Source organism: Stenotrophomonas sp. SKA14, from assembly GCF_000158575.1.
Lineage (GTDB): Bacteria > Pseudomonadota > Gammaproteobacteria > Xanthomonadales > Xanthomonadaceae > Stenotrophomonas > Stenotrophomonas forensis.
Window position 1 is genome coordinate 4815529 of record NZ_DS999412.1, and the last position, 55399, is coordinate 4870927.

52 protein-coding genes and 1 riboswitch (1 of these 53 cut by a window edge) are annotated in these 55399 nt (G+C 68.1%); of the genes, 27 read left to right on the forward strand and 25 right to left on the reverse strand.

What is annotated here, in order from left to right:
* Positions 1 to 553 precede the first annotated feature (553 nt).
* Entirely contained in the window at positions 554 to 1975 is a 1422-nt protein-coding gene (locus tag SSKA14_RS22040; protein ID WP_008268364.1) for a DEAD/DEAH box helicase, read from the forward strand.
* Positions 1976 to 2494: 519 nt separating this feature from the next.
* On the opposite strand, the gene SSKA14_RS22045 is transcribed toward SSKA14_RS22040, so the two are convergent.
* Positions 2495 to 5089, reverse strand: a complete 2595-nt coding sequence (locus SSKA14_RS22045) for a M14 metallopeptidase family protein (protein ID WP_040009018.1) — start codon at positions 5087 to 5089, stop codon at positions 2495 to 2497.
* A 74-nt stretch (positions 5090 to 5163) separates the two neighbouring features.
* On the reverse strand, positions 5164 to 7803 hold the full coding sequence (locus SSKA14_RS22050; RefSeq protein ID WP_008267371.1) for a TonB-dependent receptor: 2640 nt from the start codon (positions 7801 to 7803) through the stop codon (positions 5164 to 5166).
* A 193-nt stretch (positions 7804 to 7996) separates the two neighbouring features.
* Between SSKA14_RS22050 and queD the strand changes: the two genes are divergently transcribed.
* Entirely contained in the window at positions 7997 to 8359 is a 363-nt protein-coding gene (gene queD / locus SSKA14_RS22055; RefSeq protein ID WP_008266092.1) for a 6-carboxytetrahydropterin synthase QueD, read from the forward strand.
* A 116-nt stretch (positions 8360 to 8475) separates the two neighbouring features.
* Entirely contained in the window at positions 8476 to 8823 is a 348-nt protein-coding gene (locus SSKA14_RS22060; protein ID WP_008267022.1) for a phasin family protein, read from the forward strand.
* A 341-nt stretch (positions 8824 to 9164) separates the two neighbouring features.
* Here SSKA14_RS22060 and asnB read toward each other — a convergent pair whose 3' ends face one another.
* The gene (gene asnB, locus SSKA14_RS22065; RefSeq protein ID WP_008267860.1) at positions 9165 to 11066 is read right to left on the reverse strand and encodes an asparagine synthase (glutamine-hydrolyzing); all 1902 of its coding nucleotides are present in this window, start codon (positions 11064 to 11066) and stop codon (positions 9165 to 9167) included.
* Between the two features lie 346 nt (positions 11067 to 11412).
* Here asnB and SSKA14_RS22070 point away from each other — a divergent pair, with 346 nt between their 5' ends.
* Positions 11413 to 12102 (forward strand): winged helix-turn-helix domain-containing protein, encoded by a 690-nt coding sequence (locus SSKA14_RS22070; protein WP_004154050.1) that lies wholly within the window; start codon positions 11413 to 11415, stop codon positions 12100 to 12102.
* On the forward strand, positions 12099 to 13445 hold the full coding sequence (locus tag SSKA14_RS22075; RefSeq protein ID WP_040009020.1) for an ATP-binding protein: 1347 nt from the start codon (positions 12099 to 12101) through the stop codon (positions 13443 to 13445). Before SSKA14_RS22070 ends, SSKA14_RS22075 begins: the two co-directional genes overlap by 4 nt.
* Here SSKA14_RS22075 and SSKA14_RS22080 read toward each other — a convergent pair.
* Both SSKA14_RS22080 and SSKA14_RS22085 read right to left on the reverse strand, forming a co-directional pair.
* Complete coding sequence (locus tag SSKA14_RS22080) at positions 13442 to 14911, reverse strand: HAMP domain-containing sensor histidine kinase (RefSeq protein WP_008264971.1); 1470 nt, start codon at positions 14909 to 14911, stop codon at positions 13442 to 13444. The two genes, SSKA14_RS22075 and SSKA14_RS22080, sit on opposite strands and share 4 nt — an antisense overlap.
* A complete protein-coding gene (locus tag SSKA14_RS22085) occupies positions 14908 to 15627 on the reverse strand; it encodes a response regulator transcription factor (RefSeq protein WP_008267787.1) in 720 nt (239 codons plus the stop codon). Before SSKA14_RS22085 ends, SSKA14_RS22080 begins: the two co-directional genes overlap by 4 nt.
* Before the next feature lie 143 nt (positions 15628 to 15770).
* Here SSKA14_RS22085 and msrB (SSKA14_RS22090) point away from each other — a divergent pair, with 143 nt between their 5' ends.
* From msrB (SSKA14_RS22090) to SSKA14_RS22105, 4 genes are all read left to right on the forward strand, one after another.
* Positions 15771 to 16343: a peptide-methionine (R)-S-oxide reductase MsrB gene (gene msrB, locus SSKA14_RS22090; protein ID WP_008267122.1), complete on the forward strand. Its 573-nt coding sequence runs from the start codon at positions 15771 to 15773 to the stop codon at positions 16341 to 16343.
* A gap of 2 nt (positions 16344 to 16345) precedes the next feature.
* The gene (locus SSKA14_RS22095; RefSeq protein ID WP_008267605.1) at positions 16346 to 18112 is read left to right on the forward strand and encodes a cytochrome c biogenesis protein CcdA; all 1767 of its coding nucleotides are present in this window, start codon (positions 16346 to 16348) and stop codon (positions 18110 to 18112) included.
* 14 nt (positions 18113 to 18126) lie between these two features.
* Positions 18127 to 18864, forward strand: a complete 738-nt coding sequence (msrA, locus tag SSKA14_RS22100; protein WP_008267266.1) for a peptide-methionine (S)-S-oxide reductase MsrA — start codon at positions 18127 to 18129, stop codon at positions 18862 to 18864.
* A gap of 148 nt (positions 18865 to 19012) precedes the next feature.
* Positions 19013 to 20461 carry a PLP-dependent aminotransferase family protein gene (locus SSKA14_RS22105; protein ID WP_040009023.1) on the forward strand — a complete coding sequence of 483 codons (1449 nt, stop codon included), beginning with the start codon at positions 19013 to 19015 and terminating at the stop codon, positions 20459 to 20461.
* A 75-nt stretch (positions 20462 to 20536) separates the two neighbouring features.
* Here SSKA14_RS22105 and bioD read toward each other — a convergent pair whose 3' ends face one another.
* A complete protein-coding gene (bioD, locus tag SSKA14_RS22110; RefSeq protein ID WP_008265173.1) occupies positions 20537 to 21220 on the reverse strand; it encodes a dethiobiotin synthase in 684 nt (227 codons plus the stop codon).
* Between the two features lie 68 nt (positions 21221 to 21288).
* Here bioD and SSKA14_RS22115 point away from each other — a divergent pair, with 68 nt between their 5' ends.
* Positions 21289 to 21771 (forward strand): GAF domain-containing protein, encoded by a 483-nt coding sequence (locus SSKA14_RS22115; protein WP_008266832.1) that lies wholly within the window; start codon positions 21289 to 21291, stop codon positions 21769 to 21771.
* Positions 21768 to 22130: a TfoX/Sxy family protein gene (locus SSKA14_RS22120; RefSeq protein ID WP_008266140.1), complete on the forward strand. Its 363-nt coding sequence runs from the start codon at positions 21768 to 21770 to the stop codon at positions 22128 to 22130. The genes SSKA14_RS22115 and SSKA14_RS22120 overlap by 4 nt, the downstream gene beginning before the upstream one ends.
* 37 nt (positions 22131 to 22167) lie before the next feature.
* Here SSKA14_RS22120 and SSKA14_RS22125 read toward each other — a convergent pair whose 3' ends face one another.
* Positions 22168 to 22746, reverse strand: a complete 579-nt coding sequence (locus SSKA14_RS22125) for a histidine phosphatase family protein (RefSeq protein ID WP_008266040.1) — start codon at positions 22744 to 22746, stop codon at positions 22168 to 22170.
* Between the two features lie 142 nt (positions 22747 to 22888).
* Positions 22889 to 23112: riboswitch (cobalamin riboswitch) on the forward strand.
* A 115-nt stretch (positions 23113 to 23227) separates the two neighbouring features.
* On the opposite strand from SSKA14_RS22125, the gene btuB reads away from it, so the two are divergent.
* The gene (gene btuB / locus SSKA14_RS22130; protein WP_040009025.1) at positions 23228 to 25072 is read left to right on the forward strand and encodes a TonB-dependent vitamin B12 receptor; all 1845 of its coding nucleotides are present in this window, start codon (positions 23228 to 23230) and stop codon (positions 25070 to 25072) included.
* 141 nt (positions 25073 to 25213) lie between these two features.
* Here the strand turns inward: btuB and gph are convergent, their stop codons facing one another.
* The 3 genes from gph to SSKA14_RS22145 form a co-directional block, all read right to left on the reverse strand.
* A complete protein-coding gene (gph, locus tag SSKA14_RS22135; RefSeq protein ID WP_008267059.1) occupies positions 25214 to 25870 on the reverse strand; it encodes a phosphoglycolate phosphatase in 657 nt (218 codons plus the stop codon).
* A 65-nt stretch (positions 25871 to 25935) separates the two neighbouring features.
* A complete protein-coding gene (locus SSKA14_RS22140) occupies positions 25936 to 26727 on the reverse strand; it encodes a class I SAM-dependent methyltransferase (protein WP_008267171.1) in 792 nt (263 codons plus the stop codon).
* Entirely contained in the window at positions 26724 to 27653 is a 930-nt protein-coding gene (locus SSKA14_RS22145; protein WP_040009027.1) for a LysR family transcriptional regulator, read from the reverse strand. The genes SSKA14_RS22140 and SSKA14_RS22145 overlap by 4 nt, the downstream gene beginning before the upstream one ends.
* A gap of 108 nt (positions 27654 to 27761) precedes the next feature.
* Between SSKA14_RS22145 and SSKA14_RS22150 the strand changes: the two genes are divergently transcribed.
* Both SSKA14_RS22150 and SSKA14_RS22155 read left to right on the forward strand, forming a co-directional pair.
* Positions 27762 to 28400: an NAD(P)H-binding protein gene (locus tag SSKA14_RS22150; protein WP_008268434.1), complete on the forward strand. Its 639-nt coding sequence runs from the start codon at positions 27762 to 27764 to the stop codon at positions 28398 to 28400.
* Positions 28401 to 28564: 164 nt separating this feature from the next.
* A complete protein-coding gene (locus SSKA14_RS22155) occupies positions 28565 to 29479 on the forward strand; it encodes an MBL fold metallo-hydrolase (RefSeq protein WP_008268516.1) in 915 nt (304 codons plus the stop codon).
* Positions 29480 to 29614: 135 nt separating this feature from the next.
* Here SSKA14_RS22155 and dinB read toward each other — a convergent pair whose 3' ends face one another.
* Entirely contained in the window at positions 29615 to 30709 is a 1095-nt protein-coding gene (gene dinB / locus SSKA14_RS22160) for a DNA polymerase IV (protein ID WP_008268591.1), read from the reverse strand.
* A 191-nt stretch (positions 30710 to 30900) separates the two neighbouring features.
* Here dinB and fabA point away from each other — a divergent pair, with 191 nt between their 5' ends.
* Positions 30901 to 31416, forward strand: coding sequence for a 3-hydroxyacyl-[acyl-carrier-protein] dehydratase FabA (gene fabA / locus SSKA14_RS22165; protein WP_008265797.1), 516 nt, complete (start codon positions 30901 to 30903; stop codon positions 31414 to 31416).
* Complete coding sequence (fabB, locus tag SSKA14_RS22170) at positions 31416 to 32624, forward strand: beta-ketoacyl-ACP synthase I (protein ID WP_008268699.1); 1209 nt, start codon at positions 31416 to 31418, stop codon at positions 32622 to 32624. Before fabA ends, fabB begins: the two co-directional genes overlap by 1 nt.
* 58 nt (positions 32625 to 32682) lie before the next feature.
* Here fabB and SSKA14_RS22175 read toward each other — a convergent pair whose 3' ends face one another.
* From SSKA14_RS22175 to SSKA14_RS22185, 3 genes are read right to left on the reverse strand one after another with little or no spacing between them, the layout of a single operon-like run.
* Positions 32683 to 33366, reverse strand: a complete 684-nt coding sequence (locus SSKA14_RS22175; protein WP_008266244.1) for an HAD family phosphatase — start codon at positions 33364 to 33366, stop codon at positions 32683 to 32685.
* The gene (locus tag SSKA14_RS22180; protein ID WP_008265578.1) at positions 33363 to 34064 is read right to left on the reverse strand and encodes a pseudouridine synthase; all 702 of its coding nucleotides are present in this window, start codon (positions 34062 to 34064) and stop codon (positions 33363 to 33365) included. Before SSKA14_RS22180 ends, SSKA14_RS22175 begins: the two co-directional genes overlap by 4 nt.
* Entirely contained in the window at positions 34061 to 35125 is a 1065-nt protein-coding gene (locus SSKA14_RS22185; protein ID WP_008266654.1) for a class I SAM-dependent methyltransferase, read from the reverse strand. Before SSKA14_RS22185 ends, SSKA14_RS22180 begins: the two co-directional genes overlap by 4 nt.
* 157 nt (positions 35126 to 35282) lie before the next feature.
* On the opposite strand from SSKA14_RS22185, the gene SSKA14_RS22190 reads away from it, so the two are divergent.
* Positions 35283 to 35546: a hypothetical protein gene (locus tag SSKA14_RS22190; RefSeq protein ID WP_005407925.1), complete on the forward strand. Its 264-nt coding sequence runs from the start codon at positions 35283 to 35285 to the stop codon at positions 35544 to 35546.
* 77 nt (positions 35547 to 35623) lie between these two features.
* On the opposite strand, the gene SSKA14_RS22195 is transcribed toward SSKA14_RS22190, so the two are convergent.
* Positions 35624 to 35917 carry a DUF3247 family protein gene (locus SSKA14_RS22195; RefSeq protein WP_008266427.1) on the reverse strand — a complete coding sequence of 98 codons (294 nt, stop codon included), beginning with the start codon at positions 35915 to 35917 and terminating at the stop codon, positions 35624 to 35626.
* 43 nt (positions 35918 to 35960) lie between these two features.
* Positions 35961 to 37946 (reverse strand): ATP-binding protein, encoded by a 1986-nt coding sequence (locus SSKA14_RS22200; protein WP_008268656.1) that lies wholly within the window; start codon positions 37944 to 37946, stop codon positions 35961 to 35963.
* Between the two features lie 247 nt (positions 37947 to 38193).
* Between SSKA14_RS22200 and SSKA14_RS22205 the strand changes: the two genes are divergently transcribed.
* On the forward strand, positions 38194 to 38760 hold the full coding sequence (locus tag SSKA14_RS22205; protein WP_008264508.1) for a DUF3016 domain-containing protein: 567 nt from the start codon (positions 38194 to 38196) through the stop codon (positions 38758 to 38760).
* 128 nt (positions 38761 to 38888) lie between these two features.
* Here SSKA14_RS22205 and alr read toward each other — a convergent pair whose 3' ends face one another.
* Positions 38889 to 39959, reverse strand: a complete 1071-nt coding sequence (gene alr / locus SSKA14_RS22210) for an alanine racemase (RefSeq protein WP_008267887.1) — start codon at positions 39957 to 39959, stop codon at positions 38889 to 38891.
* On the reverse strand, positions 39938 to 41242 hold the full coding sequence (locus SSKA14_RS22215) for a D-amino acid dehydrogenase (RefSeq protein WP_008267290.1): 1305 nt from the start codon (positions 41240 to 41242) through the stop codon (positions 39938 to 39940). The genes alr and SSKA14_RS22215 overlap by 22 nt, the downstream gene beginning before the upstream one ends.
* A gap of 149 nt (positions 41243 to 41391) precedes the next feature.
* Here SSKA14_RS22215 and SSKA14_RS22220 point away from each other — a divergent pair, with 149 nt between their 5' ends.
* Positions 41392 to 41871 carry a winged helix-turn-helix transcriptional regulator gene (locus tag SSKA14_RS22220; RefSeq protein WP_005407919.1) on the forward strand — a complete coding sequence of 160 codons (480 nt, stop codon included), beginning with the start codon at positions 41392 to 41394 and terminating at the stop codon, positions 41869 to 41871.
* 55 nt (positions 41872 to 41926) lie between these two features.
* Here SSKA14_RS22220 and SSKA14_RS22225 read toward each other — a convergent pair whose 3' ends face one another.
* On the reverse strand, positions 41927 to 42109 hold the full coding sequence (locus SSKA14_RS22225) for a hypothetical protein (RefSeq protein WP_008264479.1): 183 nt from the start codon (positions 42107 to 42109) through the stop codon (positions 41927 to 41929).
* Between the two features lie 106 nt (positions 42110 to 42215).
* Positions 42216 to 42587, reverse strand: coding sequence for a hypothetical protein (locus tag SSKA14_RS22230; RefSeq protein WP_008265044.1), 372 nt, complete (start codon positions 42585 to 42587; stop codon positions 42216 to 42218).
* A 139-nt stretch (positions 42588 to 42726) separates the two neighbouring features.
* On the opposite strand from SSKA14_RS22230, the gene msrB (SSKA14_RS22235) reads away from it, so the two are divergent.
* The 5 genes from msrB (SSKA14_RS22235) to SSKA14_RS22255 all read left to right on the forward strand — a co-directional run bounded on the left by msrB (SSKA14_RS22235) (position 42727) and on the right by SSKA14_RS22255 (position 46013).
* On the forward strand, positions 42727 to 43194 hold the full coding sequence (gene msrB, locus SSKA14_RS22235; protein ID WP_004153995.1) for a peptide-methionine (R)-S-oxide reductase MsrB: 468 nt from the start codon (positions 42727 to 42729) through the stop codon (positions 43192 to 43194).
* Between the two features lie 91 nt (positions 43195 to 43285).
* Positions 43286 to 44140, forward strand: a complete 855-nt coding sequence (motA, locus tag SSKA14_RS22240) for a flagellar motor stator protein MotA (protein ID WP_008264562.1) — start codon at positions 43286 to 43288, stop codon at positions 44138 to 44140.
* Positions 44141 to 44143: 3 nt separating this feature from the next.
* Positions 44144 to 45106 (forward strand): flagellar motor protein MotB, encoded by a 963-nt coding sequence (gene motB, locus SSKA14_RS22245; RefSeq protein ID WP_008268627.1) that lies wholly within the window; start codon positions 44144 to 44146, stop codon positions 45104 to 45106.
* Between the two features lie 129 nt (positions 45107 to 45235).
* Positions 45236 to 45724, forward strand: a complete 489-nt coding sequence (locus SSKA14_RS22250) for a hypothetical protein (protein WP_008264953.1) — start codon at positions 45236 to 45238, stop codon at positions 45722 to 45724.
* Positions 45725 to 45737: 13 nt separating this feature from the next.
* Positions 45738 to 46013 carry a DUF4031 domain-containing protein gene (locus tag SSKA14_RS22255; RefSeq protein WP_004153991.1) on the forward strand — a complete coding sequence of 92 codons (276 nt, stop codon included), beginning with the start codon at positions 45738 to 45740 and terminating at the stop codon, positions 46011 to 46013.
* 173 nt (positions 46014 to 46186) lie between these two features.
* Here the strand turns inward: SSKA14_RS22255 and SSKA14_RS22260 are convergent, their stop codons facing one another.
* Positions 46187 to 46729 (reverse strand): hypothetical protein, encoded by a 543-nt coding sequence (locus tag SSKA14_RS22260; RefSeq protein ID WP_008266256.1) that lies wholly within the window; start codon positions 46727 to 46729, stop codon positions 46187 to 46189.
* A 90-nt stretch (positions 46730 to 46819) separates the two neighbouring features.
* On the opposite strand from SSKA14_RS22260, the gene SSKA14_RS22265 reads away from it, so the two are divergent.
* Positions 46820 to 47068 (forward strand): DUF3297 family protein, encoded by a 249-nt coding sequence (locus SSKA14_RS22265; protein ID WP_012509930.1) that lies wholly within the window; start codon positions 46820 to 46822, stop codon positions 47066 to 47068.
* A 48-nt stretch (positions 47069 to 47116) separates the two neighbouring features.
* Here SSKA14_RS22265 and SSKA14_RS22270 read toward each other — a convergent pair whose 3' ends face one another.
* The 3 genes from SSKA14_RS22270 to SSKA14_RS22280 all read right to left on the reverse strand — a co-directional run bounded on the left by SSKA14_RS22270 (position 47117) and on the right by SSKA14_RS22280 (position 50114).
* Positions 47117 to 48766, reverse strand: coding sequence for a Na+/H+ antiporter (locus tag SSKA14_RS22270; protein WP_008267158.1), 1650 nt, complete (start codon positions 48764 to 48766; stop codon positions 47117 to 47119).
* Positions 48767 to 48883: 117 nt separating this feature from the next.
* Positions 48884 to 49672, reverse strand: coding sequence for a class III extradiol ring-cleavage dioxygenase (locus SSKA14_RS22275; protein WP_008264660.1), 789 nt, complete (start codon positions 49670 to 49672; stop codon positions 48884 to 48886).
* 31 nt (positions 49673 to 49703) lie between these two features.
* Positions 49704 to 50114 carry a DoxX family protein gene (locus tag SSKA14_RS22280; protein WP_008266638.1) on the reverse strand — a complete coding sequence of 137 codons (411 nt, stop codon included), beginning with the start codon at positions 50112 to 50114 and terminating at the stop codon, positions 49704 to 49706.
* 96 nt (positions 50115 to 50210) lie between these two features.
* On the opposite strand from SSKA14_RS22280, the gene SSKA14_RS22285 reads away from it, so the two are divergent.
* Positions 50211 to 51092: a LysR family transcriptional regulator gene (locus SSKA14_RS22285; protein ID WP_008264458.1), complete on the forward strand. Its 882-nt coding sequence runs from the start codon at positions 50211 to 50213 to the stop codon at positions 51090 to 51092.
* Positions 51093 to 51186: 94 nt separating this feature from the next.
* On the opposite strand, the gene SSKA14_RS22290 is transcribed toward SSKA14_RS22285, so the two are convergent.
* Entirely contained in the window at positions 51187 to 54249 is a 3063-nt protein-coding gene (locus SSKA14_RS22290; protein WP_040009038.1) for an EAL domain-containing protein, read from the reverse strand.
* Positions 54250 to 54425: 176 nt separating this feature from the next.
* Here SSKA14_RS22290 and SSKA14_RS22295 point away from each other — a divergent pair, with 176 nt between their 5' ends.
* A protein-coding gene (locus tag SSKA14_RS22295; RefSeq protein WP_008265406.1) for a M13 family metallopeptidase crosses the window boundary here: on the forward strand, positions 54426 to 55399 show its beginning. It continues 1138 nt past the right edge of the window; 974 of the gene's 2112 nt are visible here — the first part of the coding sequence; it begins with the start codon at positions 54426 to 54428; the stop codon falls past the right edge of the window.

The following is a 55399-nucleotide window of genomic DNA, read 5'->3' on the forward strand; positions in this document are numbered from 1 at the left end:
CCACGTCATTCATCGTCGAAATCCATCAGATATCGAGACAAATCGAATGAGATCTGACAGATCGCGGAAAACTGTCGAAGGCGGGGTGGGTCCGGTGGCAGGGGCGTGAGCGGCATGGATGCCGCGACCGAGCCTACATGGACGTATTTACGGCGCCCCCTGCCACCGGACCCACCCCGCCATCCCACAGGAAGCCAGCTTTTGACGTTGACGTGGCTCTGGCTTGAGGCTTCGGCGGGTGCAGGGCTGCAAGCCCTGCAGGCAGAACCCCTACCTGAACAGGCCTTTTTGCGTGAAGTCTCAAACATCGTTTAGACTTGCGGGGTCTGCAGCGGCCGTCCGTTTCCCTCCGGGATCGCCGGCGACCTGGGTCCGCCCTCTTCGCCCGCCCCCACTCCGACGCCGTTCGTCACGCATTCCAGCCTGCGCTTCGTGCCGGCTGCACCCAATTCTCGCAGCGCGGTTCACGGGAACGCTCCGAGTCAGCCGATCAGTTTGATCTGCCCCCGTCTGTCCAGTCGGACAGGCGTTTCTTGTACTTGGAGCAAACTCAATGTCTTTTGAATCGCTGGGCCTGGCGCCCTTCCTGCTGCGTGCGCTCGCCGAGCAGGGCTACGAAAACCCGACCCCGATCCAGCAGCAGGCGATCCCGCTGGCACTGGCCGGTCGCGACCTGCTGGCCGGCGCTCAGACCGGCACCGGCAAGACCGCCGCCTTCGGCCTGCCGCTGCTGCAGCACCTGGGCACCGCCTCGCAGGAAGTGCGCAGCGGCCCGCGCAAGCCGCGCGCGCTGATCCTGGCCCCGACCCGCGAACTGGCCACCCAGGTGCATGACAGCCTGCGCGGCTACAGCAAGTACCTGCGCATTCCCAGCGCGTGCATCTACGGCGGCGTCGGCATGGGCAACCAGCTGGACATCCTGCGCCGCGGCGTGGACCTGCTGGTGGCGTGCCCGGGTCGCCTGATCGACCACCTGGAGCGTCGCAGCATCGACCTGTCCGGCATTGAACTGCTGGTGCTGGACGAAGCCGACCGCATGCTCGACATGGGCTTCCTGCCGTCGATCAAGCGCATCCTGGCCAAGCTGCCGAAGCAGAACCGCCAGACCCTGCTGTTCTCGGCCACCTTCGAGGACAACATCCGCCAGCTGGCGCTGGAGTTCATGCGCAACCCGGAGCAGATCCAGGTGACGCCGAAGAACACCGTGGCCGAAACCATCACCCACCGCGTGCACCCGGTCGATGCCGGCCGCAAGCGCGACCTGCTGCTGCACCTGCTGGCGCAGGACAGCCGCGAACAGACCCTGGTGTTCGCACGCACCAAGCATGGCAGCGACAAGCTGGCCACGTTCCTGGAAAAGTCGGGCATCAAGACCGCGGCGATCCACGGCAACAAGAGCCAGGGCCAGCGCCTGCGTGCACTGGGCGACTTCAAGGCCGGCCGCGTGACCGTGCTGGTGGCCACCGACATCGCCGCGCGCGGCATCGACATCAACGAGCTGCCGAAGGTCATCAATTTCGACCTGCCGATGGTGGCCGAGGATTACGTGCACCGCATCGGCCGTACCGGCCGTAACGGTGCCACCGGCCAGGCGATTTCGCTGGTGGCGCAGGACGAAGTGAAGCTGCTGCGTGCGATCACCCGCCTGCTGGGCCGCGACATGGACATCCGCGATGTACCGGGCTTCGAGCTGCAGACGCCGATCCGCTGGGGCAACAGCGCACCGGGCAAGGCCGAGCACGATACCGGCGAGCGCGCGCCGCGCAAGAGCCACGCGCGCCGTCCGCACGGTGATGCACCGCGCCATGCGCATGCGGGCCCGAAGAAGGCCGGTGGTGGCCGTCGCGAGGGCGGTGGCAATGGCCAGCAGCGTGCCGGTGCGGGCGCGGGCCAGGGCCAGCGTCGTGGCGGTGGCGGCAATGGGGGCGGCCGTGGCCGCGGCCAGGGTGGTAACGGCGGCGGTCGCGCCGGCTGATCCCAGCTGACAGCTGTTGTGCTTCCCGCTGCGCGGGGGGCTATCGAGGGACGGCGCTGAGGCGCCGTCCTTTTTTTGCTGGCTACCGGGTGATAGAGCACGCGGTGGCGGTACCGAGGGCGGATGGGCATGGGGGCAGCGCAGAACACGCTGTAAATACGTCCATGTAAGCTCGATGGCGCCATCCATGGCGCCAACGGTTCTGCGCTGCCCCCATGCCCATCCGCTTCAAGCATTGCCTGCGCCTTCTTGTCCCGCCGGGTAGCCGGGAGAAGAAAGATCAAATTCAAATTCAAGAGCAAATGCCGATGCTCTTGCTCTTGCTTTTGCCCTTGCTGCCGCCTTGGGGTTCGATGCGTCCGCGCCCGCAGGAAATTGTCGGGGGGAGGCCCGGAGGCCCAGGCAGGACCGTTGGCGCCATGGATGGCGCCATCGAGCCCCCATGGATGGGTTTACGGCGTGTCCTGACTGGGCCTCCGGGCCTCCCCGAGCCAGGTAAAAATCAAGGCGCCAAACGTCTCAACCCCGCGCTTTACTCGGATTCACCAGATTCCCGAAGAAGATCGCGTTGATCAGCAGTCGATCCGTCCCGTGCCAGTACTTGCGATGCGCCGGATCATCGGCAAACAGCACCACGTTGCCCTGCCCCTGCGCCGACACCAGCAGCCATGCGCTGCCTGCCACCCTCGCGCGGTTGCGCTCTGACAGGTAGCCATTCACCCGCGGCGGCGTGTCGATGCGCACCACTGTCGAGAACGGATTCGCGCTCGGCTGCAGCGTCACCGTGTTTTCCTTGTTGATCGCCAGCTGACGACGCGGCACGCCGAACGCCAGCGGATGACTGGTATCCACGTCGGCACTGAGGATGTTGCCGCTGACCCGCTCGATCGCGGCGATGTCACGCTGGTCGCCGAACGCGCGGCGACTCTCGCCAGCGGCCTCTTCGTCCTTGCCGAACGTCTCGCCGTCGGCCAGCTTCTGTTCGATCGCCCACTTCGAAGCGCTGCCGTAGGTCACCAGTGAGCCACCGGCCTGCACCCAGCGCTTCAATGCTGCCACCGCGGTGGCATCGACGCCGGTATAGGTACCGCCGGACAGCACGATGGTGGTGTAACGATCCAGCGGAACTTTGCCCAGCTGCTGCGGATCCAGCTTGCTGGCCGGCAGTTGCAGTTGCTGGTCGAGCAGGAACCAGGCCGAGCCAATCTCGGTGGCCGCCACACCCTCGCCCATCACCAGTGCCACGGTAGGCTTGCGCAGCGCCTTGACGCCATCGCTGCCGAGGTCAACGCCCTCGCGGCTGCGACCAGTGGACAGCGCATGCACCTGCACGCCGGCATCGCGGGCTGCAGCACGTACCGCGTCGAGCAGCGCCACGCCCTGCAGCGGTTGCCCGGCCACAGGAATGACGATGCTGCCGGCGGCGAAGTCCGCCTCGCCGTGTGCGGTGGCGGCAGCGAACGGCTGGAAGCTTGCGCGTGTACCCAGGCCCTTGCCCTGCAGCACCGCCAGCGCCCGCCCCGCGTTGTAGTCGCGCCAGTCGATGACATAGGCAAAGCCGGCCTGGCCGCCAAGCACCTCGCCCTGTACCGACGGAAGCTCCACGATGCGGGTGCCACCGTCGATGCGGCTGCGGCTGCCCGCGAACGCCACGCCGTAGGCCGGTGCGATCGCATAGCTGGTGCTGCCGTAGAACACGTCGCCCTTGATCGGCGGCGTCTCGGCGAAGATCGAATGCACCAGCCGGAACTGCGCCTGCTGCACCGGCACCACGTAGGCGCTGCCCGGCGCGAAGTGCTGGCCATCCACGGTGACCGCACGATCCAGCGCGCGCACCTCGATGCGATGCAGCAGCAACAGCTCCAGTAGGCGCCGGGTCAATGCCGGGTCATGCGCATCGCCGAACACGAAGCTCTTCACCGGCTGTTGTGCAGCCTGCTTCAGTGCACTCTGGAAGAACTGCTTCTGCAGGTCGAACAGGCCGTTGCGCTCGACGACCGCGCCGCGCACCGTGCCGAGCCCGGTGGCGACCTGGTTGCGGATGGTGAACGGGAACGTCAGCAGGCCATTCACCGATTCCTGCACACGGCCCCGTGAACTGGCCTGCTCGACGGTCACGCCGACCGCGCCATGGAAATCCGGATAGGTGGAGCCGTACACCGGCGAGAAGTTGTCGAAGTTCTCGCCGGTGTAGTACAGCGAGCCCAATGCATCCAGCGCCTGCGCGTGGTACTTGGCCAGGGTCTTGTTGAATTCGTACGACGCCGCAGGGATCAACGGACTGTGCATGCTCTTCGGCGACGGCTCGAAATAGTAGGTGCTGTCCTTGCCCATCTCGTGGAAGTCGATCTGCACGTTCGGGTACCACTGGTGGAACACCTCCACCTTTGGCCGTGAATCCTGCTGGGTCAGCGCAAGCCAATCGCGGTTGAGGTCGGTGAGGTAGTGGTTGGTGCGGCCCTGCGGGAACGGCTCGACGTGTTCCTTGTCGGCCGGGTCGGCCGAAGCCGGGTCCGAGGCCCAGGCGTTGTGCCAGTTGGCCGCGCGATCACGGCCGTCCGGATTCTGCGCCGGGTCGAACAGCACCACGGCCTGCTGCAACCATTGCTGGGTTTCGGCACGCTGGTTGGCCACCAGGTAGTACGCGGTCAGCATCGCGGCTTCGGCACTGGAGGTCTCGTTGCCGTGCACGCTGTAGCCCAGCCACACCACCACCGGGCTGTCACCGGCGGCGCTGCGTGGCTGCGCCGGATCGACCAGGGTCGCGTGCTGCTGGCGGATCTGCTGCAGTCGCGCGTGGTTACCCGCAGAGGTGACGGTGGCGATCAACAGCGGACGGCCCTCGTAGCTGCGGCCGATCTCGCGCACGCTGATCTTGTCCGAGCGTTTCGCCAGTTCCCGGAAGTAGGCCACCAGCTGGTCATGCCGGGTGTAACGGCTGCCAATCGGATAGCCGAGGAACTGTTCCGGCGTGGGAATGGACGTATCGAATGCGGCCGCGTCGGTGGCCTGCGGGAAGAAGTACGCACTCTGTGCCTGCGCCGGCTGCGGCGAGGACAACGCGGTGATGGCAGCAATCAGCAACGGAAGAGCGGCACGACGATGCACGGACACGATGACTCCCCTGGAACACAACGGCAGACAGTCGCGCGGCCGGTTCCGTGGGGAAACCGACCGCGACGGATGGATCAGAAGCGGTAGTCGAAGCCCAGCGTGAAGTAACGCCCGCGCAGGTCGTACTGGCTGAAGTCGTACGGCGCGCGGATGCCCGGGAACGAGGCGTCGTACGGCGGCGTCTTGTCGGCCAGGTTCTGCACCTTGGCGTACACGGTGAGCTTGTCGACGCCGGTGTAGGCCAGGTACAGGTCGTACTGGCTGTAGCTGCCGACGCGCTGCTGCACGGCCTTGGCCGCGGTGCTGGCTTCCTGGCGGTAGCTGCTGGTGTAGTACCAGGTCACGGCCGCGTTGAAGTCGCCATGCTTCCAGTCCAGCGTGGTGGTGGCCTTGTCCTTGGGCAGGGTCGCGCCGAGGTTGCTGCCGGCGTAGTCGACCAGCGGGCCGCCGACCACGGTCGGGCGACGGTAGTCACGCACGTGGGTGTAGGCCGAGGACACGGTGAATTCGCCGAGCGTGGCGGTCGGAATGCGCTGGCGCAGTTCGACGTCGATGCCCGAGGTCTTCAGCTCGCTGAGGTTCTGGTAGCGGTTGTAGACCGCCTGCAGCTTGCCGCGCTCGTCGCGCTGCACGGCGCCGGCCACGTTGTCGTTGACCAGGGTCTGGGTGTTGTTGGTGCCGACCAGGTTGTCCAGCTGGATGCGGTAGTAGTCCACGCTCAGGTTGGTATTCGCCCACGGCGACAGCACCACGCCGAAGTTCACGCTCTTGGTGCGCTCGGGCTTCAGTGCGTTGTTGCCAACGGTGAAGAAGGTCGGGTTCTGGCGCGAGCCGGGCACGTCCGGATCACGCGGGTCGACCACGCTGCCGTAGGCGATGCTGGTGCTGTTGGAGTTCTCCGACAGCGACGGCGCGCGGAAGCCCTTCGAGGCCGAAGCACGCACCAGCAGGAAGTCCAGCGGCTGCCAGCGCAGGCCGAGTTTCGGCGAGAAGGCATTGCCGAAGTCATCGTAGTGGTCGGCACGTGCGGCCGCCGACAACTCCAGCGTCGAGGCCAGCGGCACGTTCACTTCGGCGTAGGCGGCACTGACCTGGCGCTGGCCATGCACTTCGGCGATGGCCGGGCGCACCTGCAGGCCGGCATCGATCTGCCATGGATTGTTGGAGTCCAGCTTCTCGCGGCGCCACTCGCCACCGGCGGCGAAGCCGATCTCGCCGGCCCAGGTGTGGCCCAGGCTGCCGGAGATCTTCGCGTCGATGCCCTGCAGCTTGGACTCGGCCGGGCGCAGCGTGGCGATGTTGATCGCATCGCGCACCAACTGCGGCGTGGCTGCCGGGTTGAGCAGGTTGTAGCTGCCGGAGGCCAGTGCATCGGCCAGCGCCCAGCGGTTGGCGAAGCCACCGGACACGCTCTCGCGCTCGCTGCTGCGCGCCCCGAACGCGGCCACTTCCCAGTCCCACTTCGCGGTGGTGCCACGCAGACCGAACACGCCGCGATAGGCGGTGGAACGGTTGGTCTTGAGGGTGCCGCCAAGGTCGAAGAAGGTGTATTCGATCGGGATCGCGCGGCCGTACGGGTTGTACGGATTGCTGGCCGGCAGCAGCGACGACACCGGCTCGGCCAGGCCGCTGTCCGCATTCAACGCGAAGCGACCACTTTCCAGGGTGAAATACGGGCTGCTGCCGAACCACGCGGTGCTCTTGATCTGGCTGTACAGCACTTCGCCGAACGCTTCGACGTTGTCGTTCAGGCGGAAGGTACCGTTGGCGTACGCCTGGTAGCGCTTGGTCGACGGAATCAGGGTGGTGAACGGCGCCTGGTTGAAGCCGCAGGTATCGCCGGCCAGGCCGTCGATCGGCGCGCTGGCAACGCGGGTGGTACCAGCCGGGCAGTTGCCGTTGGCATCGAGCATCGGCACCGACACGCCGTTCACCAGGTAGCGCGCGCCCTTGGCCGACCAGCCGTTCCAGCGGCCGCCCGGCTTGTCGGTGTAGATGCCGCTGCTGGTCAGGTTGCGTTCGTCCTGGTCCAGGCGCTCGCGGTTGTAGCCCTGCAGGCTGAAGAGGATGTTGTAGCCATCGGTGTCGAGGTCGCCGAGGCCGCCGACGAACTTCAGGTTCTGCTCGTGCAGGCCGCCCTGGTCGGCACCGCCGAAGCTGCCGCCGATCTCGGCGCCTTCGAAGTTCTGCCGGGTGATGATGTTGACCACGCCGGCCACCGCATCGGAGCCGTAGACGGCCGAGGCGCCGTCCTTGAGCACTTCGATGCGCTCCACTGCGACCAGCGGCAGCGCGTTGAGGTCGACGAAGGTGTCGGACAGGCCGCCGGCCGGGAAGCCATAGTTGGCCAGGCGGCGGCCGTTGAGCAGCACCAGCGTGTTCTTCTGCGACAGGCCACGCAGGCCGATGCCGGCCGAGCCGGACGCCCAGCCGTTGTTGGTGGTTTCGTTGCTGGCGTTGCCGGTATTGGCCGAGATCGAGCGCAGCACATCGGCCACGGTGGCCTTGCCGGTCTGTTCCAGCTGCTGGCGGCCGATCACCTGCACCGGGTTGGAGGCCTCGGTATCGGTGCGCTTGATGTTGGAGCCGGTGACGCGCACGGCGGCCAGCGTGCTGGCTTCGCCACTGGCGTCGGCGGAGGATTCGGCGGCGGCGGACAAAGGCGCGGCCAGAGCGACGGCCAGGGCCGCCACGAGCAGGGTGTGCTTGGGCATGACGATGTGGGGGAGGTGGCAAGGACGACGAAGTTCCGCAGTAGTCCATGCCTGGCCGGGGTCCGGCCAATAACATCCCTTCATACGGATATAAGAGAAGCTATCATCTCTTCATCCGGATGAAAAGAGTTTCTTCACGAACAACCAACATCCACCCGGCCAGAGGCGACAGCCGCGGCGTACAATCGACGCCATGGAAATCTTCAAAGTCTTCATGCTCGAGGCGGCGCACCGCCTCCCCAACGTGCCGCCGGGGCACAAGTGCGCGCGCCTGCACGGCCACTCGTTCCGGGTGGAACTGAAGGTCGAGGGCGAGCCCGGCGCGCAGACGGGCTGGATCATGGATTTCGGTGACGTGAAGGCGGCTTTCCAGCCGATCTACGAGCGCCTTGACCATCACTACCTCAACGATATCCCTGGGCTGGAGAACCCGACCAGCGAGAACCTGGCGGTGTGGATCTGGAACGAGCTCAAGCCCAGCCTGCCGGCGCTGAGCGAGATCACCGTGCACGAAACCTGCACCTCCGGCTGCCGCTACCGCGGCCCGACCGCCTGATCAAGCCATTGATCTGTAAGGTTTTCCGAAGGCGTCATGGGCGCCTTTGTTATTTTTGTTGCAATGCGGCATCAACGGCGTATGCTGCAATGCATCAAGACACTCCCTGATGCCCCATGGCCGCCGCCTTCAGCGATCGCTTCAGTGATGCCACCCGCCAGCTCGCCGCCGCGGCAACGCGTGCGAACCGGTTGGCGTTGGAGAACGCCGAAAGCATGTTCGGCGTGCAGCTGAAGGCGCTGGAGCGCAACCTGACCGCGACCGGTGGCTGGTTGGGCGAACTGGCCCGCAGCAATGACGCGGCCGGGGTGCTCAACAAGGGCACGCAGCTGTGGCAGGACAACCTGCAGCGGCTGGGCCAGGCCCAGCAGGACGTGGTCGGGCTCGGCCTGCAGGCCGGCAAGGCCTGGTCCGAACTGGTGCAGGGTTACAACGAATCAACGGCGGACGCGAACAACCACTGACGCGACGCAACGCTCATTGCGTGGGTCCCTCCCCCCACGCAATCCGGACCCGGCAGATCCCTCCCTCTGCCGGGTCTTTTTTTGCCTGACGTTTGGATTCCGAGGCGCTTCTTCGTCTGGACTCTCTGCGAGCTGAAGGGCCCCGCCGGGGTGGGCTTGCGGCAGGTAAAACACAATGCTCGCGGCAGCCGTTCAAGGAGGCGCCGACGAACTCCGAACGCAGGGCGGAGGCCCTTGCGTACGAAGTAAAGGGGGAGGTGACGGCCAACGGCCGGCGCCGGAGGACATTCGTACGCAAGGGCCTCCGCCCTGCGCCGCGCAGAACAATCCGCGAAGGAACCTCAGCGCCCGCGACCACCGTGCCAGTGCTGGTGCCACGCCTGGAACATCAGCACGTTCCACAGGTGCGTGTGCCACTTGCGCTCACCCCGCAGGAACGCCTCCCAGATGCCGCGTACGCGCGCCGCATCGAAGCAGCCCTGGTTGCGCAGCAGCTGCGGATCCAGCAACGCCTCCGCCCAGTCGCGCAGCGGACCGGCCAGCCAGCGCGCCATCGGCGGGCCGAAGCCGCGCTTGGGGCGGTACACCAGCGGCTCGGGCAGGTAGCGCGCCAGCAGGTGTTTCAGGATCAGCTTGTGCTCGCCATCGTGGTACTTCAGATGCTGCGGCAGGCGCCAGGCCAGGCGCACCACCTCCATGTCCAGCAGCGGCGCACGGGTTTCAACCCCCGCCGCCATGCCCGCGCGATCGACCTTGGCGAGAATGCCTTCGGCCAGATCCATGCGGAAATCGAGCAGCTGGATGCGCGCCTCGGCCGGCAGCGCCGTGTCCTGCTGCTGGAAGATCGTCACCGGTTCGCGCGCGCCCAGCACCACCTGCGCCGGCTGCCGCCAGCGGGTGACCCGCTGCAGGTAATGACCTTCCACGTCGTTGGCGGCAACCTCGGCCACCAGCGCACGCCAGCCACCGAGGCGGCCGCGCTCGACATTCAGGCGGTTGCCACTGCGCCGCGCCAGGTCACGCACCCAGTCCGGCAGGCCGCCGCACAGCCGTGCATTGCGCAGCGCACGGCCATAACTGGGATGGCCGAAGAACAGTTCGTCGCCACCGTCACCGGTCAACGCCACCGGCTTGCGCGCACCCAGCAGTTCACTGGCCAGCAGGGTCGGCAGCTGCGAGGCATCGGCGAACGGCTCGCACCAGACCTGCGGCAGCCGCTGCAGCAGGTCCAGGCCCTGGCGCGCGTCCATCCGGTGCAGGTGATGCTGCACGCCCAAGTGACGTGCCACCTGCGAAGCCCAGTCGCTCTCGTCGTGGCCCGGATCGTCGAAGCCGACCGTCCACGCTTCGATCGGCAGGGTCGACTGCGCCTGCATCATCGCCGTTACCAGCGAGGAATCGGTCCCCCCGGACAGGAACGCGCCGCAGGCCAGTGGCGAGTGCATGCGTGCAGCGATGGCCTTCTGCAGCACCGCCTCGAGCTGGTCGGTGGCCTGCTCCAGGCTCGGCGCCGGCTGCAGGGGTTCCTGCAATGCGCTGTGCATCGCATCGCGTGCACACCAGTAGCGCGAACCGCCCTGCGCGGCCATGCCGGAGTGCCCTGCAGCATGGTCATTCATGTCGATGCGCAGCATCGCGCCGGCCACCAGCTTGTGGATGCCACGGTAGATGGTGTGCGGCGCCGGCACGTAGTCATGGCGCAGCAGCAGGCTCAGGGCATCCTGGTCGATGCTCGGCGAGAAACCCTCAAAGGCCTGCAGCGCCTTCAGCTCCGACGCGAACAGGAACCTGCCCTGGTACCAGCCGTAGTACAGCGGCCGCTCGCCCACCGGATCACGGGCCAGCCACAGCGCGCGCGACTCGCGGTCCCACACGCTGAAACCAAAGGCGCCCTCGATGCGCGACAGCGCCCGCTCCACGCCCCACTCGACGACCGCCTGCAACAGCAGGCGCGCATCGCTGCAGTTGCGCGGCAGATCGCGCAGCTGCGCCTGCAGGTCGGCGCGGTTGTACAGGCGTCCGTCCAGGCACAGCACGTAGCGGCCGCAGTCCGAGCTCAGCGGTTGCAGGGGCGTATCGGTCGGCGCCCGGCAATGGCCGAGTGCCAGGCCGGCCTCGGCATCGGTCCAGTAGCCGATGCGACCCCGGCCGCGCTGTTGCAACGCGCGCAGCATCGGCGCCAGCTGCTGCAGCAGGTGTTCGTCTTCGGCGGGCGGCAACCAGGCCCCGACCACGCCGCTCATCGGGCACCTCCGCAGTAGCGGCGGGACAGGCACGACAGGCAGAGGTTGGCGGGCGACATGGGAACGGCACGCGGAACGAAGGAGACTCCATGCTCGGCCCGCGCCCGCCCCGCGTCAGTCGCATTGCTGTCAGCGATCGTCTCCAGACGTGTGATGAAGGTAACGTTTTGTAACGGCAACCGGCTATGCTGGGCGCCAAGTGGTTGCCGGGGCTGAGACCCGGCCCGTGCGCCAGCAACCCCGGCTGAATGGCGCCCGCCCCCTGGACCCGGGCGGCCCGATGGCTGGGATAGCATCGCCGCGCTCGTGCCGTGGCGGTACGTTTGCGTCCACGGAGGCCTTGAAAATGCTGGATATCGTACTGGTCGAAGACGATGCCCGCCTGGGAACGATGGTCAGTGACTATCTGCAGCGGCATGGTTACCAGGTCGCCCACGAGCGCAGCGGCGAGCGCGCCGTGACCCGGATCCTGGCCGAAAAGCCGGCTCTGGTCCTGCTCGATGTCGGCCTTCCCGACCAGGATGGTTTCGAAGTGTGTCGGCAGATACGGCCCCACTATGACGGCATCATCTGCGTCCTGACCGCCCGCACCGACAACATCGACCAGGTCCTGGGGCTGGAACTGGGCGCCGATGACTACATCGGCAAGCCGATCGAACCGCGGGTGCTGCTGGCCCGCCTGCGCGCCCACCTGCGCCGCCACCGCCGGGTCGAGCCGCGTGACGGCAGCCTGCGCTTCGGCGAGCTGAACATCGACCCGTCCACCCGCAACGTGCACCTGCAGGGTGCGCTGCTGGAACTGACCACCGCCGAGTTCGACCTGCTGTTCCTGCTGGCCAGCAACGCCGGCCAGATCCTCGACCGCGACGCGCTGCTGCGTGGCCTGCGCGGGATCGCCTTCGATGGCCTGGACCGCTCGATTGATGCCCGCATCTCGCGCCTGCGCCGCAAGCTGGGCGACAACCCGGAACAACCGGAACGGATCAAGACCGTCCGCGGACGCGGCTACCTGTTCAGCCGCTCGGCATGGGGATGAAGCGCACGCCCTCGGCGATGCGCGGCCACGCCTTCCACTTCCTGCGCTATGGCATCGGCTTCCTGGTCGCCCACCTGCTGCTGATCGTGCTTGGCCTGTGGGCGTGGGATGCGCTGCTGGAAGACCGCACCGAGGCCGGCCTGCAGGCCGAGATGCGCGGCACCCATGCGCTGCTGCAGCACCGCTTCGCCGAAACCCCGCGCGAGCAGTGGCCGGCGCTGGCGCGCGAACTCGACGCCGATTTCGCCTACGCGCTGCGTATGGTGCCGCTGGCCGAGGCGGTGAAGGAGCTGCCTGCCAGCCAGCGCCCGGCGTTCAACAACGGCCGTGTGCAGATCGACCTGGAGCACATGCGCAGCCTGCAGCGGATCGGCGGCAGCGACTACGCGGTGATGCTGGGGCCGCTGGACGAAGCATTGCCGGACGAAGGATGGCAGGACAGCGAAGTCTCCGGCGTGGCGATCCTGCTGCTGATCCTGATGGTGGCGGTGGCGTTGCCGATGTACGTGATGGTCTACCGCCTGTGGCGCGACGTCTCGCAGCTGGCCCAGGCGGCGCGGCAGATGCGCGATGGCCAGTTGGACACGCGCGCGCCGCGCGCCGGTACCGCGCTGGTGCGGCCGCTGGCCAACGCCTTCAACCACATGGCCGAACAGCTGCAGCAGCTGCTGGAAAGCCAGCGCGTGCTGGCACAGGCCGTAGCACATGAAGTGCGCACACCGCTGGCGCGCATGCGTTTCGGCCTGGCCGACCTCGAGGACACCGCGCTGGATGAGCTCCAGCGCGATGCATTGGGCGGCCTGCGCACCGATGTCGATCGGCTGCAGCACCTCACCGATGCCGGCGTCGAATACGCCGCGCTCGGCCGTTGCCACCAGCTGACCCGCCAACGGCTGCAGCTGGCGACGCTGGTACGCGGCGTGATCGCCCAGTTCGCCCCCCTGCCGATGCCGGTACAGCAGATGCTGTCGCCGGTGGGCCTGGTCAACGTCAACCGGCACATGCTGGAACTGGCGCTGCGCAACCTGCTCGGCAATGCCCTGCGCTATGCGCGCCGGCAGATCCGCATCGCCAGCACGGTGGACGACGGCTGGCTGTGCCTGCAGGTGGAGGATGACGGCCCTGGCATCGCGCCGGAACTGCGCGGTCAGGTGCTGCAGCCTTACGTGCGGCTGGACCCGGGCAGCCCCGGCTTCGGGCTTGGCCTGGCGCTGGTGCAGGTAGTGGCCGACAAGCATGGCGGCCATGTCGAGGTGACCGATTCAGACCTGGGCGGCGCCTGCATCCGCCTGCACCTGCCACTGGAAACCAGCGGTGTCGTGGAAGGCGATACGGTCTGCTAGACCGCCGGTTCCGCGCGCGGCAGGGCAAACACGAACAGCGCGCCATGTTCGCTGTCACGCAGTTCGATGCGACGACCGTGCAGCTGGACGATGCGCTGCACGATCAACAGGCCCAGCCCGCCGTTCTCGCCGCGTCGCGCGCCCAGCGCAGCCGGTGCCTGGAACAGCTGCGTGCGCAGCGCTGGCGCCACGCCGGGGCCATCGTCGGCCACGCTGACCTCCACACTGTCAGGCGTTGCGCGCAGGCGTACTTCGATCCGGCCTCCCTCCGGCGCATGCCGCAACGCGTTGTCGAGCAGATTGGTCAGCACACGCTCGACCAGGCCCAGGTCGGCACGCACCAGCGGCAGGCCCGGCGGGAAATCGGCATGCAGGCGCTGGTTGCGCGCCTGCGCGGCCAGCTCGAACTTCTGCAGCACGTCCTGCAGCAGCTCCGGCAACGCGAAGACCTCCCACTCCAGGCGTACCTCGCCATGCTCCAGCCGCGCAAGCTCGAACAGCGCGCGCGCCAGCCGACCGACCTTGGCGCTCTGCGCCAGGGCGATGCCGAGGTAGCGGCGGCGTTCATCCGGTGACAGCGTGGCGTCCTTCAACGCCAGCGTTTCCAGATAGCCATGCAGCGACGACAACGGCGTACGCAGGTCATGCGAGATGTTGGCCACCAGTTCGCGCCGCTGCAGGTCCTGCTGGCGCAGCTGCTGCCATTGTTCGCCCAACCGCTGCGCCATCTGCGCGTGTGCGTGCTCAAGGATCACCAGCTCGTCGCGCTCGCCGGGGCGCAGCGGCTCCGGTGGCGGCAGTGGCGTCGGTGCATCGATGTCGAAGGCCTGGATGCGCCGCGTCAGCCGCCGCAGCGGGCGGGTCACCCAGTAGAACGCCACCAGCCCGGCCAGCAGGCCGAGGCTGCCAACCAGCATCACCGACCACCAGGTGGTGTTCCACTGGCTGCCGGCCGCGAGATCGTCGGCCAGCATCTGCCGGTGCTCGCCGACCAGCACCACATACACGTAACCCGCCTGGCGGCCCTGCACGATCAACGGCGCGGCGCTGAATACCTTGCGGCCATCGGCGCTGCGCGGATCATCACCAAGGATCGGCAGCGGCTCGCCGGCCAGCAGGTGGCGCAACGGCGCCACGTCCACCCGGTTGCGTACCAGATGACCGCTGGGCGCATCGTGGCCGAGGATGCGGCCCTGGTCGTCCAGCAGGTAGACCTCGACGCTGGGGTTGACCGCCATCAACTGGCCGAACAAGGCGCGCACCGCGGCGTCGCGCATGCCGCTGGTGTCCATCAGCTCGCTGCGCTGGGCGATGTGCTCGGCCAGGCCCAGCGATAGCCGCTGCACTACTTCCTGTTCGTGGCGGGTGTTGGCACGCATCTGCAGCGCCAGCAGCGCCATGCAGCACATCAACATCAGTGCGGCGATCACCGCCGCCAGCTTCTGCCACAGGTTCGGCCTGATCATGCCGCCGTCCCGGCCGGATCGACCAGCTTGTAGCCACGGCCCCACACCGTCAGCAGCCGCCGTGGATTGGCCGGGTCGGTTTCGATCTTGCTGCGCAGCCGGTTGATATGGGTGTTGACCGTGTGCTCGTAGCCATCGTGCTGATAGCCCCAGACCTGGTTGAGCAGTTCCATGCGCGCGAACACCTGGTCCGGATGACGGGCGAAGAACAGCAGCAGGTCGAATTCGCGCGGGGTCAGTTCCAGCGCAGTGCCCTCCACCGATGCGGTGCGTGCAACCGGGTCCAGCTGCAGCCCGCCCAGCTCGATCGCGCCGGCATCGATGCGGGCGCTCTGCGCCATCGCCTCGGCGCGGCGCAGCAGCGCGCGCACCCGTGCCACCAGTTCCGGCATCGAGAAGGGTTTGGCCAGGTAGTCGTCCGCACCCAGTTCCAGGCCGACGATGCGCTGGGTTTCGCTGCCGCGCGCGCTGATGATGATGATCGGTACGTAGCGCGCCATCGCGCGTGCGCGCTGGCACACCTGCAGGCCATCCACACCGGGCAGCATCACGTCCAGCACCAGTGCATCCCACGGGCCTTCCTGTTCGAGCAGGCGCAGGCCGGCGTCACCGCTGGCGGCGTGGGCCACGTCATAGCCTTCATCGCCCAGATGCATGCGCAGCAGGTCGGCGATGTGGGCGTCGTCTTCAACGATCAGCACGCGTTTGGTCGACATCGGCAGCTCGGGGCCAGTGGGGGGCTGCCCGCATTTTGGCGCGGGATGGTCGCCGATACCTCACGAAAAATTGAATCCTGCGTGAGGATTCGTTGACCCGGGCGGGCGCAGCATGGCCCCGTCGCCCCTTCCCGGAGTCCGCCATGACCCTCACCCGCCGCCATCTGCTGGGCCTGGGCGGTGTCGCCACCGCTGCCGGCCTGTTCGGCCTCGGCGCGTGCAGCCGCGCCGCGCCGGCCGCTGCCGAAGCGCGTCCGGCGCGACAATTCGAGGTCATGCACAGCGACGCCGACTGGCGCCAGCGCCTGACCCCGGCCCAGTACGCGGTACTGCGCCAGCAGGCCACCGAGCGGCCGTGGAGCAGCCCGCTCAACAAGGAGCACCGGCAGGGCACGTTCGCCTGTGCCGGCTGTGCGCTGCCGCTGTTCTCCTCGTCCACCAAGTTCGAGAGTGGCACCGGCTGGCCGAGCTTCTGGGCGCCGCTGCACAACGCCATCGGCGAAGACCGCGACGTCACCTTCGGCATGCTGCGGGTGGAGGTGCACTGCCGCCGCTGCGGCGGCCATCTCGGCCATGTGTTCAATGACGGCCCGCGCCCGACCGGGCTGCGCTACTGCATGAACGGTGCAGCGCTGGTGTTCGTTCCCGGTGCCGGTGATGGCACCGCCGACGGCTGGCGGGTGCCGGTCGGTTCGCCCCCTACTTCTGGAGCCTGATCATGCTGCTGTTGCTGCTTGCCTACCTGGGGGGTGCGCTGACCCTGCTCAGCCCCTGCATCCTGCCGGTGCTGCCGTTCGTGTTCGCGCGCGCCGACCGTCCCTTCGTGCGCAGCACGCTGCCGCTGCTGCTGGGCATGGCGCTCACCTTCACCGTAGTGGCCAGCCTGGCGGCGGTGGGCAGCCAATGGGTGGCGCAGGCCAACCAGGTCGGCCGCTGGATCGCGCTGGTGCTGATGGCGCTGTTTGCGCTGGCGCTGCTGTGGCCGCGACTGGCGGACCATCTGCTGGCCCCGTTCCAGCGCGTGGGTGCACGCTTGAGCGCACGCGCCGATGCAGCTGACGCCGCAGGACGCGGTGGCGCAGGGACCTCGCTGCTGATCGGCATCGCCACTGGCCTGCTGTGGGCCCCATGCGCCGGGCCGATCCTCGGCCTGGTGCTGACCGGCGCCGCCCTGCACGGCGCCAGCGTCGGCACCACTGCGCTGCTGCTGGCCTATGCACTGGGCGCGATCACCGCGCTGGCGCTGGCGGTGTGGATCGGCGGCCGGGTGTTCCGCGCGATGCAAGCGCGGCTCGGCCTCGGCGATGTCCTGCGCAAGGTGCTGGGCGTGGCCGCGCTGCTGGCCGTCGTGGCGATCGGCCTCGGTTGGGACACCGGCCTGCTGACCCGCCTGTCCACGGTCAGCACCGCGCGCATCGAGCAGAGCCTGCTGGACGCGGTACCCGGCGCACAACCGGCGGCACCGCCGATGATGATGGCCGGTGCCAACACCGGTGCCGATGCACCGCTGCCGGTGGAGGGCACCCTGCCCGCGCTGGACGGCGCCACCGGCTGGCTCAACAGCCCGCCGCTGACCGCCCAGCAGCTGCGTGGCAAGGTGGTGCTGGTCGACTTCTGGACGTACTCCTGCATCAACTGCCTGCGCGCGATGCCGTTCGTGCACGAATGGGAGCGCCGTTACCGCGACCACGGCCTGGTGGTGATCGGCGTGCACACGCCGGAGTTCGCCTTCGAGCGGGACCCGCGCAACGTGATGAAGGCGGTGCAGCAGCTGAAGGTCGAGTACCCGGTGGCGCTCGACAACCAGTACACGATCTGGCGTGCGTTCAACAACCGCTACTGGCCGGCGCAGTACTTCGTCGATGCGCAGGGCGACATCCGCGGCCACCAGTTCGGCGAGGGCAACTACGCGCGCTCGGAACAGGTGATCCGCCGGCTGCTGACCGAAGCCGGCCAGACCCACCTGCCGCCACCAGCTGATCCCGCTGCGGCCGACCTGCAGGGCGTTGCCGCACAGGCCGACATGGGCAACCTGCGCTCGCCGGAAACCTATCTGGGCCACGCCCGTGCCGAACAGTTCGCTTCGCCCGGCGGGCAACGCAGCGACACCGCGTTCGACTACACGCTGCCCACCGCCCTGGCGCTGAACCAGTGGGGCCTGTCCGGGCAGTGGACGATCACCGACGAGGCCGCGCAACTGCAGCGCGCCGGCGGGCGCATCGCCTTCCAGTTCCATGCGCGCGACCTGCACCTGGTGCTGGCACCGGGCCAGGACGGCAAGCCGGTGCGCTTCCGCGTGTGGCTGGACGGCAAGCCGCTGCCCGCCACCGATGCCGGCAGTGACGTCGGCGCCGATGGCAGTGGCGTGGTCAACGAACACCGCCTGTTCCAGCTGGTGCGCCAGCGCGGCACGGTCGGCCCGCACCGCTTCGAGATCGAATTCCTCGATGCGGGCGTGCAGGCCTATGCCTTCACCTTTGGTTGAACCGGGAGGACACGATGAAACTCTCCTTTGAACAGGGTATTGCTGCCGGTGTCGCCGGTCTTGTGGCCACGGCATTGATCGCCGGCGTGCTGCTGGTCGACCACGGCGCGATCGCCGCACCGGTCGAAGCCAACGCGCAGGCCAAGGCGCTGCCGGCACCCACCGGCGATGCGGCGTTCCGCGATGACGCCACCCACGCCAGCGTGGTGTTTGCCGGCGGCTGCTTCTGGGGCGTGCAGGGCGTGTTCCAGCACGTCAAGGGCGTGAGCAATGCGGTGTCCGGCTACATCGGTGGCAGCGCCGCCAACGCACACTATGAGCGCGTCAGCAGCGGCCAGACCGGTCACGCCGAAGCGGTGAAGATCGACTACGACCCGCGCCAGGTCAGCTACGGGCAGCTGATGCAGGTGTTCTTCTCGGTGGTGCACGACCCGACCCAGCTCAACCGCCAGGGGCCGGACCACGGCAGCCAGTACCGGTCGGCGATCTTCAGCGACGACGCGCGCCAGCAAGCCGCCAGCCGCGCCTACATCGCCCAGCTCGGCCAGGCCGGCAGCTACCGCGCACCGATCGTCACCCAGCTGGGCAGCGGCCAGCGCTTCTACCCGGCCGAGAGCTATCACCAGAACTACATGACGAACTACCCGCAGGCGGCCTACATCCGCTACTACGACGCACCGAAGCTGGCGGCGCTGGGCAGGCAGTTCCCGGCACTGTACCGGCGCGATGCGGTGCGGGTGCCGATGCGGTAACCGCCGGCAATAACCACGCAGAAAAAGACGCACGGCGATACCGCCGTGCGCTTGGGAAGTATCGGCCGCGCCCCGATCAGGCCCGTCCGACAACGACATGCTAGGCTCGCCAACGTCAGGGGTACAGCTCCAGTTGGCGGGAACTTCGATGGATACAGATGACCAGAGCGCGATGATCCCTCCCCGCTACCAGCGGCTGTCCGATGAACTGGCCGAGGCCATCCACGGCGGTCGCCTTCCCGTTGGCAGCCGCCTGCCCTCGCTGCGGCAGATGGCGCTGCAGCGCAGGCTCAGCCTGAACACCGTGATCGCGGCCTATCGCCAGCTGGAAGATGCCGGCCTGGTGATTCCACGACCCAAGGCCGGCTTCGAGGTCGCACCGCGCCTGTCGGTGCCCGAACGTTCGCTGCGCGATACGCCGTCGGCGCCCACCGCGCCGCTGCAGCAGGCGCTGATGGCCCGTGTGCTGGAGGCACAGCGCCGACCGGGCGTGATCGACCTGGCCTTCGCCGGCCCCCGTGGTCGCCAGTTCTATCCCGGGGCGCAGCTGGCCCGGCACACCGCACAGGTGCTGCGCCACGGCCAGCAGACGGTGGAAACCTATGCACGCCCGAATGGTTCGCCGCGGCTGCTGGCGCAGATCGTGCGCCGCGGCCCGCGCATGGGCCTGCACACCCACAGCGACCGCCTGCTGCTGACTCATGGAGCGATGGAAGCGCTGCAGTTGGCGCTGCGTGCCGTCACCCAGCCCGGCGATGCGGTCGGCATCGAGGCGCCCTCCTACTTCAACCTGTATCCCCTGCTGGCCACCCTCGGCCTGCAGGCCATTGAATTGCCCACCCACCCGCAGCAGGGGCTGGATGTCGATGCCCTGGAGGCGCTGCTCGAACACACATCGCTGGCCGCGCTGGTGGTGATGCCGACCGTGCACAACCCGCTGGGCTGCACCATGCCCACCTCCGCCAAGCAACGCCTGGCCGAACTGGTCAATGCACGCCAGCTGCCGCTGATCGAAGATGCGGTGTACGCCGAGCTGCAGTTCTGCGAACCGCCCGCGCCCTTGCTCAAGGCCTTTGATCGCGACGGTTGGGTGATGGTGGTCGGTGGGTTTTCCAAGACACTGGCGCCGGACTACCGCATCGGCTGGCTGGAGGGTGGCCGCTTCGCCGAGCGCATCGCGCTGCTGAAATTCCAGTCCACCGGCGGCGAACCGCAACTGCTCGGCGACGCCGTGGCGGCCTATCTGGAAGCGGGCAGCTACGAGCACCACCTGCACCGCATGCGTCGCCTGTATCGCGAGCAGGTGGGGCGGCTGCGCCAGCTGGTAGCCGAGCACTTCCCGGTCGGCACGCGCGCCACCGAGCCGCAGGGCGGATTCCTGCTGTGGCTGGAACTGCCGGGCGTGGATACGCGCGAACTGTTCGAGCGTGCGCTGCAGGAGGACATCGTGTTCATGCCCGGCCAGGTCTATTCGCGCGGCGCCCGCTACCGGCATTGCCTGCGGCTGTCGTGCTGCCAGACCCTGGATGCGCGCTTCATCGGTGCGGTGGAACGGCTGGGTGTGATCGCGCGGGAGCTGGCAGCTGCAGCACGGTAGTGCCGGCCGCTGGCCGGCAATCTCGTGATCGCCGGGTGGATGCAGTTGCCGGCCAGCGGCCGGCACTACCGAGGCTCAATCGAGCAGATGCGCCGCCAGTGCTTCGCCATTCGCCCCCGGCAGGTGCGGCAACCGTCCCCAGCACGGCATCGGCAGGCGCTGCCGCAGCGTGGCGAAGTTCTCGTCCTGGCGCTGCATCGCCGGATCGATGTGATTGCCGACCCAGCCCAGGCACGCCACACCGCTGGCCTGCAGCGACTGCGCGGTCAGCCGCGCATGATTGACGCAGCCCAGCCGCATGCCCACCGCCAGCAGCACCGGCAACTCCAGCGCGCGCACCAGGTCCAGCTGGTCCAGCGTGGCCGAGACCGGCGCCAGCCACCCCCCGACGCCCTCCACCACTACGATATCGGCCTGTGCGCGCAGGCGCGCGAACGCGGCCACGATCGGCGCCAGCTCCACCTGCACGCCATCTTCGGCAGCGGCCAGCTCCGGTGCCAGCGGCTGCCGCAGCGCATACGGGTTCAGGTCGGCATAGTCCGGTACCGGCCAGCTGGCCGCCTGCAGGGCCAGCGCGTCTTCGTTGCGCAGGCCCTGTCCCAGATCCTCGCTGCCGCTGGCCACCGGCTTCATGCCGACCGCGCGCAGGCCACGACGGCGCAGTGCGTGCAGCAGCGCGGTGCTGACCGCGGTCTTGCCGATCTCGGTATCGGTGCCGGTCACGAACAGCGCAGGTGGCAGCGTGGCGGGCAATGGCATCGATGGGCTCCAGCAGGGCAACAGAGCGTGCATTATCGCCCGCCCCGCACGCTTGCTAGACTGCGGGCATGTTCGCCAATGCCTCGCTCACCGGCAGCAAGCCGGAACAATACGCCCAGCTGCTGGAACAGGCCCGTGGCCTGGTCTACGGCGAGTCCGACCGCATCGCCAACGCGGCCAACCTCTCCGCGCTGGTCTACCACGCCCTGCCCGACCTGAACTGGGTCGGCTTCTACCTGTACGACGGCAAGGAACTGGTGGTCGGCCCGTTCCAGGGCCTGCCGGCCTGCGTGCGCATCCCGCTGGACAAGGGCGTGTGCGGCGCCGCCGCCAGCCAGCGCGTGACCCAGCGCGTGGACGACGTCGATGCCTTCCCCGGCCATATCGCCTGCGATTCGGCCTCGCGCTCGGAGCTGGTGGTGCCGCTGCTGCGCGGTGCTGAGCTGATCGGCGTGTTCGACATCGACAGCCCCAAGGTTGGCCGCTTCGATGCCGATGACCAGGCCGGGCTGGAGGCCATCGCCCGCGTGTTCGTCGAGGCCTTGGGATGAGCGCACCAAAGCTGCGCAACATCGGCCCGAAAAGTGCAGCGTGGCTGCGCCAGGTCGGCCTGCGCAGCCGCGAGGACCTGGCCGCGATCGGTGCGGTCGGTGCGTTCGTCAAGGTCAAGCGCGCGGGCTTCAAGCCCAGCCTGAACCTGCTGTACTCGCTGGAAGGCGCATTGCTGGACTGCCACTGGCAGGAACTGAGCGAGCCACAGCGCGAAGCACTGGTGCAGGATTACGAAGCACGCATCGCCGCGCACCCGCTGAAAGCGGCCGGCCCGGCCTCCGGACCGGTGCATGAGCAGCGCTTCGATGCCGACGATGACGCTGAAGACAGCGTCGCCGAGCACGCCGACGAGGATTGACGGGTCGTGCCGGCCGCTGGCCGGCACAACCCTCGGCTCAGGGCTGCTGCAGTTCCAGCAGTTCGCCCACCAGACCTGCTTCACCGCGTTCCAGCCGTACCCGCAGGCGCGTGCCATGGTCGATGCGCAACGCCCAGCACAGCGACATCGGCAGGCCGCACACCTGCGACAGCACCATGCGCAGCGGGCCACCGTGGCTGACCACCAGTGTCGGCACCGGGTCATCGTCATCAAGCAGGCGATCCAGCGCGCGTGCAATGCGCCGCTCGAAGTGGCCCCAGCTCTCACCATTCGGCGGCGGATACGCATGCGGGTCGGCATGGAACGCCGCCAACGCGTCTTCCGGCAGATCGAACAGGGACTGGCCGTCCCAATCACCGAAATCCAGTTCCTCCCACTCTTCGTCCGCCTCCACATCCAGGCCGCGCGCCGTGGCCAGCGCCATCGCCGTGTGCAGCGAGCGCAGCCGCGGCGAACTGATGACCCGCTCCCACGGCTGCAAGGCGTAGGCGTCGACCAGTTCCTGTGGCAGCGGAGCCAACTGCGATGGATCGGTGCGGCCATCGAGGAACTCATCGCGACCGTTGCCGGCATGGCGGACCAGGTCGAGGATCATGCGTGCGTCCCGTACAGGCAACGCGGGAACAGCGGAAAACAGGCGGACATCGGCAACGGCACCACGGGATCTGAGGGGCCATTCTAAGGGCACGACGAAGGCAGTCGAGCAAGCTCGACTCTACGGCTGCCGGGGATGGCGTAGACTGCGCGCACTTCCAGGTGACCTGCGGCCTTGGCCGGCAGGTTGAAACGGGAAGCCGGTGACGCGTGATTCCACGCCAGGCCGGCGCTGCCCCCGCAACGGTAAGCACGTCAGTTCCAGGCAACAACGCCACTGTGCCGCAGGCATGGGAAGGCGCCTGGACGGTGGCCTCGCGCCACCCGGCGGCAAGCCCGGAGACCGGCCCGGAAGCCTCAGGTCGCGATGCGGTGGGCATGGCGCTGGATGAGCACGGCGTCGGCCGTGGCATCGGCGCGTGCCTGGCTTCGCGACTCCTCCCCTTCGCTGCGCGGGCGTGCGTGGCACCTGGAGTCCCCCGATGAAGCTGCAGACCCGAATGCTCACCCTGGCCGTGCTGGCCACACTGCCGGCGCTGGCGCAGGCCGCCGATGACACCACCGCGCTCGACCAGGTGCTGGTTACCGCCACCCGCACGCCGATCGCCCTGCAGGACAGCATCGCGCCGGCCCAGGTGATCGACCGCGTGCAGATCGAATCCAGCCAGGCCACCTCGCTGCAGGAACTGTTGCGCGGCCGCGCCGGCATCAACCTGACCAACAGCGGCGGCCTTGGCAAGCAGAGCTCGCTGTTCCTGCGCGGCACCAACTCCGGCCACACCGTGGTGCTGGTCGATGGCGTGCGCATCAACAGCGCCGACCTCGGCCTGGCCATGTACCAGGATCTGCCGCTGGCGCAGATCGAGCGCGTGGAGATCGTGCGTGGACCGCAGTCCAGCCTGTACGGCGCCGATGCCATCGGTGGCGTGATCCAGATCTTCACCCGCCGCAATGCCGGTGACTTTGCCCCGCACTTCCAGCTCGGCGGTGGCAGCAACGGCCTGCGCCAGGCCAGCGGTGGCATTGGTGGCGGCACCGAACGCGGCTGGTTTGGCGCCGACATCGCCTACCAGCATTCCGATGGCATCGACGCCTGCCGCGGCTCTTCCTCGGTGTTCACTGCCGGCTGCTTTGCCGACGAACACGACCGCGACGGCTACCGCAACCTGTCCAAGAGCCTGCGCGGCGGCTACACCTTCAACGACCAGTGGAACGTGGAAGGCAGCGCGCTGCGTGCCGATGGCAGGAACCACTACGACGGCTATTACAACTACTCGGAAACCCGCCAGCAGGTGCTGGCCGGCAAGGTGCGCTACACCCCGTCCGAGCGCCTGGAGTTCACCGCCAACGTCGGCCGCAGCGACAACGAGTCGGACAACTTCGGCGACTTCGGCGCACGCGGCAGCGCACAGACCCACCGCGACAGTGCCTCGCTGCAGGGTGACTTCACCTTGGCCGAAGGCCAGCTGCTGAGCGCCGGCGTGGACTGGAGCGAAGACAACCTGGATGGCAGCAGCGCGGGCTACCTCGTTGACAGCCGCCGCAACACCGGTGTGTTCGTGCAGTACCAGGGCCGCTTCGGCCGCCACCAGCTGCAGGCCAGCGCGCGCAACGACGACAACCAGCAATTCGGCAACCATGCCACCGGCAGCCTTGGCTGGGCGATGCAGCTGGAGCACGGCCTGCGCGTCAACGCCAGCTACGGCACCGCCTTCAAGGCACCGACCTTCAGCGACCTGTACGACCCGTGGAGCGGCGTGCCGACGTTGAAGCCGGAGAAGTCCAAGAGCGCCAACCTGGGCGTTTCACAGCAGGGCCAGGGCTGGCATTGGGGCCTGGACGTCTATGAGACCCGCATCGATGACCTGATCACCTACGATGCGTCCACGATGAAAATGCAGCAGGTCGAGAAGGCGCGCATCCGTGGCGCCGAACTGACCGGTGGCGTGCTGCTGGCCGGTTTCGATATCAACGCGCAGCTGAGCTACACCGACCCGCGCAACCGCACCCGCGGCAACACCCAGTTCGACAACTGGCTGCCGCGCCGCGCGCAGCAGACCGCGCGCCTGGACATTGATCGCCGCTTCGGCGACGTCCGCGCCGGACTGACCGTGCAGGGCGCGGGCAAGCGCTATGACAACGCCGGCAACTCGGTGAAGGTCGGCGGCTACGGCACGCTGGACCTGCGCGCCGAGTACGCGCTGACGCCGGAGTGGTCGCTGCTGGCACGTGCCGCCAACGTGTTCGATCGCCGCTACGAGACCGTGGCGTGGTACAACCAGCCCGGCCGTGAGTACCAGCTGAGCGTGCGTTACCAGCCGAAATGACCGCAACGGTCATGCTGGTGCCGGCCGCTGGCCGGCAGCACCATGACCTTCGGCAGAGCGCCCCGGGTTGCCGGCCAGCGGCCGGCACTACCCGTTGCGTCGGTCCGGGTTACCGGCCGGCGATCAGGGATGTCCGTTGCATCAGCGCTGCAACCCCGGCAACTCACGCAGGTCGTCGATCACGGCCACCGCATGTGCGGTGGCCAGATCCAGGCCACGCGGATAGCCATAGCGCACCAGCGCGATCGGCATGCCGGCCTCTTCGGCGGCGCGGTAGTCGGTCAGCGAATCACCGACCATCAGGCAGGCGTCTACCGGCAGCCCGAAGTGCGCAGCGATATGCCGCAGCGGCTCACCGCTGGGCTTGCGCTGCGGCAGCGAGTCGCCGCCCAGTATCAGCGCGAACGCGTCGCCGATGCCCAGGTGCTGCAGCAGCGGAGGCACCAGCGCTTCGGGCTTGTTGGTGCAGATCGCCAGCGGTACGTTGCGCGCACGCAGCTGTGCCAACGCCTCGGCCACGCCATCGAACAGGCGTGGGCTGCGCAGCAGGCATTCCCGGTAGTGCACCATGAACACCGGCATCACCGCGGCCAGATCGACCTCGCGGCCGGCAGCATGCACGGCCTGCTCCACCAGGCGACGCACACCATCCCCGATCCAGCCCAGCACCGTGGTTTCCGGCACGCGCGCGACACCGATGTCTTCCAGCGTGCGGTTCAGTGCTTCGGCGATATCGGCCGCGCTGTCGACCAGCGTGCCATCGAGGTCGAACACGACCAGCGGATAGGGATACGACAAGGGACGGCACCTGTGCGACGTGGGGCCTTCCATTGTACGTCGGCCTGTTTTTTTGCAGGCCCGCCTCAGCCGATCCTGCGCGCGCGGGTGGCCAGGAACGTGGGCAGATAGCGGTCGATCAGGAAGCGCGGCTGCGGCTGCCAGTCTTCCATGAAACGATCGATGACGAAGCCGGCGTCGAGCTGGCCGCCGATGAGTTCGGTCAGGCTGTGGCCGAAGGTGAGCGCATCGCCGCGCGCCAGCTTCGCCTCGCGCTCGGCCGGCGCCAGGTCTTCCAGGTCCGAATAGGGAATGGCGTACTGCGGCCGGATCAAGCCCTGCGCATCCAGCTGAGGATCACGTGCGCTGACGAACAGCACGGGGTTGTAGAAGCTGGCCATCAGCATGCCGTCGCGTGCCAGCACGCGGCGGCATTCGGTCCATACCGGGCGCACGTCGGGCACGTACAGGTTGGAGATCGGATGGAACACCACGTCGAAGCTGTCGTTGGCGAACACGTGCAGGTCGCGCATGTCACCCTGCACCGTACGCAGCTGCAGGCCATCGCGCGCTGCGACCCGGCGGTCCTGCTCCAGCTGCCCGTCGGACAGGTCGAACACGGTGACATCAGCGCCGGCCGCGGCCAGCACCGGCGCCTGCTGCCCACCACCCGAAGCCAGGCACAGGATGCGACGGCCGCGCACATCGCCCAGCCAGTCCAGCGGCAGCGCGCGTGGGGTCAGATGCACCTGCCAGCGGCCCTCGCGTGCGGCTGCAACCGTTGCGCCATCCACCGGGCGCGACCACTCGCGCACCTCGCTGGCCTGGCGGTCCCAGGCAGCACGGTTGTGGTCGATCAAAGCCTGTCCATGGTTCATGTGTTCTCCTTGCGCGGTGGGCGCCAATCCAGATCCTGGAAGGCCGGGCTGGCGAAACACTCGGCCAGGTAGTCCAGGAATCGCCGCATGATAGCGGGCTGCTGGCGCCGTGATGCGTACACGGCATGAATGCCGAGTTCGTCCAGGCCGAATTCGGGCAGCAGTTCAATCAATTCGCCACTGCGCAGCAGCGGCGCCACCTGGTAGGTCGGCAGCATCGCGATGCCGGCGCCGGCGCGCACCGCCTCCAGCAGCAGCGAGGCTTCATTGGCGCTGATGTTGCCGCCCACCGCCACCGACAACGAACGTCCGTCGCGGTGCAGCTGCCACAGGCTCTTGCCGACGTAGTGGTGGGTCAGGCAGTTGTGCGCGGCCAGGTGCTCGGGGGCGGTCGGCGTGCCGTGCGCCTGCAGGTAGGAGGGCGTCGCGCACAGCACCGAGCGGCAGGTGGCCAGCCGCCGCGCGATCAGGCTGGGGTCGATCTGGCGCGCGATGCGCACCGCCAGGTCCACCCGCTCCTCCACCAGGTTCACCGTGCGATCGACCAGCAGCAGCTCGATGCGCGCCGCCGGGTGGCGTGCGACGAAACCGGCCACTGCACGCGCCAGATGGCTCTGCCCGAACGACACGCTGGCGGTCACCCGCAGCGTGCCGTGCGGCTCGGGATCATCGCTGGCCAGCTCGCCCTGCAGCGCCTCGCCGATCTCCAGCATCTGCCGGAAGCGCGCCAGCGCCGCCTCGCCGGGACCGGTCAGGCTGACCCGGCGGGTGGTCCGGTGCAGCAGGCGCGCACCCAGCCAACCCTCAACCTCGGCCAGGTAACGGGTGACCATCGCCCGTGACATGTCCAGCACCTCGGCGGCGGCGGTGAGGCTGCCGCGCTCGGCCACCTCGACGAACACGGTCATGGCGGTCAATCGGTCCATATGCTCGATCCATGCAACAAACAAGCGCGTTATACGCTGTTTTTCGATCGACTGCAGCGGCCTAGAGTGGCCCCATTCCCACCCCACACCGCCCCACGGAGTCCTGCCATGAAGATCGCCCTCGTTGGTTCCACCGGCAATATCGGCCGCCAGATCGCCCGCCACGCGCTGGCCCACGGCCACGAACTCACCGTCATCGTGCGCAGCGCGCAGGATCTTCCGGCCGAGCTGGCCGGCGCCCATCCGGTGATCGCTTCGCTGGATGACCCGGATGCGCTGGTTGCCGCCATCGCCGGCCACGACGTGCTGGCCAGCGCCTATGGCCCGCGTCCGGGCGATGACATCGGCCGCGTCGGCGAGGTGGCCGCACAACTGGCCGTCGCTGCGCGCAAGGCCGGCGTGCCGCGCCTGGTGGTGGTCGGCGGCGCCGGCAGCCTGGAAGTCGCCCCCGGCGTGCAGCTGGTGGATACCCCGAACTTCCCAGAGGCCTACAAGCCGTACGCGCTGGCCCACCGCGAAGCCTTCAAGCGCCTGCAGGCGGTGGAGGACCTGGACTGGACCTTCTTCTCGCCGGCCGCCGAAATCGGCCCGGGCGAAGAGCGTGGCCAGTACCGCGTGCAGCCCAAGGCGTTCCTCGCCGATGCCAGCGGTCACAGCCGCATCAGCTACGCCGACTATGGCGCAGCCTTCGTCGCCGAGCTGGAAGCGCATAAGTACCCGAAGCAGATCATCACTGCGGCGTATTGATCGACGTGCCCGCACTGTAAAGCCGAAGGCAACGGCAGGAGCCGTTGCCAGCGTCGCTTGCGACGGCCCGCAGGGGTCTGGGCAAGGACGCCCGGCATAGCCCGCGCTCGGCCTTGCGCGACCCTGCAGCCGGGCATGACCCGGCCCTACACAAGGAACTCCCCATGCGCACCGCTGCCCTGCTGCTTCCCCTCGCCCTGGCGTCCAGCTTCGCCAGCGCTCCATTGCTGGCTGCACCGGCCTCCTCCCCGGCGGCGACCACGGCGACGAGAACCCAGCTGCACCTGCAGACCTTCCATCCCGGCCCGCAGGCCATGTTCTCGGTGTCCTCGGTGCTGATCGAAGGCCACCATGACGCGATCCTGGTCGATGCGCAGTTCGGCGCCAGCGACGCGCGCAGGCTGGTCGAACTGATCCGCGCCAGCGGCAAGCAGCTGACCACGATCTACATCAGCCACGGCGACCCGGACTATTACTTCGGCCTGGCCACGCTGCAGGATGCGTTCCCGCAGGCGCGCATCGTCGCCACCGCGCAGACCGTTGCCCACATCCAGCAGACCCAGGCCGGCAAGCTGGCCTACTGGGGGCCGAAGATGGGGGCCGATGTACCCGCGCGCATCGTGGTGCCACAGGTGCTGGAGGGGGACGCGCTGCAGCTGGAAGGCCAGCGCCTGCCGCTGATCGGCGTGGATGGCCCGACCCCGGACCGCAGCGTGCTGTGGGTGCCGTCCCTGCGCGCAATCGTCGGTGGCATTCCGGTGGTGGCGGGCGAGCATGTGTGGATGGCCGACACGCAGACGCCGAAGTCGCACACCGACTGGCTGCAGACCCTGCAGCGGCTGCAGGCGTTGAAGCCGAAGGTGGTGGTGCCGGGGCACTACGCCCCCGGTGCGGCGCTGGATGCCAGTGCCCTGCGCTTCACCGCGGATTACATCCGCGCCTTCGATGCCGAGACGGCAAAGGCCAGGGACAGTGCGGCGCTGGTGAAGGCGATGCAGGCGCGTTACCCGAAGCTGGCCGGGGTGGAGTCGCTGGAGCTGAGTGCGAAAGTGGCCAAGGGCGAGATGCAGTGGCCATGAGGTAGGGGGTTTTCTTTTGCAGGGCTGCGCCCTGCACCTGCCGAAGCAACGTCAACGTCAAAAGCTGAGGTTTCGTGGGTTGGCGGGGTGGCATGACCCGCTCTTGGTGGGTGTCGACCTTGGTCGACATGAAGATCAGCCAGGTGCGGAACCGTTCGGTCCGTGCTCGAACAATTCGCCCTGCACCACCGGCTCCTTTTCGCGGAAACCGCCCAGGCCCACACCCACCAGGCGGTAGCGGGTTTCGGCCGGCAGGTCGACGCGGGCGCGCAGGGCCAGGGCGATGTCGCGCAGTTCTTCCATCGAGTCCGGGGGCCGGTCGGGGGTGAAGCTGCGGGTAAGGATGCGGAACTGGGCGGTCTTCAACTTCAGCACCACGGTGTGGCCAACGCGCTCGGTCTTGCGGGTGGCATTCCAGGTCTTCTCCGCCAGCTGCACGATCGCCTCGCTCAGGTCCTCCAGCAGCAGGTCTTCGGCGAAAGTGTCCTCCGAAGAAATCGACTGCACCTGCTGGTCGGCCTCCACCGGCCGCTCGTCCACACCGCGTGCGCGGTTGTACAGGCTGCGGCCGAAGCTGCCGAATGCCTCTTCCAGATCGATCAGTGCCCATTGCCGCAGGTCGCCACAGGTGACGATGCCGCGCGCGGCCAGCTTGCCTTCCATCACCTTGCCCACGCCGGGCACCCGGTTCACCGGCAGCGGCGTAAGGAACGCTTCCACGCGCTGCGGTGGAATCACGAACTGGCCGTCCGGCTTGCGCCAGTCCGAAGCGATCTTGGCCAGGAACTTGTTCGGCGCGATCCCGGCGGAAGCGGTCAGCTGGGTTTCTTCACGGATCTGCTCGCGGATGGTGCGGGCGATATCGGTGGCCAGTTCGATGCCGCTCTTCGGCTCGGTCACATCCAGATAGGCCTCGTCCAATGACAGCGGCTCGACCAGATCGGTATGCCGCAGGAAGATCTCGCGCACCTGGCGTGACACCGCCTTGTAACGTGCGAAGTCCGGCGGCACGAAGATCGCATCCGGACACAGGCGTTCGGCACGCAGCGCCGGCATCGCCGAGCGCACGCCGAACACGCGGGCCTCGTACGAGGCCGCGCACACCACCGAGCGGGCGCCGCGCCATGCCACGACCACCGGCTTGCCACGCAGTGACGGATCGTCGCGCTGCTCCACCGACGCGTAGAAGGCGTCCATGTCGACGTGGATGATCTTGCGCAGTGCGTTCATGGTTGGCCGACATCATACCCGCACCGTACCGGTCCAGACGGCGAAGTATGGTCGTTGTGCATCAACGGGATGCGCGATCTGGAGGGAAAACACTACGCACGCGTACGGTGCGGCGGTTTGATTCCCGCTGCAACCGTCGTGCATCCTCGGCGGATTGTTGCCTCGTTTTCGCTTCCAGGATTGCGCTTTCCATGACTCGTCTCCACGCGTTCAACCGCGACCAGCTGCTGGCCAGCGCACGCGGTGAACTGTTCGGCGCCGCCGCCGGCCGTCTGCCCAACGATCCGATGCTGATGTTCGACCGCATCACCGAAATCCACGAGGACGGCGGACCGCATGGCAAAGGCATGGTGCGCGCCGAACTGGATATCCGCCCGGACCTGTGGTTCTTCGGCTGCCATTTCATCGGCGACCCGGTGATGCCCGGCTGCCTGGGCCTGGATGCCATGTGGCAGCTGACCGGCTTCTTCCTGACCTGGCTGGGCGCGCCCGGCAAGGGCCGCGCGCTGGGCTGCGGTGAAGTGAAGTTCACCGGCCAGGTGCTGCCGGATGCCAAGCTCGTGCGCTACGAGATCGACATCAGCCGGGTCATCAACCGCAAGCTGGTAATGGCTCAGTCGGACTCCCGCATGTACGTGGATGACCGCGAAATCTACAGCGCGCGCGACCTGCGCGTCGGCCTGTTCACTGAAACCGGGAGCTTCTGATGCGTCGCGTCGTCATCACCGGCATGGGCATCACGTCCTGCCTCGGCAATGATCTGGATACCGTTTCGGCCGCGCTGCGCGAAGGCCGCTCGGGCATCACCACGCTGGCCGACCACGCCGAAGCCGGGCTGCGCAGCCAGGTCGGCGGCCGTGTCGACCTCGACCTGGACGCGCTGATCGACCGCAAGCAGAAGCGCTTCATGAGCGATGCGGCGGCCTTTGCCTACCTGTCCATGCGCGATGCCATCGCCGATGCCGGGCTCAGCCCCGAGCAGGTCAGCAACCTGCGCACCGGCCTGATCGCCGGTTCCGGTGGCGGCTCCAGCGAATGGCAGATCGGCGCGGTCGACCTGCTGCGCGAACGTGGCGTGCGCAAGGTCGGCCCGTACATGGTGCCGCGCACGATGTGCTCGACGGTCTCGGCCTGCCTGGCCACCGCCTACCAGATCAAGGGCGTCAGCTACTCGCTGTCGGCCGCCTGCGCGACCTCGGCGCACTGCATCGGCGCGGCCGCGGACATGATCCGCCACGGCGCGCAGGACATTATGTTCGCCGGTGGCGGCGAAGACCTGCACTGGTCGATGAGCGTGATGTTCGATGCGATGGGCGCGCTGTCAACCAGCTTCAACGAAACCCCGGCCAGCGCCTCGCGCCCGTACGACAAGGACCGCGACGGCTTCGTCATCGCCGGTGGCGGCGGCATGCTGGTGCTGGAGGATTACGACCACGCCGTCGCGCGCGGTGCGCACATCCATGCCGAACTGATCGGCTACGGCGTGACCTCGGACGGTGCCGACATGGTGGCGCCGTCCGGCGAAGGCGCCGTGCGCTGCATGAAGATGGCACTGCAGGGCATCGATCGCCCGCTGGACTACCTCAACACCCACGGCACTTCGACCCCGCTGGGTGACGTCACCGAGCTCAACGCGATCCGCGAAGTGTTCGGCGATGCGGTGCCGCCGCTGTCCTCGACCAAGGCACTGTCCGGCCATTCGCTGGGCGCGGCCAGCGTGCACGAGGCGATCTACTGCCTGCTGATGATGCGCGACGGTTTCGTTGCCGGTTCGGCCAACATCGCCGAGCTGGACCCGAAGGTGGAGAGCTTCCCGATCCTGCGCGAAAGCCGCGAGCAGAGGCTGGATACGGTGATGTCCAACAGCTTCGGCTTCGGTGGCACCAACGCCGCGCTGGTGTTCGGGCGGGTGTAAGGGGAAGGTGTGCCGACCAACGGTCGGCACCCACCGTCAGGGGCGGTTGGCACCCACCTTATTTCGGCAGCAGCGGCAGCAGCAGTGCGTGCGCGTCCACCAGCGAGCCGACGATGCGATGGCCGAGCGCGCGCAGTTCTTCGTCAGGATGCACCAGGTCCGGCACCTGGATCACGGTCATGCCGGCCGCCAATGCGGCGCGCGTACCAGCCGGTGAATCCTCCAGCGCCAGGCAGCGCTCCGGTGCCTGGCCCAGCCGCTGCGCGGCCAACAGGTAGATGTCCGGCGCCGGCTTCGGCCGCGCAACGTCGCCACTGGTGATCACCGCATCGAAGTACGGCAGCAGGCCGGCCGCGGCCAGCTTGCGGTTGGCGCGCGGCTGCCGCGTGGTGGTCGCCACCGCGCGCGGAATCGCGTGCGCCTTCAGCAGTTCCAGCAGCTCCAGGATGCCCGGCCGCAGCGGCAGGCCCGTCTGCGTGCGTGCTTCATACAGGTCATGGCAGCGTGCCGCCACCGCCTCGATCACGCTGTCTTCGATGCCCTGCGCGCGCAGCAGTGCGTGCGTGTCACGGTCACCGAGGCCGACCATGCGCAGGAACACCGCTTCGTCCAGGCCCAGCCCGAATTCGTCGGCGGCCTCGCTCCAGCAGGCCAGCGCGACCCGCTCGCTGTCGATCATCAGGCCGTCCATGTCGAAGATGACGGCGTCGGGCAGGAACGGCAGCGCAGCGAGGGTGGTCATGGAGCGAACAACGTATCCAGGTCGGTGGAGGTGAGCTGCCGCCATTGCCCTTCGTCCAGCCCCTGCAGGTCCAGCCCGCCAACGCGGCTGCGGTGCAGGGCCTGCACGTGGTTGCCGGTGGCGGCGAACATGCGGCGTACCTGATGGTAGCGGCCTTCGTGCAGCACCAGGCGCGCGCGGCGCGCATCCAGCACCTCGAGTTCAGCCGGCAGCAGGGGCGTCTTCTCGGACTCCAGCATCAGCGTGCCGCTGGCGAACAGGGCCACTTCATCGCCGCGCAGGTCCTCGCTCAACTCGACCTCGTAGACCTTGGGCAGCTTCGACTTCGGCGAGATGATCCGGTGCAGCAGGCCACCATCGTCGGTCAGCAGCAGCAGGCCACTGGTCTCGCGGTCGAGGCGTCCGACTGTGGACAGCACCGGGTCGCGGTCGCGGAAGCGCGGCGGCAGCAGGTCGTAGATCAGGCGGCCGGTGTCCTTGGTCGAACAGGTGTAGCCGGCCGGCTTGTGCAGCGCGATCGACAGCCCCACCGGCGGATCCAGCGGCTCGCCGTCAACGCGGATGGCCTCGTGCGGCACCTGGTCGTCGGCATACAGCACCTCTCCGTCGGCATCGGTCACGCGGCCTTCGCGGAACATCCACTGCACCTGCTTGCGGCTGCCATAGCCCAGGTTGGCGATGTGCTTGACCAGTTTCATCGGCCCTTCCCCTTCACCGCTTCAACCAGCTTGAAACCGTCGCGCTCGGCAACCACGCGCACCGCGCCGAAGCTGTCGTTGAGGGTGTGCTCGTACGGCAGGTGGCGGTTGGCCACCACATACAGCCGCCCGCCCGGGCGCAGCGCCTGCGCGGCCACGGCGATGAAGCGCTGGCCGATGTCCGGGCGGTCGGCACGCGAGGGGGTATGGAACGGCGGGTTGCTGATGATGACGTCGTAGCCCGGCTCGATGCCGGCGGTGACGTCACGCCACAGAAAACGCAGCGGCAGCGGGCGCGGCGGCGGCGCCAGGTTCAGTTCGGCCAGGGCCAGCGCGCGCTGCTCGGCCTCGTACAGGTCCAGCGCGGTGATCTTCGGGCAGCGCTCCAGCAGCTCGCGCGACAGGTAGCCGTAGCCGGCACCGAGATCGGCGGCACGCCCGGCCAGGTCGGCCGGCAGGTGCTCGGCCAGCAATGCCGAGGCCGGATCGATGCGGTCCCAGGCGAACACGCCCGGGCGGCTGAGGAAACGGCCGCCGACGATCGGGCGCACCGCATCCAGCGCCGACCAGCGCCTGGCCAGGTCGGCATCGTGCTGGCCCTGCATCGGCGCGGTCCAGTACACGCGGCAGTGGTTCTTGGTCAGGCTGCCGCCGAGGCCGGTCAGCTGCTTGAGGTCGCCCTCGCCGGAGCGTGCGCCTTCGTTGTTGGACTGGCAGGCCACGATGCGACCGCCGTCGGCCACCAGCGCCAGCGCGCGGGCAAACAGCGCACGGGCCTCTTCGCGCTGGCGCGGTGGCAGCACCAGCACCAGCGGGTAGCGGCCCTTGCCGGCCACGTCATCCAGCTGGCCACTGACGGTCCAGCCGGCGGCCTGCTGCAGCGGCTGCGCGAACGGGGCGAAGCTCTGCTCGCAGTGCACCTCGCGGTTGCCCGCCGCTTCGCGCAGCGGCCAGCCGTCGCGGGCACGCAGGAAGGCCACCGGGCCCTCCGGCCAGCGCAGGGCACCTTGGGAGAACGGCAGGAACAGGGTCTGCAGGGGGGCGTCGTCGCTGGAGGCCATCGGCGCGGGTACTTCAAGCGTGAGGGCCGTCCATTGTACCGGCTTGGCCGGTCCGGCCCCGGCGGGCCACTTTGCGAAACCCGAACGGGGCCTTGATGTGCCAGCAACATTGAAACGTTCAGGGTAGAGGCTCCCCCGCAAACCCAGGAGAACCTGCATGCGAGCCTTGTTCGTCGGTGGCGTGGTCGACAACAGTGAAATGGACCTGGAAGGCAGCCATCCGCCCGTGCACTACCCCGAGGACACCGGCGGCGGCCACTCGCGCTACCGGCTGCACCAGGTCGGCCATGGCGCCGACGGCAGCGTGGCCTATGCGGTGTACGGCGCGCCCGACCTGGCCGATGACGAGGTGGCCCGGGTGGCGGAGGAACGCGCCTATGCGCGCCGGTTCGAGGCGACGCCGACGCTGTTCGAGCATTGACATCCGTGTAGCCGTGTAGCGCCCGAGCCCATGCTCAGGCGCAGTAGCGCCGAGCGAGGGCTCGGCGCTACATCGGATCAGGGTGCCCTGGGTGGCAGACGGTCGATGCTGGCGATCTCATCCAGCCAGACGTGGTGCTGCTGCACCGGCGTGTCGTAGTCATCCAGGCGCAGCTGGCCATTGCTGCCTTCATCGCCAGCATCGTTGCGGTACTGCTGGAGCGTGGGTTTCACCGCCACGGTACCCAGCAGGCGGCGACCGTCATGCAGGGTCAGCTGCACCTGCGTTTCACCTTCCAGCTGTGGCAACAGGGCTTCCAGGCGCGCGATCTGCGCCGGATCGGTATGGATGCGGGGAGCTATGCGGGACATCGGCGACCTCCTGCATGCAGGGTCGCCGATCGGCCGTGAATGCTCAGTGCAGCGCGCTGTCTGCGCGCGGCACCTGCACCTTGCGCACGGCAGCCACCAGCTGCGCCACCGAGTACGGCTTGGCCACGTGTTCCTGGAAGCCTGACGCCAGGGCGCGGCGGCGGTCATCGGCGCGCGCCAGCGCGGTCACCGCCACCGCCGGCAGGGTCGCCGCATCCACGCCCATGTCCTCGCGCAGCGTGCGCACCAAGCCATAACCATCCATGCCCGGCATGCCGATGTCGGTCAGCATCACGTGGAACTGCAGGTGGCCGGTGTCGGCCAGCAGCGCCAGCGCCTCGCCGGCCGAGCTGGCCGCAGCGACACTGGCGCCCTGCTCTTCCAGCATGCGCCGCAGGTACTCCAGCACTTCCGGCTGGTCTTCCACCGCCAGCACGTGCATGCCGCGCAGCGGATACGGCTCGACGATCACCGGCTCCAGGATCGGCCCGCTGATCACTTCGCGCAGTGGACGGCGCTCGGCATCGGGAATGTGCTGCGGCAGCCGCACGGTGAAGGTGGCGCCGTGGCCGTGGCCTTCGCTGGCGGCGGTCACGGTGCCGCCATGCAGTTCGACCAGCTGCTGCACGATCGCCAGGCCCAGGCCCAGGCCACCGTGACGGCGCGTGGTGGTGCCATCGGCCTGGCGGAAACGGCTGAACAGGTGATGGAGGAACTCAGGCGCAATGCCGTCGCCGGTGTCATGCACGGTGATCACCCAGTGGTTGCCGTCGGCCTGCAGCTGCAGGTCGATGCGGCCTTCGGCCGGGGTGAACTTGATGGCATTGGAGAGCAGGTTCCACAGCACCTGCTGCAGGCGGGTGGCATCGCCCAGCACCAGGCTGGGCTGCTCGGGCAGCTGCAGGTGAACGTCCAGCGCCTTGCCTTCGGCCACCAGTTCCTGCGCGCCGATGGCTTCGCCGAGCAGCAGATTGAGGTCCAGCACTTCCACTTCCAGCTGCACCTTGCCCAGCAGCATGCTGCTGAGGTCGAGCATGTCCGAGATCAGCCGCTTCTGCGCGCCGGCGCTGTTGGCGATCACGTTCAGGCCCTTGTACAGCGGGCTGGTGTTGTCCACGCGCTGCAGCAACAGCTCGCTCCAGCCCAGGATGGTGGTCAGCGGCGTACGCAGCTCGTGCGACAGCGTGGCCAGGAATTCGTCCTTCAGCCGCGCCATGTTTTCCGCGGCACTGCGCGCGGCGCGTTCGGACTGCAGCAGTTCCTCGCGGGCCAGCTCGATCTCGCGGCGCTCGGTCACGTCCGGGCTGCTACCGGCCAGGCCGATGAAACGGCCCATCCGCGAGAAACGCGGCCGGGCGTTCATCTCCAGCCAGCGCCACTGGCCATCGGCGCGGCGCGCACGTACCAGGGCATGCATGGAACGCTGCGCCTTCAGCGCCTCCTGCAGTTCGTACTCGAACACCGAGGCGTCATCCGGATGAACCAGGCCGCGCCACACGTCTTCCGGCACGCGCGTCTCGTCACCACCGAAGAACTCGCTGAAGGCACTGTTGACGAAGCGGGCGTGGCCGCGCTCGTCCAGCACCCACACCGGCATCGGCAGGCCATCGGCCAGCGCGCTGAAACGGGCTTCGCTCTCGCCCAGTTCCACTTCCATCTGCTTGCGCGCGGTGATGTCGAAGAACAGGATGCCGACCTTGTCTTCGCCGGGACGACCCACGCGCACGGCGTCGACCGCGAACGAGCGCCCCAGCGCACGCGCTTCCATCTCGAACTGCGCCGGGCGGCCACTGCGGGCAACCTCGCCATAGATGCGGAACCAGTCCTCTTCGTGGTTCGGCTCCAGCAGGCTCATGCGCTGGCCGCGTACATCCTTCAGCCCGGTATGGCGCTCGAAGGCGTCGTTGACCTCGATGAAGCGATAGTCGACCGCACGATCGCCCTCGAACAGCACCTGGATCACACAGAAACCGGCGTTGATGCGCTCAAGCACGCCATGATGCAGGTCGGGTTCGGGCGCCGGCACCATCAACGGTGGGCGCTCCACTAGGGGCGGCAGTGTGGACAAGGGCGTCTGGACGGGCCGGATTGGAGACACAGCATCTTCCAGAGAGCGTATTCACAGCGTCAAGCGCCGTCAGTCAGGGTTGACGACGATGAATTGGCGGCAACCGCTCTTGCGCATGACGTAATCGGCCGTTGCGATGACCCGGGACCAGGATCACACTCGATCCATAGACAGAACCGTCCCCATCGATGGGGCGCAGGAGACCGTCATGAACCGCACATTGGCCACCGCCCTGCTGCTGGCAGGCGCCCTCATGGCCGGCGCCGCGAACGCCGCGCCGCGTACCGTCACCGATCCGCAGGCCCCACGCGCGCTGCAGGCCGATGGCCCGGTCAGCGTGAAGTGGGACGATCCGGCCGGTTTCACCGAAATCCGCCGCAGCACCAACCGCTTCGAAGCCGAACGTGGCGACTGGGTGCAGCAGCTGGCCCGCTACGTGCAGACCACGGCGGCCAAGCCGCTGCAGTCCGGGCAGACCCTGGACGTGACCCTGGTCGACATCAAGCGTGCTGGCGACTATGAGCCCTGGCACGGCCCGCGCGGCAGCGACATCCGGATCATGCGCGACATCTATCCGCCGCGGATCACCCTGCAGTACACGCTGAAGGACGCCAGCGGCCGCATCGTCGATGAGGGCGAAGCCAAGCTGAGCGACAGCGGCTACCTGCACAACCTGGGGCTGAGGAGCGAAAGCGATCCGCTGCGTTACGAGAAGCGCCTGATCGATGATTGGGTGAAGCGTCAGCTGACCAGCCAGGCGACCGCAGCGCGGTAATTCCGCGCCGCGCTCGGCTCTGGCAGGTGTCGACCTTGGTCGACACGCATTCACGGCGCCGACCAAGGTCGGCGGCTACCAGAGCCGTGGACGCATCCAGGGAGTGCCGGCCGCTGGCCGGCAGCACCTCAGTCCTGATATACGCGCGCCACGCGCTTGACCGCACACGGCAGCTGATAGGCACTTACGCCACAGCGCGGTGCCAGTTCGGACAACGTCGGCGCGGTACCCCACAGCTCCACGACACTACCGATTCCTGCCTGCGGATGTGCGGTCAGGTCCACGGTCAACATGTCCATCGACACGCGCCCGATCAGGCCACCGGGCTGGCCGTCGATCAGCACCGGAGTGCCGTTCGGGGCGAACTGCGGATACCCGTCGGCGTAACCCAGCGCGACCACACCCACGCGGGTGCGCGACTTCGCCACGAAGCGGGCGCCATAGCCCACCGGCTCGCCGGCCTCGATCCAGCGCTCGGCGATCACCTTCGACTGCATGGTCATCACCGGGCGCAGGCGCTCGGTCAGTGCCGTGTTGTCCGGCAGCGGGTTGGCGCCGTACAGCATCAGGCCCGGGCGCACCCAGTCGCTGCGCACATCCGGCCAGCCCAGCAGCGCCGGCGAATTGCACACGCTGGTCTCGCCGGACAGGCCGTCGATGGCGCGGGCGAAGGTCGCCGCCTGCTCATGGGTGCGCTCGCTGTCCAGCTCGTCGGCACGCGCCAGATGGGTCATCAGCACGATGCGCTCGACCTGCGGCAGCGCCGACAGGCGTGCATGCGCGGCGCGGAAGCTGTCCACGTCCAGGCCGAGGCGATGCATGCCGCTGTCCAGCTTCAGCCACACCGTCAGCGGGCGCGGGCTGTCGAAGGCAGCCAGTGCCTCCAGCTGCCACGATGAGCCCACCGCGAACCAGAAATCGTGCTCGGCCACCAACGCCATGTCGCTGGGCTCGAAGATCCCTTCCAGCAGCAGGATCGGCGCGCGGATGCCGGACTGGCGCAGTTCCAGCGCCTCTTCGATGGTGGCCACGCCGAAACCGTCGGCCTCGCCTTCCAGCGCCTGTGCACAGCGCACCGCACCGTGGCCGTAGGCATCGGCCTTGATGATCGCCAGGGCCTTGCCACCGCCCAGTTCACGGGCGAGCCGGTAGTTGCTGCGCAGGGCGCCCAGATCGATCAGCGCGCGGGCAGGACGCATGTGCGGTTCTCATGTTGCGGCGCGTGACCGTACTGGCCGTAGCGGAAAATATCCAGGCCTTCGGTGCTGATCTGCGGCTGGCGCGCGCTCATCAGGTCGGCCAGGTAACGGCCCGAGCCACAGGCCATGGTCCAGCCCAGGGTGCCGTGGCCGGTATTGAGGTACAGGTTGCGGAACGGCGTGGCGCCGATCACCGGCGTACCGTCCGGCGTGGCCGGGCGCAGGCCGGTCCAGAACTGCGCGCGCGACAGGTCGCCGCCCTTCGGGTACAGGTCGCTGACCACCAGCTCCAGGGTCTCGCGACGGCGCTGCGACAACGACAGGTCGAAGCCGGCCACTTCGGCCATGCCACCGACACGGATACGGTCGTCGAAACGGGTTACCGCCACCTTGTAGCTCTCATCAAGGATGGTCGAGGTGGGCGCCATCGCCGGATCGGTGATCGGCAGGGTCAGCGAGTAGCCCTTCAGCGGGTACACCGGCAGGCGCATGCCCAGCGGCGCGACCAGCGCGGGCGAGTAGCTGCCCAGCGCGACCACGAAGCGGTCGGCGGTTTCCAGCGTGCCGCCGATGCGCACGCCGCTGATGCGGTCGCCATCGAACTCCAGGCCGGTGATGTCCTGGTCGAAACGGAACTCGACGCCGGCATCCACGCACATCTGCGCCAGGCGGCGGGTGAACAGCTGACAGTCGCCGGTCTGGTCACGCGGCAGGCGCAGCGCGCCGACCAGGCCATCGACATGGGCCAGGGCCGGTTCGGCCTGGATGATGCCGGCGCGGTCCAGCACTTCGTACGGCACGCCGTACTGGGCCAGGATCTCGATGTCCTGCGCCGAGGCGTCCAGCTGCTGCTGGGTGCGGAACAGCTGGGTGGTGCCCAGGTCACGCCCCTCGAACTCGATGCCGATCTGCGCGCGCAGCTCGTTCAGGCAGTCGCGGCTGTACTCGGACATGCGCACCATGCGCGCCTTGTTGATCGCGTAGCGCTCATGGGTGCAGTTGCGCAGCATCTGCCACAGCCAGCGGTACTGGGCCAGGTCCATGCCCGGCTTGATCGCCAGCGGCGCGTGCTTCTCGAACAGCCAGCCGATCGCCTTCTTCGGCACGCCCGGGGCCGCCCATGGCGAGGTGTAGCCGAACGACAGCTGCCCGGCATTGGCGAAGCTGGTTTCCAGCGCCGGACCGGGTTGGCGGTCGATGACCGTGACTTCAAACCCGGCCTGTCGCAGGTACCAGGCACTGGTGGTGCCGATCACGCCGCTGCCGAGAACTAGGACTCGCATGGGACTTCTCCAACCCGATCATTCCCTGCACTGGAGCGCGCCGGGACCACAATTGGGGAAGTATAGACAGCCGATACCAGTTGATTTGCCTGATTTGAAATCAACCGGCAGGATGTTCTCCTGCAATTCATTCCCCAAGGTTGACGGCCATGGCCACCCGTACCCGCGAACTGGACAAGATCGACCGCAAGATCCTGCGCATCCTGCAGGCCGAGGGCCGCATCTCCTTCACCGAACTGGGTGAGCGGGTCGGCCTGTCGACCACCCCGTGCACCGAGCGCGTGCGCCGGCTCGAGCGCGAGGGGGTGATCACCGGCTACCACGCCCACCTCGACCCGGCGGCGGTGAAAGCCAGCCTGCTGGTGTTCGTAGAGATCAGCCTGGCCTACAAGTCCGGCGACATCTTCGAGGAGTTCCGGCGCGCGGCGCTGAAGCTGCCCAACGTGCTGGAGTGCCACCTGGTGTCGGGCGACTTCGACTACCTGCTGAAGGCGCGCATCAGCGAGATGGCCTCCTATCGCAAGCTGCTCGGCAGCACGTTGCTGACCCTGCCGCATGTGCGCGAATCGAAGAGCTACATCGTGATGGAGGAAGTAAAGGAGACGCTGAGCCTGCCGATTCCGGACTGAGGGCTCAACGCGGTTGGGGCCAGAGCCCGCAGTGCGGGATCCGACCCCGGGCCCGTCAGCGCTGCTGAGGGTGCTTCTGCGAGCGCTGCTCCTGCTGCTTGCCGCCCTTGTGCGGCTGCTGCTGATCCATCTGCTGCTGTTGCTGCTGCTGTTGCTGCGGGTTGCGGCCCTGCGGTTCCTTGCCGGGATGACGGTTCTGCTGGTTTTTCATGATCGCGATCCAATGGACGAAGGACATGCGACGACGGGATGCCGGCGCACCGCCAAAGTGGTCCCGCAACGGTTAATCGCAGGCGAAAAAGCAGTGATCCGCACGCGGTTGTTTTCGTGCGTTCAGGCCGGCGCTAGCGGATCTGCTGGCCATCGCCCTGCGGCACGCTGTCGTAATAGCGGCCGGTGCGCGAATCGAACACGCGGTTGGGACCGGCCGGGCGCACGCCGGGGACGATGCGGCCGTTGCGGTCGTACACCTTGTCGGCCGGCTTCGGCGCCGGTGCCGGGGCAACCTGGGCCGGGCCGGTGGACCGGATCGGCTGCGCCGGCTGCGGCGAGGGCAGAACCTGCGGTTGTGGGCGCGCGGCCTGTGGCGGCGGCACTACGGGCGCGGGTGCCACGGTGGTGGTGCTGCGGGTGGCGGTGGGATCGGCAGTGGGCACCTGGGCCAGCGCCAGCGCAGGCAGCAGGGCGAGCAGCAGCAGGGGAAGGGTCGTTTTCATGGCACGCTCCGGCGTGGATCGTGTTCACCTTGCGCCTGCCCCTGTGTGCCGCCCATGAACGGCCATCACACTTGCAAGGCCGTGCCGCCACCCCCACTTCTGCGGGCATCCCCAGGCCATCGACCCACGGAGAGCCGGCATGACTGCCTTCGACCTGACGCCCCCCACCGCCACCCAGACCGAGGCGCTGATTGCCGGCCTCAGCAGCGAGGAGCGCCGCGTGCTGCTGCAGCACGGCACCGAGGCACCGTTCTGCGGGGTGTTCCTCGACAACAAGCGCGAGGGCGTCTACTGCTGCCGGCTGTGCGCGCTGCCGCTGTTCCGCTCCAGCACCAAGTTCGATTCCGGCACCGGCTGGCCCAGCTTCTTTGCGCCGTTCGACCCGGCGCATGTGCGCGAAATCCGCGATACCAGCCACGGCATGGTCCGCACCGAGATCACCTGCGCCCGCTGTGGCAGCCATCTGGGCCATGTATTCCCGGACGGCCCGCCGCCCACCTACGAACGCCACTGCCTGAACTCGGTCTCACTTTCGTTCACAGGGAATGGCGAGCCATGGCCTGATCCGCTGCGGCGTGGCGGTGCGGAGGCCGGTGTGGCGGGCTGAAACACCCCGCCGACCGATTTCACAGAATTCCCTCTTCAGAAAACCAGATGATGGGCCGACAAGGAGATATCCCCGCTCCTTGCGTCGCGCCATGCTCATCATCGTTGGATTCCTGGTCGTCATCATCAGCGTGCTGGGCGGCTACCTCGGCGCACACGGTCGGCTGGGGGCGCTGTGGCAACCCTACGAACTGGTCATCATCGGCGGTGCCGCACTGGGTGCGTTCCTGGTCGGCACCCCGGCCAAGACGGTCAAGCAGACCCTGCAGGCCATGGTTGGCGTGTTCAAGGGCCCGCGTTACAAGCAGCAGGACTACATCGATGTGCTCAGCCTGCTGTACGAACTGCTCAACAAGGCGCGCCGCGAAGGCTTCATGGCGCTGGAAGACCATGTCGAGCGCCCGGCCGAGAGCGCACTGTTCGGCAACTACCCCAAGGTGCAGGCCGATCACCACCTGATCGACTTCATCACCGACTGCCTGCGCCTGATGATCGGCAGCAACATCGAGCCGCACGAGCTGGAGCCACTGCTGGAACTGGAGCTGGAAAAGCACCATGCCGAGGCCATGGCACCGTCGCAGGTGCTGACCAAGGTCGCCGACGGATTGCCCGGATTCGGCATCGTGGCGGCGGTGCTGGGCATCGTCATCACCATGGGCTCGATCGGCGGCGACATCGTCGAGGTCGGCGGCCACGTGGCCGGCGCACTGGTCGGCACCTTCCTCGGCATCCTGCTGGGCTACGGCTTCGTCGGCCCGATGGCCGCGGCAATGGAAGCCCGCGCCGAACAGGACAGCCGCATCTACGAATCGGTGAAGACCGCCCTGCTGGCCTGCCTGCGTGGCTACAACCCGAAGATCGCGCTGGAATTCGCCCGCAAGACGCTGCCGTCGAACGTGCGCCCGGCCTTCTCCGATTTCGAGCAGCACCTGAAGACGGTCAAGTAAGCCATGGCCGAGACCAAGCCCACCGTCATCGTCCGCCGGGTCAAGAAGGCCGGCCACGCCGCCCACCACGGCGGCTCGTGGAAGGTCGCCTATGCCGACTTCGTGACCGCGATGATGGCCTTCTTCCTGGTGCTGTGGCTGATGGCCAGCACCAGCAAGCCCGAGCGCGCGGCCATTTCCGAATACTTCCGCAACCCCAGCCCGCTGAGCGGCAAGAGCGCCACCCCCGCCCCCGGCATGGCCGGCCCGGGCGGCGCCAGCACCTCGATGATCAAGCTGGGCGGTGCCACCGACGTTTCCCGCGGCAACAGCAACGATCCCTTCCAGAACCAGAAGGAAGCAGTGCCGCAGCCGCTGGACCAGCAGCAGCGCGACAAGCAGCAGCTGGAGCAGCTGATGAAGGAACTGCAGGAAGCGATCAGCAAGAGCCAGGCGCTGGAGCCATTCAAGGACCAGCTGCTGCTGGACCTGACCCCGGAAGGCCTGCGCATCCAGATCGTGGACAAGCAGAACCGGCCGATGTTCGACCTCGGCAGCGCCACGCTGAAGCCGTACACGCAGCAGATCCTGCACGAGCTGGCCGAGTACCTGAACCACGTGCCGAACCGGATCAGCCTGACCGGGCATACCGACATCACCGCCTATTCGGCCGCCCGCGGCTACGGCAACTGGGAACTGAGCGCCGACCGCGCCAACGCCGCGCGGCGCGCGCTGATCGATGGTGGCCTGGAGGACAGCAAGATCACCCGCGTGGTCGGCCTGTCTTCGTCGGTGCTGTTCGACAAGGCCGACCCGCAGAACCCGATCAACCGCCGCATCAGCATCGTGGTGATGACCCAGGCCGCCGAAGCCGCCGCGCTGGCCGGGGCCGGCCCGCAGGTGGGGCTGTCGGCGCCCAGCGCCGACCCGGACGTGCAGGCCGCGCAGAGGCCGGCAGAACAATCTGTGCAGGGGCAAGCAGAATAAACTGTGGGTGCGGACCTTGGTCCGCACATCGGGCACAAAGCGTGCGGACCAAGGTCCGCACCCACCAGGGGCATCACCCGGCGCACCCGCTACAATGGCGGTCTTTCCGTATCCAGGTGACCCCACCTCATGTCCCAGAACTCCAAGGCCAAGCGCGACAAGCGCAAGAAGCAGCAGGGCAAGCGCCCGTTCCTCCGTCTGAACGCCCAGCAGCAGGTGCAGAACCACGCCGTGCTGACCAGCGAAGACGGCCAGGTGGTCGCCGCCATCGGCCTGCAGGGCCGCGAGTGGCTGCTGGCCATCGGCGGCCAGACCATGGGCAACGCCGAGAACCCGGTGCCGATGCTGGCCATGCTCAAGCACCTGGCCAACGTGCAGGAGAAGGAAGGCCGCAAGGTCAGCCTGGAATACTCCGAGCTGCTGCAGAAGCTGCTGGACACCCTGGCCGAAGAGTCCGGCCAGACCGCTGACGAGTACCTGGACAAGCTGGTCGCCGAGTTCGAAGGCGTCGAAGCCGCCGAGAGCAAGGAAGACGCAGCCGCCGAGGGCGACGTGGCCGAAGAAGCCGCCGCCGAAGCGACCCCGGCCGCTGACAGCGACAGCAAGCCGCAGGCCTGAACCGGCCGCGGCGGTGACGGTCTACGTCGATGACGCGGTGCATCCCTGGCGCGGACAGCGCTGGGCGCACCTGATGGCCGACACCCTGGCCGAGCTGCACGCGATGGCGGCGCAGCTCGGCATTCCGCCGCGGGCCTTCCAGAACAAGGCCAGCGGCGCGCACTACGATGTAACTGCCGAGCTGCGTGCGCAGGCGATCGCGCTCGGTGCACGGGCCATTTCCCGGCACGCCGACCGCGAGCTGGTCAAGGCCGTGATCGCCAACGCAAGGGCGCAGTACCGGCCGTAGGCAGCCGTTGGTGGCTACCGCTTGCCGTGCTGGGTGGGGCTACCACTTGCTGTGGTGGGTGCGGCTACCACTTGCTGTGGTGGGTGCGGACCTTGGTCCGCACATCAGGCACAGGGCATGCCGACCAAGGTTGGCATCCATCCATAGGCGGGCTCCGCACCCACCTGTCCCGCTCAGAACGGGTCGCTGCCCAGGCGGATTTCCACGTTCAGCAGCGAGCACAGCGCCAGCATCGCGTCATCGTCGCGGGTCAGCGCCATCACGCCGGTGAAGCCATCGCTGCCGGCATCCACGCTCCACAGCGTGTAGTTGTGCTCGCGCAGGCGGTCGAAGGCGGTGGACATCAGCTGCACGCCGTCCAGGCCTTCGGCGAAGTCCTCGTCGTCCAGGTCTCCGCCCCAGTCCAGCTGCAGGTTGAAGCGCGCCGACAGCTCGTTCACCGCCGACTGCAGCGCTTCCAGATCGTCGCGCTCGACCTCGAAGCCGGACTGCCAGGCGATGGCGGTGAACAGCGCCGGCAGCCAGTCGCTGTCCGCTTCCAGCGGCTGGCCGTCCTCGGCCAGGTGCTCGCGCCAGCGGTTGAACTGCTGCAGCGCCAGCTCCTCATCGCCCGGGTTGATCAGCACCAGCAGGTTCCAGACCCGCGCCTCGAAGCCCTCCTCGTCGAAGTCGTGGATGTCTTCCTCGAAGTCGAAATAGTCGCTGTTGTCGGGCATGGCGGAACTTCCTCTGGGGCAGGCCGGCATTCTACGGTTTATCCTGTGCCGCTGAAGCCGGCCGTGGTGGCCGTCACTGTGAATGAAGCGATGAGCGATACCCCTCCCGACCACCTGGCGATCAATCCGGCCAGCCCCTTCCATGATGCGCAGGCGCTGGAGCGCGGCGTCGGCGTGCGTTTCAACGACGTCGAGCGCGACAACGTCGAGGAATACTCGGTCAGCGAAGGCTGGATCCGCGTGCAGGCCGGCAAGGCCCGCGACCGCCGCGGCAACCCGATGACCATCAAGGTCAAGGGCAAGGTCGAGGCGTATTTCCTGGAAACGAAGCCGGAATAAGGCTGAAAGGTGTGCGGACCAAGGTCCGCACCCACCCGAGGTACACGGTCATTCGCGCTTGCGTGATTCCAGCAGGTCCAGGTTGCGGATCAGGCGCCGCGAGATTTCGTCGGAGATCACCCCGCGCCGGGTCAGCCGGAACAGTTCCTCGCGCTCGGCATTGAGGCCGGCGCTGCGCAGCTGGCGATAGCCCTGTTCCATGCGGCGCACCTTGTCCGGGTCCACGTCGGGGCCGTCACTGTCCTTTTCCAGGTGCCGCTGGTACAGCAGGCTCACCCGTGAAGCGGCATCGTTGTACAGCTGCACGTTCTCGGTGTTCTGGTTCATCACCATCTGCTGGCGCATGCGTTCGACCCCGGCCAGCGCCGCTTTCGACGACAGCCGGCGTGCCAGATCCTCTTCCTTGCGTTCGCCCGAATCGGCCGGCAGCTGCAGGCCCTTCAACAGCTGGGGCAGCGCGATGCTGGCGCCCAGCAGCGAGAACAGGATCACCGACGCGGCCAGGAAGATCACCAGGTCGCGGGCCGGGAACGCGCTGCCATCGGGCAGGAACAGCGGCAGGGTCAGCACACCGGCCAGGGTGATCGCACCGCGCACGCCGGCCACCGAGGTCGCGACCACGATGCGCCAGTTCGGCGCCTCGCCCCGCTCCAGGCCGCGGCGCCGTGCGCGCAGCAGGTTCCAGCGCAGCGACAGCCACACCCACAGCAGGCGCAGCACGACCAGGGCCAGGTTGATCACTACCACGTACACCAGCAGCCACCACGCGCTCTGGTGGCCGCTCTCGTTCATGGTGGTGGTGGCGCGTTCGACGATGCCCGGCAGCTGCTCGCCCAGCAGCACGAACATGATGCCGTTGAAGCTGAACTGCAGCATGTTCCAGACCCCGGCACGCTGCACGCGCATGCTGCCGGAGACGCGGCCGGTCAGCTCCACGTAGCTCATCGCGATACCGGCGGCGACCGCGGCGAGGATGCCCGACGCATGGATCTCTTCGGCCAGCAGATAGGCGGCGAAGGGGATCAGCAGGTTGACCAGCATCGCCGCGCCCGGCTCTTCGCCGAACCGGCGCCACAGCCAGCGCTGGAAGGTCGATACGCCCAGGGTGACCGCCACGCCCACTGCCAGGCCGGCCACCGCCACCCACACGAAGGTCAGCGAGGCGGTGGCCAGCGAGAAGGTGCCGGTCATCACCGCCGCCACCGCGAAGCGGAAGCAGACCAGGCCGGACGCATCGTTGAGCAGCGACTCGCCTTCCAGGATGTGCATCAGGCGCTTGGGAATCGGCGCCTTGGAGGCGATCGCGCCGACCGCCACCGGATCGGTGGGCGACACGATCGCCGCCAGCGCGAAGCACACCGCCAGCGGCATCACCGGGATCAGCCAGTGGATCAGGAACCCGGCGCCGATGACGGTGAACACCACCAGGCCGAACGCCAGTTCCAAGATGGCGCCCTTGTCGCGGAACAGGCCCTGCTTGGGAATGCGCCAGCCATCGAGGAACAGCAGCGGCGGCAGGAACAGCAGGAAGAACACTTCCGGCTCCAGCGCGTGGCCGCGGTTGAACACCCCGGCGATTACCGCGCCCAGGCCGATCTGCACCAGTGGCAGCGGCAACGAGAACGGCAGGACGCGAACCAGGTAGCCGCTGGCGACAACGGCCACCAGCATCGCCAGGACGACTTCAATGGTATGCATGCTTCTTCCAGGAAGCGGCGCGCGGGGAGGCTCGGGAGCCAGCGCCGGAAACCCGGGAAAAACTACCACACGCCGCCGCGGCCGCGACCAACGGCGGCGCCGCGCGTCAGCCCCGGCTCATGCCCCGTCGAAGCGGTACAGGTCCATGGCCAGGAAACCGGCATCGATACCGGCATCGATGCGCTGGGCACCGAAGCCGCCCTCGCCTGCCGCGCCCATCGCGAAGAACAGCGGCAACAGGTGCTCGTCGGTCGGGTGCGCGCGTTCGGCGAACGGCGCCTGCCGGCGGTAATCGAACAGGGCCTGGCGATCATCGGCGGCCAGGCGCTGCTCGACCCACTCGATGAAGGGCCGCACGTACGGCGCTTCCTTGCCGTCCTGGTAGTCGCCCCAGTCGTGCAGGTTGTGGGTGATGCTGCCCGAGCCGACCAGCAGCACGCCCTGCTCGCGCAGCGGCGCCAGCGCGCGGCCCAGCGCGAACTGGTGCTCGGGACCGAGCAGCGGCTGGATCGACACCGGCACCACCGGGATGTCGGCCTGCGGGCGCAGCAAGCGCAGTGGCACCCACGCGCCGTGATCGAGGCCGCGCTGCGGGTCGAGGGCCACCGGCAGGCCGGCGGCGGCGATGCGGCCGGCCACCTCTTCGGCCAGCGCCGGATCACCCGGCGCCGGGTACTGCAGTTCAAACAACGCGCGCGGGAAGCCACCGAAGTCGTGGATCGTAGGCGGCTGCGGATGCGCGCCGACCAGAGGCTGCCGGCCCAGCCAGTGCGCCGAGGCCATCACGATGGCGCGCGGCGTCGGCAGGTCCTGCGCCAGCTCGGCCAGGCGCACGCCGACCTGGCCCGGATGCAGGGCGGTCATCGGCGAACCATGCGAGATGTACAACGAAGGCAGGCGGGACATGGAATTCTCCAGTTGCAGGGTCAGGCGGCGATCAGCGCGAACGCAGGGTCCACTTGCCGTCGCCGACCAGGAACAGCACCACCAGCGCCAGCGCCCAGAACGCCGGGTATTCCCAGCCACCGCCGGCATTGGCGAAACCGAAGCCGTTGGCGCCATGCACGGTGACGATGGTGCCCAGCAGCAGCGGCACGCCGACCAGGCCGACCCAGCGCGCGTAGATGCCCAGCAGCAGCGCGGCGGTGATCACCAGTTCGACGCCGATGGTGAGGTAACCGAGCACACCGGGCAGGCCCAGCGACTCGAAGAACGCCGCCGTACCGGCCGGGGTGAACACCAGCAGCTTGGTCAATGCGTGGACCAGGAACAGCACGCCCAGGGCCAGGCGCAGCAGGGTGGCACCGTACGGGGCCAGCGGCGGAACGGGAGCGGTGGAGGTGTGCATGGCAAAGCACCTTGAAGGGAGTGGACACAGGTTATTGCGCCCTCACGGGCCGATAAATACGATCGTTTGACCGTATTTATTTCAAAAGGCGCAACAATGGACACCCTCGAGGCGATGCGCGTGTTCGTGGCGGTGGTCGAGCGCAACGGCTTCAGCGCCGCCGCGCAGGCGCTGGACCTGTCCACGGCCGGGGTTACCCGCCAGGTCGCCGCGCTGGAAAAACGCCTGTCTACCCGCCTGCTCCACCGCACCACGCGCCGGGTCAGCCCGACCAGTGCCGGTGCGGCCTACTACGCCCAGTGCGTGCGCCTGCTGGCCGAGTTCGATGCACTGGAGGCCAGCATCGGTGCGCAGGCGCTTGAGCCCTCCGGCACGCTGCGCATCAACGCACCGGTCAGCTGGGGCATCGCCCGCCTCGGCCCCTTGTTGGCGAGCTACCGTGAGCGCTTCCCGCAGGTGGAGCTGGACCTGGCCCTGTCCGACCGGCTGGTGGACATGGTCGAGGAAGGCTACGACGTGGCCATCCGCATCACCCGCGAGCCCAGCCCGGCGCTGATCGCGCGCCGCCTGGGCCAATCGCGGGTGAGCCTGTGTGCCGCGCCGTCCTACCTGGCCGCGCGGGGCACGCCGCAGACGCCGCAGGAGCTGCCGGCACACGCGTGCCTGAGCTACAGCTACTGGGCCGCTGGCGATCACTGGCCGCTGCAGGGGCCCGGCGGTGAAGTGAAGGTGGCGGTGAGCAGCCTGCTGCACGCCAACAACGGCGATGTGCTGCGCGAAGCGGCGATCGCCGGCATGGGCGTGATCCTGCAGCCGGATTTCCTGCTGGAAGACGCGCTGGCCAATGGCCGCCTGGTGCGCGTGCTGCCGGAGTGGGAGGCCTCGCCGATCGGCATTTTCGCGGTCTACACCAGCCGCAGCCACCTGGCACCGAAGGTACGCAGCTTCATCGACCACCTGGTGGAGGCCGGGGTGTAGCCGAGCCTGCGTTTGCCGGTAGTGCCGGCCGCTGGCCGGCAATCAGACACATCCCGGTCCTGGGCGAATGCCGGCCAGCGGCCGGCACTACCACTTAGGCGGCAACTTCATCCAGCGCGTCGATGATCTGCTCCAGCGGCGCCGGCCGCCCCAGCAGGTAGCCCTGCACCTGGTCGCAGCCGTGTGCGGCCAGCCAGTCCAGCTGCCCCGGCGTCTCCACGCCTTCGGCAATGATGGTCAGCCCCATGCTGTGGCCCAGTGACAGCAGTGCGCGGCAGATCGACGCGTTGCGCGGGTTGGTTTCCACGTCCGCAACGAAGCTGCGGTCGATCTTCAGGATGTCCAGCGGCAGGTGCTGCAGGTAGGACATGCTGGAGTAACCCGTACCGAAGTCATCCAGCGAGACGCTGATGCCCTGCTCGTGCAGGCGCTGCATGGTCTGCATCGCCTGCGCCGGCTTGCGCATCAGGCTGCTCTCGGTCAGCTCCACGTGCAGCGCGCCGCGGGCCAGCCCGAACTCCTGCTGGGCGCGGGTGAACTCGGCCACCAGGTCACTGTTGAAGAACTGCACGGCCGAGACATTCACCGCGATCGGCAACTCGCCCCAGCCGGCCTCGACCAGCCGGCGCTGCGCCTTCGCCGCCGCGCGGATCACCCAGCGTCCCAGCGCCAGGATCAGCCCGGTCTCCTCGCACAGCTGGATGAACTCGTTGGGCGGAATGAAGCTGCCATCGGCCTGCGGCCAGCGCAGCAGGGCCTCCAGCGCAACAGGGCTGCCATCGCCGGCATGCCGGATCGGCTGGAAGTACAGCTGGAATTCGTTGTCGATGGCGGCATGGATGCGCCCGGCCAGGCGCAGGCGGTCGGCCAGCCGCGTGGTCACCGCCGCATCGAACCACACCACCACGTTGCCTTCCGCACGCGCTGCGTGGGCGGCCTGCGCGGCCATGCCGATGACCTGCTCGGCGGAGTGGCCGTCACCCGGCACATGCACCGCCACGCCGATGCGTGGCTCGAACTGGTGCAGCGAATCCTTGCCCCGCATCGGCGCCGACACGATCTGCAGCAGATCATCCAGCACGCGCTGGGTATCGTGGCCGGTACCGATGGCGAACACGAAGTCCTCCGCCGGCTGGAACGCCAGCGTGCCGCAGCGCGCGCCCAGCCCACCGAGGCGGGTCGCCATCGACTGCAGCACCGCATCGCCGATCTCGCGCCCCAGCGTATCGGCCACCAGCTGCAGGCCGCGCAGCTGCACGAAGGCGATGGTGTAGCCCTCCTGCTGCTCGTCCAGCTGCTCGGTCAACGCACGCACGTTGAGCAGGCCGGTGGCCGGGTTGTGCCGCGCCTGGTAAGCCAGGTCGCGCTCATAGGCCAGCCGTTCACTGACATCCTCGGCCAGCACCAGGCACGCCGGCTGGCCATCGAAATCGAGCTTGGACAGGTGCGCGCGCACTTCGAACACACTGCCGTCCTTGCGCCGGTGCAGGCGCACGGTGGCGTCCTGCAGTTCGCCCACGCGGGCCTTGGCGATCGCCCCCTTCACCTCGTCCCAGCCTTCGCGCGGGCGGATGTCGAGGATGCTCATCGCCAGGAATTCCTCGCGGCTGTAGCCGTACTGGCGCACCGCGGCGTCGTTGACCTCGATGAAGCGCAGCGTGTCCGGGTCGAACACCCAGAACGGCGCCGGGTTGCGGTCGAACAACAGGCGGAAGCGGCGTTCCACTTCGCTCATCTGCTCGCGCGCCTGGTAGCGCTCGCTCAGGTCGGTCAGCGCACCGATCATGCGCCGCTCGCTATCGTCCACTTCCACCCGCTGCCCGCGCGCGCCGACCCAGCGCACCTCGCCACCGGGCAGTACCAGGCGGAACACCTGGTCGAGCACGGCGCCACCGGCGAACGCCTGGTCGAAGGCCTGCTGCAGGCGCGCGGCATCATCGCGATGCACGCGCGCGAAGAAGTCGGCGACCGGCAGGGCATCGGTCTGCACGCCGAAGATCTCGCGCGCCAGCGGTGACCAGCGCAGCAGTGCGGCGTCCTCGTCCACGTACCAGGTGCAGACGCGCCCGACCTGGTGGGCCAGGCGCAGTTCGGCATGGCCGGCCTTCAGTTCCTCGGCCATCGATTGCTGGCGGCGGGTGGTGCGACGCACCGCGTACAGCAGCACCAGCAGCACCGCGATGTAGGCCAGCACGATGGCGATCGACGCCTGCAGGTAGGGCCACCATGGCGCCAGTACGTCTTCGTCGGCCAATCCAATCTGCACCGCCAGCGGGCTGCGGTCGAGCGTGCTGATGGTGGTGATGCGCGGCACGCCATCGACCGCGCCGGGCAGGCTGCCCAGTTCGACCACGGCCTGGGTACCGAGCAGGTCGCGGCGCGGCAGGGTGTAGCGACGCCCCACCGTGCCATGCGGATCCGGTACGCGGGCCAGCATGTAGCCCTCGGCATCGCTGATCGAGACCAGGCCATTGGGGCCGACATCCAGGCCACCGGCAATGCGTTGCAGTTCGGCACAGCGCAGCCGCGCCAACAACCAGCGATCACCGGCCATCGGCAGTGCCAGCGGCACCACCCAGCTGCCATCGCCGGCCCGCAACGGCGGCCCGATGTACAGCGCACTGCCCTGCCCGCGTCGCTGCGGGTCGGTCCACAGCGGCAGCTGCAGGTCGCCCTGGCCGGCGGTCAGTGCTCGGCCGTAACTGTCGAGCACCACGATGCTGTGCAGTTCGGCATGGCGCCTCAGCACGCCGCCGATGGCAGCGTCCAGCAACGCCGGTGCCTGCACCGGCACGCTGCGGAACAGCTCGACGGCATCGGCAGCGATGCCCGACATCGCCCGCTCCAGGTTGCGCAGCTCCAGCGCCAGCAGGCGTTCACTGCCCACCGCCAGCGCGCGGCTCTGGCGCTGCGCGGCCTCCAGCCGGCGCTGGTGGTCGTTGACCAGCATGGCGGCCAGGCCCGCCACCAGCAGTACCCCCAGCAGCACGCCGCCCCAGGTAATGGCGCGCAGCGGCCGGGCCAACGCCCGCTTCAGCGCCGGCATCGGTCGATCTTCCTTGTGCAGTCGGCTGGCTTCATGCGCGAACGAATCCTCCACGTCCCCGACCTCAACGGCCGGCGGACGCCATTCTTGACGCCTGACCCGACCCCGCATGGCCACCTCCCCGTGACCACGCAGGGCTCCCGGGACCAGCATGCACCACCCCGGTGACGGCGTGAAGATCGCTTCGGCGCGTTCAGCCAGATCCTGCACAGGACAAGCGGCACAACGGGTCGGCCAGGCGGGCCCGGGCGGATTAGACTTGGAGTTTTCCGCTGCAAGAGAACTCCATGTCCAAGCTGCGCCGCCCCACCCTGGCACTGGCCATCATGGCCAGCCTGTCCCTGGCCGCCTGCGACCGCCCGGCCGATCCGGCCGCCGGCACCGCTGCGCCGGCCGATGCCGCGCCTGCCGCGGCCAAGCCGATGCTGGGCAGCTTCGGCTTCGATGCCAGCGGCATGGACCGCAGCATCGCCGCCGGCGACGATTTCTTCGGCTTCGCCAACGGCACCTGGGTGAAGAACACCGAGATTCCGGCCGACCGTTCGCGCTTCGGCAGCTTCAATGTGATCGCCGAGAAGACCCTGGCCGACACCCGCGCCATTCTCGAAGGCGCGGCCGGCAACGCCCAGGCCAGCGGCGATGACAAGCTGATCGGCGATTACTACGCCGCCTACATGGACGAGGCCGGCATCGAGCAGCACGGCATCGCGCCGGTGCAGCCGCAGCTGAAGGCCATCGATGCGATCGCCGACAAGGCCGGGCTGGCGCGCGCGCTGGGCGGCGACATGCGCGCCGACGTCGACCTGCTCAACGCCACCAACTTCTATACCGACCGCCTGTTCGGCCTGTGGGTGTCGGTGGACATGCTGCAGCCGGACCGCACCGCCCCCTATCTGGTGCAGGGCGGCCTGGGCATGCCCGACCGTGACTTCTACCTGGGCGGCGGCCGCATGGCCGAGCTGCGCAAGCAGTACCAGGCCTACATCGCGCAGATGCTGCAGCTGGCCGGCGCCGCCGACCCGGCCGGCAAGGCGCAGCGTATCCTCGCGCTGGAGACCAAGATCGCGCAGGCGCATGCCACCCAGGAAGAAACCAACGACGTGACCAAGGGCGCCAACCCCTGGACCCAGGCCGACTTCAACGCCAAGGCCCCGGGCATGGACTGGAACGCCTTCCTCGATGCGGCTGCACTCGGCAACCAGCAGGACTTCATCGTGTGGCAGCCCAAGGCCGTCGCCGGCCTGTCAAAGCTGGTGGCCAC

Excerpts from the sequence above, each read along its gene's own strand:
- SSKA14_RS22150 (WP_008268434.1), top strand. The coding sequence starts at position 27,762 with ATGAAGATCGCCCTCGTTGGTTCCACCGGCAATATCGGCCGCCAGATC.
- SSKA14_RS22085 (WP_008267787.1), bottom strand. The coding sequence starts at position 15,627 with ATGTCGACCAAACGCGTGCTGATCGTTGAAGACGACGCCCACATCGCC.
- SSKA14_RS22290 (WP_040009038.1), bottom strand. The coding sequence starts at position 54,249 with ATGCGGGGTCGGGTCAGGCGTCAAGAATGGCGTCCGCCGGCCGTTGAG.
- SSKA14_RS22050 (WP_008267371.1), bottom strand. The coding sequence starts at position 7,803 with ATGCCCAAGCACACCCTGCTCGTGGCGGCCCTGGCCGTCGCTCTGGCC.
- SSKA14_RS22205 (WP_008264508.1), top strand. The coding sequence starts at position 38,194 with ATGAACCGCACATTGGCCACCGCCCTGCTGCTGGCAGGCGCCCTCATG.
- msrB (WP_008267122.1), top strand. The coding sequence starts at position 15,771 with ATGACCCTCACCCGCCGCCATCTGCTGGGCCTGGGCGGTGTCGCCACC.
- SSKA14_RS22215 (WP_008267290.1), bottom strand. The coding sequence starts at position 41,242 with ATGCGAGTCCTAGTTCTCGGCAGCGGCGTGATCGGCACCACCAGTGCC.
- SSKA14_RS22225 (WP_008264479.1), bottom strand. The coding sequence starts at position 42,109 with ATGTCCTTCGTCCATTGGATCGCGATCATGAAAAACCAGCAGAACCGT.
- SSKA14_RS22180 (WP_008265578.1), bottom strand. The coding sequence starts at position 34,064 with ATGAAACTGGTCAAGCACATCGCCAACCTGGGCTATGGCAGCCGCAAG.
- SSKA14_RS22140 (WP_008267171.1), bottom strand. The coding sequence starts at position 26,727 with ATGAACCATGGACAGGCTTTGATCGACCACAACCGTGCTGCCTGGGAC.
- bioD (WP_008265173.1), bottom strand. The coding sequence starts at position 21,220 with ATGCCATTGCCCGCCACGCTGCCACCTGCGCTGTTCGTGACCGGCACC.
- SSKA14_RS22115 (WP_008266832.1), top strand. The coding sequence starts at position 21,289 with ATGTTCGCCAATGCCTCGCTCACCGGCAGCAAGCCGGAACAATACGCC.
- SSKA14_RS22175 (WP_008266244.1), bottom strand. The coding sequence starts at position 33,366 with ATGACCACCCTCGCTGCGCTGCCGTTCCTGCCCGACGCCGTCATCTTC.
- motB (WP_008268627.1), top strand. The coding sequence starts at position 44,144 with ATGGCCGAGACCAAGCCCACCGTCATCGTCCGCCGGGTCAAGAAGGCC.
- SSKA14_RS22195 (WP_008266427.1), bottom strand. The coding sequence starts at position 35,917 with ATGTCCCGCATAGCTCCCCGCATCCATACCGATCCGGCGCAGATCGCG.
- SSKA14_RS22105 (WP_040009023.1), top strand. The coding sequence starts at position 19,013 with ATGGATACAGATGACCAGAGCGCGATGATCCCTCCCCGCTACCAGCGG.
- fabB (WP_008268699.1), top strand. The coding sequence starts at position 31,416 with ATGCGTCGCGTCGTCATCACCGGCATGGGCATCACGTCCTGCCTCGGC.
- SSKA14_RS22250 (WP_008264953.1), top strand. The coding sequence starts at position 45,236 with ATGTCCCAGAACTCCAAGGCCAAGCGCGACAAGCGCAAGAAGCAGCAG.
- motA (WP_008264562.1), top strand. The coding sequence starts at position 43,286 with ATGCTCATCATCGTTGGATTCCTGGTCGTCATCATCAGCGTGCTGGGC.
- btuB (WP_040009025.1), top strand. The coding sequence starts at position 23,228 with ATGAAGCTGCAGACCCGAATGCTCACCCTGGCCGTGCTGGCCACACTG.
- alr (WP_008267887.1), bottom strand. The coding sequence starts at position 39,959 with ATGCGTCCTGCCCGCGCGCTGATCGATCTGGGCGCCCTGCGCAGCAAC.
- SSKA14_RS22075 (WP_040009020.1), top strand. The coding sequence starts at position 12,099 with ATGAAGCGCACGCCCTCGGCGATGCGCGGCCACGCCTTCCACTTCCTG.
- SSKA14_RS22125 (WP_008266040.1), bottom strand. The coding sequence starts at position 22,746 with ATGATCCTCGACCTGGTCCGCCATGCCGGCAACGGTCGCGATGAGTTC.
- SSKA14_RS22265 (WP_012509930.1), top strand. The coding sequence starts at position 46,820 with ATGAGCGATACCCCTCCCGACCACCTGGCGATCAATCCGGCCAGCCCC.
- dinB (WP_008268591.1), bottom strand. The coding sequence starts at position 30,709 with ATGAACGCACTGCGCAAGATCATCCACGTCGACATGGACGCCTTCTAC.
- SSKA14_RS22190 (WP_005407925.1), top strand. The coding sequence starts at position 35,283 with ATGCGAGCCTTGTTCGTCGGTGGCGTGGTCGACAACAGTGAAATGGAC.
- msrB (WP_004153995.1), top strand. The coding sequence starts at position 42,727 with ATGACTGCCTTCGACCTGACGCCCCCCACCGCCACCCAGACCGAGGCG.
- SSKA14_RS22120 (WP_008266140.1), top strand. The coding sequence starts at position 21,768 with ATGAGCGCACCAAAGCTGCGCAACATCGGCCCGAAAAGTGCAGCGTGG.
- SSKA14_RS22080 (WP_008264971.1), bottom strand. The coding sequence starts at position 14,911 with ATGATCAGGCCGAACCTGTGGCAGAAGCTGGCGGCGGTGATCGCCGCA.
- SSKA14_RS22270 (WP_008267158.1), bottom strand. The coding sequence starts at position 48,766 with ATGCATACCATTGAAGTCGTCCTGGCGATGCTGGTGGCCGTTGTCGCC.
- fabA (WP_008265797.1), top strand. The coding sequence starts at position 30,901 with ATGACTCGTCTCCACGCGTTCAACCGCGACCAGCTGCTGGCCAGCGCA.
- asnB (WP_008267860.1), bottom strand. The coding sequence starts at position 11,066 with ATGAGCGGCGTGGTCGGGGCCTGGTTGCCGCCCGCCGAAGACGAACAC.
- SSKA14_RS22230 (WP_008265044.1), bottom strand. The coding sequence starts at position 42,587 with ATGAAAACGACCCTTCCCCTGCTGCTGCTCGCCCTGCTGCCTGCGCTG.
- queD (WP_008266092.1), top strand. The coding sequence starts at position 7,997 with ATGGAAATCTTCAAAGTCTTCATGCTCGAGGCGGCGCACCGCCTCCCC.
- SSKA14_RS22095 (WP_008267605.1), top strand. The coding sequence starts at position 16,346 with ATGCTGCTGTTGCTGCTTGCCTACCTGGGGGGTGCGCTGACCCTGCTC.
- SSKA14_RS22040 (WP_008268364.1), top strand. The coding sequence starts at position 554 with ATGTCTTTTGAATCGCTGGGCCTGGCGCCCTTCCTGCTGCGTGCGCTC.
- SSKA14_RS22145 (WP_040009027.1), bottom strand. The coding sequence starts at position 27,653 with ATGGACCGATTGACCGCCATGACCGTGTTCGTCGAGGTGGCCGAGCGC.
- SSKA14_RS22070 (WP_004154050.1), top strand. The coding sequence starts at position 11,413 with ATGCTGGATATCGTACTGGTCGAAGACGATGCCCGCCTGGGAACGATG.
- SSKA14_RS22260 (WP_008266256.1), bottom strand. The coding sequence starts at position 46,729 with ATGCCCGACAACAGCGACTATTTCGACTTCGAGGAAGACATCCACGAC.
- SSKA14_RS22155 (WP_008268516.1), top strand. The coding sequence starts at position 28,565 with ATGCGCACCGCTGCCCTGCTGCTTCCCCTCGCCCTGGCGTCCAGCTTC.
- SSKA14_RS22060 (WP_008267022.1), top strand. The coding sequence starts at position 8,476 with ATGGCCGCCGCCTTCAGCGATCGCTTCAGTGATGCCACCCGCCAGCTC.
- SSKA14_RS22220 (WP_005407919.1), top strand. The coding sequence starts at position 41,392 with ATGGCCACCCGTACCCGCGAACTGGACAAGATCGACCGCAAGATCCTG.
- SSKA14_RS22275 (WP_008264660.1), bottom strand. The coding sequence starts at position 49,672 with ATGTCCCGCCTGCCTTCGTTGTACATCTCGCATGGTTCGCCGATGACC.
- SSKA14_RS22185 (WP_008266654.1), bottom strand. The coding sequence starts at position 35,125 with ATGGCCTCCAGCGACGACGCCCCCCTGCAGACCCTGTTCCTGCCGTTC.
- msrA (WP_008267266.1), top strand. The coding sequence starts at position 18,127 with ATGAAACTCTCCTTTGAACAGGGTATTGCTGCCGGTGTCGCCGGTCTT.
- SSKA14_RS22280 (WP_008266638.1), bottom strand. The coding sequence starts at position 50,114 with ATGCACACCTCCACCGCTCCCGTTCCGCCGCTGGCCCCGTACGGTGCC.
- SSKA14_RS22200 (WP_008268656.1), bottom strand. The coding sequence starts at position 37,946 with ATGGTGCCGGCGCCCGAACCCGACCTGCATCATGGCGTGCTTGAGCGC.
- SSKA14_RS22285 (WP_008264458.1), top strand. The coding sequence starts at position 50,211 with ATGGACACCCTCGAGGCGATGCGCGTGTTCGTGGCGGTGGTCGAGCGC.